This window comes from Dapis hubbardiae BLCC-M172 (genome assembly GCF_050016015.1).
Lineage (GTDB): Bacteria > Cyanobacteriota > Cyanobacteriia > Cyanobacteriales > Microcoleaceae > Trichodesmium.
Map to the genome: position 1 here is coordinate 1 of NZ_JBNHEQ010000013.1, position 54,962 is coordinate 54,962.

At 37.0% G+C, this 54,962-nt stretch carries 46 protein-coding genes and 2 pseudogenes; 18 read left to right on the forward strand and 30 right to left on the reverse strand.

Annotation, left to right across the window (positions count from 1 at the left end; translation table 11 throughout):
• Window positions 1–163 precede the first annotated feature (163 nt).
• Window positions 164–535 carry a DUF2237 family protein gene (locus ACP6PK_RS01210; RefSeq protein ID WP_426557055.1) on the reverse strand — a complete coding sequence of 124 codons (372 nt, stop codon included), beginning with the start codon at window positions 533–535 and terminating at the stop codon, window positions 164–166.
• Between the two features lie 405 nt (window positions 536–940).
• Between ACP6PK_RS01210 and ACP6PK_RS01215 the strand changes: the two genes are divergently transcribed.
• The 5 genes from ACP6PK_RS01215 to ACP6PK_RS01235 all read left to right on the forward strand — a co-directional run bounded on the left by ACP6PK_RS01215 (window position 941) and on the right by ACP6PK_RS01235 (window position 8,634).
• The gene (locus ACP6PK_RS01215; RefSeq protein ID WP_426557057.1) at window positions 941–1,276 is read left to right on the forward strand and encodes a hypothetical protein; all 336 of its coding nucleotides are present in this window, start codon (window positions 941–943) and stop codon (window positions 1,274–1,276) included.
• Window positions 1,277–1,887: 611 nt separating this feature from the next.
• Window positions 1,888–2,850 (forward strand): hypothetical protein, encoded by a 963-nt coding sequence (locus tag ACP6PK_RS01220; protein ID WP_426557059.1) that lies wholly within the window; start codon window positions 1,888–1,890, stop codon window positions 2,848–2,850.
• 994 nt (window positions 2,851–3,844) lie between these two features.
• On the forward strand, window positions 3,845–4,669 hold the full coding sequence (locus tag ACP6PK_RS01225) for a squalene/phytoene synthase family protein (RefSeq protein WP_426557061.1): 825 nt from the start codon (window positions 3,845–3,847) through the stop codon (window positions 4,667–4,669).
• Window positions 4,670–6,032: 1,363 nt separating this feature from the next.
• Window positions 6,033–7,982: an EF-hand domain-containing protein gene (locus ACP6PK_RS01230; protein WP_426557063.1), complete on the forward strand. Its 1,950-nt coding sequence runs from the start codon at window positions 6,033–6,035 to the stop codon at window positions 7,980–7,982.
• 478 nt (window positions 7,983–8,460) lie between these two features.
• Window positions 8,461–8,634: a hypothetical protein gene (locus tag ACP6PK_RS01235; protein WP_426557065.1), complete on the forward strand. Its 174-nt coding sequence runs from the start codon at window positions 8,461–8,463 to the stop codon at window positions 8,632–8,634.
• 56 nt (window positions 8,635–8,690) lie between these two features.
• Here the strand turns inward: ACP6PK_RS01235 and ACP6PK_RS01240 are convergent.
• From ACP6PK_RS01240 to ACP6PK_RS01275, 8 genes and pseudogenes are all read right to left on the reverse strand, one after another.
• A pseudogene (locus ACP6PK_RS01240) lies at window positions 8,691–8,996 on the reverse strand (ATP-dependent Clp protease ATP-binding subunit ClpC); the annotation flags it as partial.
• Window positions 8,997–9,156: 160 nt separating this feature from the next.
• Window positions 9,157–10,479, reverse strand: a complete 1,323-nt coding sequence (locus tag ACP6PK_RS01245) for an MmgE/PrpD family protein (protein ID WP_426557067.1) — start codon at window positions 10,477–10,479, stop codon at window positions 9,157–9,159.
• Window positions 10,480–10,495: 16 nt separating this feature from the next.
• A complete protein-coding gene (locus ACP6PK_RS01250; protein ID WP_426557069.1) occupies window positions 10,496–11,470 on the reverse strand; it encodes a beta/alpha barrel domain-containing protein in 975 nt (324 codons plus the stop codon).
• Between the two features lie 30 nt (window positions 11,471–11,500).
• Complete coding sequence (locus ACP6PK_RS01255) at window positions 11,501–12,304, reverse strand: aldolase/citrate lyase family protein (protein ID WP_426557071.1); 804 nt, start codon at window positions 12,302–12,304, stop codon at window positions 11,501–11,503.
• Window positions 12,305–12,317: 13 nt separating this feature from the next.
• The gene (locus ACP6PK_RS01260; RefSeq protein WP_426557073.1) at window positions 12,318–13,223 is read right to left on the reverse strand and encodes a 2-hydroxyacid dehydrogenase; all 906 of its coding nucleotides are present in this window, start codon (window positions 13,221–13,223) and stop codon (window positions 12,318–12,320) included.
• Window positions 13,223–13,840, reverse strand: coding sequence for a class I SAM-dependent DNA methyltransferase (locus tag ACP6PK_RS01265; protein ID WP_426557075.1), 618 nt, complete (start codon window positions 13,838–13,840; stop codon window positions 13,223–13,225). The genes ACP6PK_RS01260 and ACP6PK_RS01265 overlap by 1 nt, the downstream gene beginning before the upstream one ends.
• Window positions 13,841–13,879: 39 nt before the next feature.
• Window positions 13,880–14,995 (reverse strand): mandelate racemase/muconate lactonizing enzyme family protein, encoded by a 1,116-nt coding sequence (locus ACP6PK_RS01270; protein ID WP_426557077.1) that lies wholly within the window; start codon window positions 14,993–14,995, stop codon window positions 13,880–13,882.
• Between the two features lie 339 nt (window positions 14,996–15,334).
• Complete coding sequence (locus ACP6PK_RS01275) at window positions 15,335–17,809, reverse strand: ATP-dependent Clp protease ATP-binding subunit (protein ID WP_426557079.1); 2,475 nt, start codon at window positions 17,807–17,809, stop codon at window positions 15,335–15,337.
• A 499-nt stretch (window positions 17,810–18,308) separates the two neighbouring features.
• Between ACP6PK_RS01275 and ACP6PK_RS01280 the strand changes: the two genes are divergently transcribed.
• On the forward strand, window positions 18,309–18,755 hold the full coding sequence (locus ACP6PK_RS01280) for a DUF3598 family protein (RefSeq protein WP_426557081.1): 447 nt from the start codon (window positions 18,309–18,311) through the stop codon (window positions 18,753–18,755).
• A gap of 351 nt (window positions 18,756–19,106) precedes the next feature.
• Complete coding sequence (locus ACP6PK_RS01285; protein ID WP_426557083.1) at window positions 19,107–20,081, forward strand: quinone oxidoreductase family protein; 975 nt, start codon at window positions 19,107–19,109, stop codon at window positions 20,079–20,081.
• Window positions 20,082–20,453: 372 nt separating this feature from the next.
• On the opposite strand, the gene ACP6PK_RS01290 is transcribed toward ACP6PK_RS01285, so the two are convergent.
• Window positions 20,454–20,750 carry a hypothetical protein gene (locus ACP6PK_RS01290; RefSeq protein WP_210407681.1) on the reverse strand — a complete coding sequence of 99 codons (297 nt, stop codon included), beginning with the start codon at window positions 20,748–20,750 and terminating at the stop codon, window positions 20,454–20,456.
• A 358-nt stretch (window positions 20,751–21,108) separates the two neighbouring features.
• Here ACP6PK_RS01290 and ACP6PK_RS01295 point away from each other — a divergent pair, with 358 nt between their 5' ends.
• Window positions 21,109–21,468: a Rid family hydrolase gene (locus ACP6PK_RS01295; RefSeq protein WP_426557085.1), complete on the forward strand. Its 360-nt coding sequence runs from the start codon at window positions 21,109–21,111 to the stop codon at window positions 21,466–21,468.
• Window positions 21,469–21,532: 64 nt separating this feature from the next.
• Here the strand turns inward: ACP6PK_RS01295 and ACP6PK_RS01300 are convergent, their stop codons facing one another.
• From ACP6PK_RS01300 to ACP6PK_RS01310, 3 genes are all read right to left on the reverse strand, one after another.
• Complete coding sequence (locus ACP6PK_RS01300) at window positions 21,533–22,651, reverse strand: RNA-guided endonuclease InsQ/TnpB family protein (protein WP_426557127.1); 1,119 nt, start codon at window positions 22,649–22,651, stop codon at window positions 21,533–21,535.
• A gap of 240 nt (window positions 22,652–22,891) precedes the next feature.
• Window positions 22,892–23,119, reverse strand: a complete 228-nt coding sequence (locus ACP6PK_RS01305; RefSeq protein WP_426557129.1) for a zinc-binding dehydrogenase — start codon at window positions 23,117–23,119, stop codon at window positions 22,892–22,894.
• A 31-nt stretch (window positions 23,120–23,150) separates the two neighbouring features.
• Window positions 23,151–24,071, reverse strand: a complete 921-nt coding sequence (locus tag ACP6PK_RS01310) for a DUF4437 domain-containing protein (RefSeq protein ID WP_426557087.1) — start codon at window positions 24,069–24,071, stop codon at window positions 23,151–23,153.
• Between the two features lie 221 nt (window positions 24,072–24,292).
• Here ACP6PK_RS01310 and ACP6PK_RS01315 point away from each other — a divergent pair, with 221 nt between their 5' ends.
• On the forward strand, window positions 24,293–25,165 hold the full coding sequence (locus tag ACP6PK_RS01315) for a DUF4437 domain-containing protein (RefSeq protein ID WP_426557089.1): 873 nt from the start codon (window positions 24,293–24,295) through the stop codon (window positions 25,163–25,165).
• A gap of 178 nt (window positions 25,166–25,343) precedes the next feature.
• Here the strand turns inward: ACP6PK_RS01315 and ACP6PK_RS01320 are convergent, their stop codons facing one another.
• The 8 genes and pseudogenes from ACP6PK_RS01320 to ACP6PK_RS01355 form a co-directional block, all read right to left on the reverse strand.
• Window positions 25,344–26,003 carry an alpha/beta hydrolase gene (locus tag ACP6PK_RS01320; protein ID WP_426557091.1) on the reverse strand — a complete coding sequence of 220 codons (660 nt, stop codon included), beginning with the start codon at window positions 26,001–26,003 and terminating at the stop codon, window positions 25,344–25,346.
• Window positions 26,000–26,836 (reverse strand): alpha/beta fold hydrolase, encoded by an 837-nt coding sequence (locus ACP6PK_RS01325; protein WP_426557093.1) that lies wholly within the window; start codon window positions 26,834–26,836, stop codon window positions 26,000–26,002. Before ACP6PK_RS01325 ends, ACP6PK_RS01320 begins: the two co-directional genes overlap by 4 nt.
• Before the next feature lie 20 nt (window positions 26,837–26,856).
• Complete coding sequence (locus ACP6PK_RS01330) at window positions 26,857–27,672, reverse strand: alpha/beta fold hydrolase (protein WP_426557095.1); 816 nt, start codon at window positions 27,670–27,672, stop codon at window positions 26,857–26,859.
• A 554-nt stretch (window positions 27,673–28,226) separates the two neighbouring features.
• Window positions 28,227–29,831, reverse strand: coding sequence for a nickel-dependent hydrogenase large subunit (locus tag ACP6PK_RS01335; protein WP_426557097.1), 1,605 nt, complete (start codon window positions 29,829–29,831; stop codon window positions 28,227–28,229).
• Window positions 29,832–30,680: 849 nt separating this feature from the next.
• Window positions 30,681–31,643 carry a hydrogenase small subunit gene (locus ACP6PK_RS01340; RefSeq protein ID WP_094674002.1) on the reverse strand — a complete coding sequence of 321 codons (963 nt, stop codon included), beginning with the start codon at window positions 31,641–31,643 and terminating at the stop codon, window positions 30,681–30,683.
• Between the two features lie 458 nt (window positions 31,644–32,101).
• Window positions 32,102–32,257 (reverse strand): hypothetical protein, encoded by a 156-nt coding sequence (locus ACP6PK_RS01345; RefSeq protein WP_210407485.1) that lies wholly within the window; start codon window positions 32,255–32,257, stop codon window positions 32,102–32,104.
• Between the two features lie 133 nt (window positions 32,258–32,390).
• Entirely contained in the window at window positions 32,391–32,480 is a 90-nt protein-coding gene (locus tag ACP6PK_RS01350; protein ID WP_426557131.1) for a hypothetical protein, read from the reverse strand.
• A gap of 200 nt (window positions 32,481–32,680) precedes the next feature.
• Window positions 32,681–32,896, reverse strand: a pseudogene (locus ACP6PK_RS01355) (nucleotidyltransferase domain-containing protein); the annotation flags it as partial.
• 279 nt (window positions 32,897–33,175) lie between these two features.
• On the opposite strand from ACP6PK_RS01355, the gene ACP6PK_RS01360 reads away from it, so the two are divergent.
• The 5 genes from ACP6PK_RS01360 to ACP6PK_RS01380 all read left to right on the forward strand — a co-directional run bounded on the left by ACP6PK_RS01360 (window position 33,176) and on the right by ACP6PK_RS01380 (window position 40,218).
• On the forward strand, window positions 33,176–33,364 hold the full coding sequence (locus tag ACP6PK_RS01360) for a hypothetical protein (RefSeq protein WP_143438020.1): 189 nt from the start codon (window positions 33,176–33,178) through the stop codon (window positions 33,362–33,364).
• 31 nt (window positions 33,365–33,395) lie between these two features.
• The gene (locus tag ACP6PK_RS01365) at window positions 33,396–33,908 is read left to right on the forward strand and encodes a GUN4 domain-containing protein (RefSeq protein WP_426557100.1); all 513 of its coding nucleotides are present in this window, start codon (window positions 33,396–33,398) and stop codon (window positions 33,906–33,908) included.
• 390 nt (window positions 33,909–34,298) lie between these two features.
• The gene (locus ACP6PK_RS01370; RefSeq protein ID WP_426557101.1) at window positions 34,299–34,751 is read left to right on the forward strand and encodes a hydrogenase maturation protease; all 453 of its coding nucleotides are present in this window, start codon (window positions 34,299–34,301) and stop codon (window positions 34,749–34,751) included.
• A 516-nt stretch (window positions 34,752–35,267) separates the two neighbouring features.
• Entirely contained in the window at window positions 35,268–38,813 is a 3,546-nt protein-coding gene (nifJ, locus tag ACP6PK_RS01375; protein WP_426557103.1) for a pyruvate:ferredoxin (flavodoxin) oxidoreductase, read from the forward strand.
• Window positions 38,814–39,207: 394 nt separating this feature from the next.
• Window positions 39,208–40,218, forward strand: coding sequence for a dihydroorotate dehydrogenase-like protein (locus ACP6PK_RS01380; protein WP_426557105.1), 1,011 nt, complete (start codon window positions 39,208–39,210; stop codon window positions 40,216–40,218).
• A gap of 356 nt (window positions 40,219–40,574) precedes the next feature.
• On the opposite strand, the gene ACP6PK_RS01385 is transcribed toward ACP6PK_RS01380, so the two are convergent.
• Window positions 40,575–40,910 (reverse strand): hypothetical protein, encoded by a 336-nt coding sequence (locus ACP6PK_RS01385; RefSeq protein ID WP_426557107.1) that lies wholly within the window; start codon window positions 40,908–40,910, stop codon window positions 40,575–40,577.
• A 760-nt stretch (window positions 40,911–41,670) separates the two neighbouring features.
• Between ACP6PK_RS01385 and ACP6PK_RS01390 the strand changes: the two genes are divergently transcribed.
• Both ACP6PK_RS01390 and ACP6PK_RS01395 read left to right on the forward strand, forming a co-directional pair.
• Window positions 41,671–41,916, forward strand: a complete 246-nt coding sequence (locus ACP6PK_RS01390; protein ID WP_094670910.1) for a hypothetical protein — start codon at window positions 41,671–41,673, stop codon at window positions 41,914–41,916.
• On the forward strand, window positions 41,916–42,128 hold the full coding sequence (locus tag ACP6PK_RS01395) for a recombinase family protein (RefSeq protein ID WP_426557133.1): 213 nt from the start codon (window positions 41,916–41,918) through the stop codon (window positions 42,126–42,128). Before ACP6PK_RS01390 ends, ACP6PK_RS01395 begins: the two co-directional genes overlap by 1 nt.
• Window positions 42,129–43,181: 1,053 nt before the next feature.
• On the opposite strand, the gene ACP6PK_RS01400 is transcribed toward ACP6PK_RS01395, so the two are convergent.
• From ACP6PK_RS01400 to ACP6PK_RS01415, 4 genes are all read right to left on the reverse strand, one after another.
• Window positions 43,182–44,567, reverse strand: coding sequence for an ATP-binding protein (locus ACP6PK_RS01400; protein ID WP_426557110.1), 1,386 nt, complete (start codon window positions 44,565–44,567; stop codon window positions 43,182–43,184).
• A gap of 790 nt (window positions 44,568–45,357) precedes the next feature.
• Window positions 45,358–47,457, reverse strand: a complete 2,100-nt coding sequence (locus tag ACP6PK_RS01405) for a two-component system response regulator (protein WP_426557112.1) — start codon at window positions 47,455–47,457, stop codon at window positions 45,358–45,360.
• A complete protein-coding gene (locus ACP6PK_RS01410; protein ID WP_426557114.1) occupies window positions 47,450–48,613 on the reverse strand; it encodes a histidine kinase dimerization/phospho-acceptor domain-containing protein in 1,164 nt (387 codons plus the stop codon). The genes ACP6PK_RS01405 and ACP6PK_RS01410 overlap by 8 nt, the downstream gene beginning before the upstream one ends.
• A 722-nt stretch (window positions 48,614–49,335) precedes the next feature.
• Window positions 49,336–49,650, reverse strand: a complete 315-nt coding sequence (locus tag ACP6PK_RS01415) for a transposase family protein (RefSeq protein ID WP_426557135.1) — start codon at window positions 49,648–49,650, stop codon at window positions 49,336–49,338.
• A 532-nt stretch (window positions 49,651–50,182) separates the two neighbouring features.
• Here ACP6PK_RS01415 and ACP6PK_RS01420 point away from each other — a divergent pair.
• Together ACP6PK_RS01420 and ACP6PK_RS01425 are read left to right on the forward strand one after the other, a co-directional pair.
• Window positions 50,183–50,389 (forward strand): helix-turn-helix domain-containing protein, encoded by a 207-nt coding sequence (locus ACP6PK_RS01420; protein WP_426557116.1) that lies wholly within the window; start codon window positions 50,183–50,185, stop codon window positions 50,387–50,389.
• A 214-nt stretch (window positions 50,390–50,603) separates the two neighbouring features.
• A complete protein-coding gene (locus ACP6PK_RS01425; RefSeq protein ID WP_426557118.1) occupies window positions 50,604–50,939 on the forward strand; it encodes a hypothetical protein in 336 nt (111 codons plus the stop codon).
• An 886-nt stretch (window positions 50,940–51,825) separates the two neighbouring features.
• Here the strand turns inward: ACP6PK_RS01425 and ACP6PK_RS01430 are convergent.
• The 4 genes from ACP6PK_RS01430 to ACP6PK_RS01445 all read right to left on the reverse strand — a co-directional run.
• Window positions 51,826–52,806 (reverse strand): CHAT domain-containing protein, encoded by a 981-nt coding sequence (locus tag ACP6PK_RS01430; protein WP_426557120.1) that lies wholly within the window; start codon window positions 52,804–52,806, stop codon window positions 51,826–51,828.
• Window positions 52,776–53,021, reverse strand: a complete 246-nt coding sequence (locus ACP6PK_RS01435; RefSeq protein ID WP_426557121.1) for a hypothetical protein — start codon at window positions 53,019–53,021, stop codon at window positions 52,776–52,778. Before ACP6PK_RS01435 ends, ACP6PK_RS01430 begins: the two co-directional genes overlap by 31 nt.
• Window positions 53,022–53,645: 624 nt before the next feature.
• Window positions 53,646–54,311 carry a hypothetical protein gene (locus ACP6PK_RS01440; protein ID WP_426557123.1) on the reverse strand — a complete coding sequence of 222 codons (666 nt, stop codon included), beginning with the start codon at window positions 54,309–54,311 and terminating at the stop codon, window positions 53,646–53,648.
• A 107-nt stretch (window positions 54,312–54,418) separates the two neighbouring features.
• The coding region (locus ACP6PK_RS01445; protein ID WP_426557125.1) for an RNA-guided endonuclease InsQ/TnpB family protein at window positions 54,419–54,962 on the reverse strand (544 nt) is incomplete at its 5' end.

Below are 54,962 nucleotides of genomic sequence, written 5' to 3' on the forward strand. Positions count from 1 at the left end.
ATTATAGCGTTTCTCAAGCTTATGAGGTACACAAGCTCTTTAATTTCTTTTCTATCCGTTATTCCCTCCATACCTAATTCCCTGTTCCCTGTTCCCTGTTCCCTGTTCCCTAAAACAAACGAATTTTGTACCTCACGCTTCTTGGGAATTGCTATATTAATAATTAATTATTCAAAAGTGAATGTTCCTGCAAAACCTCTATAGGTACAACCTCCAATGCTTTTTGATGAGTTGCTGACAAAACAACTGGTGGCGCAACTCCAGAGTCAAGCGCTTCTTTCCAACGAGATACACATAAACACCAGCGATCGCCAGGTTTTAAACCAGGAAATGAATATTCTAGTCTAGGTGTACTCAAATCATTACCACGACGTTTAGTAAATTCTAAAAAATCTGCTGTTAGTTCTGCACAAACAACATGGGAACCAAAATCAGATGCTCCAGTTTGACAATATCCATCTCGATAAAATCCAGTCATGGGAGAAGTGCAACAAATTTCTAGTTTTTCCCCCAGTACATTTAATGCTTCTGTCATTTAAAAATAATCCCTATGGATATAGTTTATTTTTTTAGTTTACCAGAGATTAACTTGATTATTTTATCTGTAAAATAATTTTATTTTTATCATTTTTTTTGATAGGCGATCGCTAATTTTTTTGTGCTATTATTAGTAAGATTTACCCAAGAATTATTAATTAAATAATTCAGCTTTATTAGCCTCCCATTTTAAGGGAAAAAAGCGGGGCTGTCGCCGACATGAATGCGGAGCATGACCTAGGATAGGATCGCCTTAGCGGAGCGGCTCTGCACTCTTCGGGAAACCTCGCCATATTCAATCGACCAAAAGAAAACTTAATATTCAATTCCCTTACGGTTTTAACCAGAGGTAATTATCAATTATCCATTATCAATTATCCATTAATTAAATTCCTCAAATTCTATGCTAAAAAAAATTACGACTGTTGTTTCCTTAGCTGGAATTTCTCTGTCTATCGTTTCAATAAGTGCAATTGCTCAAGACACTTCTTTGAAAGTGGGAATCGTACAAGAGTTAGTGACTGGAGACCTAATGTGTTATGCAACTTTAATAGATGAAAATGGTAAAGAACATTATGCCAGAGCTAGCTTTGAAATTTGTGCAGATCAGGATTATTACTTAAATAAAAAAGTTCAATTAACTTATGAGGAAGCTAATATTAACGATTGTCAAAGTAGTGAACCCTGTGGTAAAACTCGTAAAGAATGGATAATTTCAAAAATGAAAATAATAGAATAAGTCTGATGCCGAGGAGTCAGCAATTAACAATGTTCATTTCGGCGACAGCCAATACAATTAATAATTAATAATTACCCCTTCTAAATAATTAACAATTAACAATTAACAATTAATAATTATCTAGAGTAGAACATTCATAATTTATAACAGACTATCTCATGGTTCTTTATGGCGTGTCAATTATTAATTATTCATTATTAATGACAATAGGACGCTTCAAGGCGTGAATTGTCGAATGAATAATTAATTGACTATCAAATCCTAATTATTAACTATTAATTATTAATTATTCGGTAAGCTTAATTTAAGATAGTTATAGCAATCCTAAATTGGTTACGGGTAATTCAAAAGTAAATAAAAAAATTGAAATTATCATCTGTTCACTGTTCCCTAAAAAGCAGTAAGATTTTTACCACGAATATGCGGAGGATTGCTATATATAGCAGTCGAAGCAAAGGTTAGGACATTTATAAATCCTGTTTGCGCAGCATTCCCTAGGAAAACCCTTTGACAGCTTACTATTCCCTATTCCCTATTCCCTAGCGCCTAGCGCTATAAAGATTTATTAGCCTACCCTTTAAGAATTTGCTACATTTTCAAGATTGGAATATATGAACAGTCAATATGTATTTATGTTTGTCGGATTTATCCTAGCATCATATTCGATTGTAGCTAACGATGCAATTCAAACTCTAGGGACTTTTTTAAGTTCTAATCAAGAGCGTCCTTGGTGGGTACTATGGCTGTTTGCTTCCTCAATTTTACTGGTAGTTTTTATCTATAGCTGGAGTACAAATTGTGGAGATGTAGCTTATGGTCGCCTAGAAAAATTTCCTTTTCCTGAAAATTTTACTTGGGTTTATATAGTTCCTCCTCTTGTACTTCTGTTTTTAACAAATTCAGGAATTCCTGTTAGTACAACTTTTCTAATTCTCACAGTTTTTGCTCCTGAAAATATTACAGATATGCTGATAAAATCATTATCTGGATATGGAGTTGCTTTTGTCACAGCTATATTTGTTTATAAGTTTGCCACAAAATCTTTAGAAAATAAATTTATAAATACACCCTACAAAGAAGCACCTATTCAATGGGTAACTTTGCAGTGGATGTCAACAGCATTTTTGTGGAGTCAATGGTTAATTCAAGACTTGGCAAATATTTTTGTATATCTGCCACGAAATGTTGATGCTTCAATGCTATTTTTTTCAATCTTTGTGATATTAATCTTACAAGCATTTATCTTCTACATAAATGGTGGTGAAATTCAACATATAGTTACCAGTAAAACTAATACTCAAGATATTCGTTCGGCAACAATTGTAGATTTTATTTACGGATTAATTTTGTTATTGTTTAAAGAATGGAGCAATATACCGATGAGTACAACTTGGGTATTTATCGGTCTTTTAGCTGGTAGAGAAATAGCAATAACCCACAATTTCCAAAATCGTGAAATGAAAGAAACTGGTAAAATTCTTTTCAGTGATGCATTAAAAGCCTTTGCAGGTTTAGTGGTGAGTGTTATTATTGCTTTTGGACTGCCGATACTAGACCAAATGATTAGCAAGTAATATGAGCAGGACTTATATCATGTCAGGTAGCATTGGTATTGTATAGAGAAGGTAAGTAAGAAGCAAGAAGTAAGAAGCAAGAAGGAGTAAAATAAGGAAAAATCTTGGATAAGGTAGATATTTCCCCAACTTTTACACGCTCCGATACCAACGGACATGATATTAAACAAAGGATACTGGTACATAGTAATGGGTACATATTCAGCAATTAACAATGAACAATTAATAATTAATAATTACCCCTTCTTGAAAGAAGGGGATTGGATCAAAGGAAATTTTTTTGATTTATCCCCTATCCAATGGGAGGCTTTAAACCTTAATTGTTGAATGAATAATTAATTATTGACGCTTCAACTCTTAATTATTAATTATTAACTATTAATTATTAATTATTTGGTAATGGTATAGGAAGTGTGGTGAGTGTGGGAAAAAAATGTATATTCTCACGCCTTAGCGAGCAGGAGTACCACACAAAGATACCCCATATTTTTACATATTAATTATTGCTCTGCTGATTAAATTTCAAAGCATTGACAGATAAAGATTTTAGCCTTTAATTGTCTTGAAAAAGTGCAAGCTTTTAGGTCTTTTAGGTTGAAAAAGTTAGCATTAAAGGCTCACTAGGAAAGAAAAATTAACAGACAATTCTTCCGACTACTTCCTCTATAGCTCCCATTTATCCTAACTCCTGACTTCTGACTCCTACCCTTATCACTCATACTTATTCAGCAAACCCTAAATAGTTTAAATTATTTGAGATTACAAAAGATAGTTCCTAGGGTTAACTCTAGGAACTATTAACTTTTTTTTTGGACATTATGATTAAATGTCCATTTAGGGATAAAACTTGAAATTTGTAAGTCCAGAGATTGTCAATAGAGTTATAGTAAACTGGCAGTTTATGCTTATTAAGTGTTCAGAATGCCCCAATAATTCAGAGTGGAGCATGAAAACTGATACCCTAAACTAAAAATGGCCGTGAGGAGTTTAATAGATGAATATATCCAAAGATAAAGATGCCTTAGAGATACTAAAAGAAACTAGCCGAACTTTTTATATCCCTATTAGTCAACTACCATCTGGCTTAAAAGAGGCTGTGGCATCGGCTTATCTTTGTATGCGTGCCATTGATGAAATTGAGGATCATCCAAATCTAGATAACTTCACAAAGGCAAAATTGTTACGAAATATTAGTCTTATTTTACAGGAGGCAGTTGACTACTCCAGTTTCCTTAACTTTTCAGACAAGTTAGACTTAAATATTAGTCACCTACCAGAAGTAACAAAAAGAGTAGGAGAATGGGCTATACTCGCTTCAGACACCATAGCACCTAGGATTTGGGATGTAACTGCAGCAATGGCAGACCGAATGGCTTATTGGGCTGAAAATAATTGGACCATCCACACTGAATCAGATTTGGATCGTTACACTTTTAGTGTGGCAGGTGCAGTAGGTTTATTACTCTCCGATTTATGGAATTGGTATGATAATACTAATACTAATCGTACTCAGGCAATTGGATTTGGGCGTGGTCTACAGGCAGTAAATATTCTCCGTAACCATTCAGAAGATTTAGATAGGGGGGTAGATTTTTTTCCTCATAGTTGGACTGCAAAAGATATGCAAGCTTATGCTCAACGTAATCTTTTATTAGCTGATTCTTATACTAATTCTCTCCCTTCTGGACCAGCACGAAATTTTTGTCAAATTCCTCTCACCCTTGCTCATGCGACTCTAGATATTTTAACAATGGGGCAAGAAAAATTAACTCGTTCGGAAGTAATGGAATTAATTTCTCGTTGCAATAATTCCGGTTAATATTATTTAGTCTATGTATAGCGCTAGGCGCTAGGGAATAGGGAATAGGGAATAGGGAATAGTAAACTTTCAAAGGGTTTTCCTACGGAATGCTGCGCAAACAGGATTTAGAAATGTCCGCCCTCTTTGCTTCGACTGCTATAAAGTAGAATTTATCTCAATTCCAGCTACTTAGGGCTTGATGATTAATTCTCAAAGGATTGACACATAAACTGTTTGGCTTTTCTAGGTCGAAAAAAGTACCTGCTTTTTAGAGCAAAAAGCTGAAAAAGTGAGTATTTTAGGCGCATAGTTGGGCAGAAAAATCAAGGGATAATTCTGACTCCTACCTCCTCACTCATCCCCTTTTCCTCCTGACTTCCCCTCCTGGGAGGGGTGGGGGTGGGTTGACTCCTACCCCAACCCAAAAGACTTTTTCAGCAAATCCTACTTAAACATTACTCTTAGTTGACATACTCTCCGGCCTAAACGCGCGGAGAATCTCCTGAAAACAGGATTCTTGGTTCAATGAGTCCACTTAAATCAGATACGCAAGCGATACCTAAGCCAGAGATGGTTCTCTCCCCAAGCGTTTACTCTATTTCAAGAGCCTGTTCCTGTATGCCCTACGGTACAGTTCAAACAAACCAAAAACTTTGGTTCTCTGGTACTTGTTGCTTAGAGCTTTTCCATACACAAGCATATAGATGTGCAAAACCCCATAACTCTTCTCTTGGTCAGCATTCCGCAAGCGAGCTGACGGCGACGCGGGGTCTGACCGCAGTTTTCAAGGTAAATGGCGCTACTGATTAAGTAGCTAGGTTTTTAGAGTGGTTGAATACCTTTCCACTTTTTCTAGCATAACACAAAGTCCCCCTAAAAGGGAAAGGCTTTAAACCCAATTTTTCGGTAAGTTGGATACAAAATTCATTTCAGTCTGATATTACCAATAATATCATGTCCGCTGGTATCGTTTGTGTAAAAGTTGGGGAAATATTTACCTTATGTAAGGTTTTTTCTTCCTTCTTCCTTCTTCCTTATTTCTTCTGCCTTATTTCTTCTTCCTTCTTCCTTCTTCCTTCTTCCTTACCTTCCCTATACAATACCGATGCTACCGGACATAATATAAAAAATGCTTAAATGCTAAAACCAAAATATTTCGAGAAAAAAAATTTTAGCGATGCTAGGTAATATTTCTGAAATCAAAATTCATCGACTACGATGGGCACTGACCCTGGGTTGGTCCCTCCTTATTATTTCACTATTCTACGATCCAATATCCAGTAAGCTAACAGAACCTTCCAATTTAGTAAGTCCGTTCAAACTTAATATAGAAAACTGCGTCCTGGTACAAGGAAAATGTCTTGAAGAGATACCATATCCAATGGGAGCTTCTATTTTTTGGGGCATTATCGTCCCTTCTGGTGTTTTCATTTTGTTTGTGTTAGGACACGAATTTTGGCGACGCATTTGTCCCCTATCCTTTATTTCACAAATTCCTCGTGCCTTGGGATGGGAACGTAAACGCGATCGCATTAATCCTACAACAGGCAAAGTCCGCAAAGAATTGGTTAAAGTTCCCAAAAATTCATGGCTAGCTCAGAATCATCTTTCCCTACAATTTTGCCTTTTTTTTATAGGGTTGTGTAGTCGCATTCTTTTTGTCAACTCTGATCGTTTGGCTTTAGGTTTGTTTTTAACATTCACCATTCTTGCAGCACTAACTGTCGGTTTCCTCTATGGTGGTAAGTCTTGGTGTCAGTATATTTGTCCGATGGCTCCTGTACAAAAGATTTATGCACAACCAAGAGCATTGCTCAACAGCACTGCTCACAAAGGCGATCGCAAACTCATTACCCAGTCCATGTGTCGCACGGTAAGTCAAGAAGGTAAAGAATTGAGTGCTTGTGTTGCCTGTCAAAGCCCTTGTATTGATATAGATGCTGAAAAGTCCTATTGGGATGGGATAAGCAACCCACAGGAGCAAATGCTCTACTACGGCTATGTTGGCATTACAATTGGGTATTTTTTCTATTACTATCTTTATGCGGGGGGCTGGGATTATTATTTATCGGGGGCTTGGGCTCACGAAGAAAACCAACTGGCTAATCTACTCAAACCTGGGTTTTATTTCTTAGATCAAGCTGTAGACATTCCTAAAATTCTAGCAGTACCCATAACTCTTGCTATATTTACCTTTGGCGCTATAGGTATTGGTAGTGCATTGGAAGACACTTACAAAGCCTATCAGCATCGCCATCACCAACGGACTGACCCCTTAATCATTCGGCATCGAATGTTTACCTTGTGTACGTTTTTCATTTTCAATTTCTTCTTTGTTTTTGGAGGGCACAATTTTATTCAGTTGTTGCCATCACCCTTGCCAGGTCTATTTACAGTTTTAATGGCAGTATTTAGTAGCTTGTGGCTTTATAGAACTTGGCAGCGCACTCCCAGTCATTATCAACGGGAAAGTCTTGCCAGTCGATTGCGAAAGCAGCTCAAAAAGCTGAATTTGGATAGCGCGAAGTTTTTGGAAGGGCGATCGCTTGACGATCTTAGTGCAGATGAAGTCTATGTTCTTGCTAAAATTCTACCTGATTTTTCCCAAGAAAAACGTCTGCAAACTTACAAAGGGATGTTGCGAGATGCGATTTATGAGGGTTATGTAAACCCCGCTAATAGTTTGGAAAGCTTTAAGCAAATGCGGCAAGAACTGAATATTTCCGATAAAGATCACGATACCATTTTAACGGAACTAGGTCAGGAAGATCCTGAGTTGTTCGATCCTCGTAAGTTGCGGAGTAAAGAAAACACTTTGCGGTTGGACAGCTATCGAGAAGCTCTCCTGGAAACTATCTTACATACTCAAAAAAGTGACTCATATCAAACCTGGGTTGCTGACTTAATGAAAGCATTTTCTACAGAAACATCCAATGAAGTATTAGAAGACCTTTTGAAGAGTTTATCCCCAAAAACTCGCAACTTAGTTCAAGAACTTCGCCAAGAATATAGCATTACTAAAGATGACGAAGCAGATGCTCTGAAACACACTGACCCCTATCAGTTGTGGAAGGCGATCGCTGAACGTATTGGTTTGCTAGCATACATCGGTGCTGGGCGAGAAGAGCAACTCCGTAAAATGTTCCAAGATATTGATACAGATGACTCAGGGGATGTAAGTTTGTGTGAGTTACGAAATTATATCAGTGTTATCGACCCCTATATTACTCATGATCAAATTGGGGAGATGTTTAAAGCAGCAGACACAAGTGGTGACTATCTAATCAGTTTTGAGGAGTTTAAAGCAATCTTTAAGTCATTGAAATCTTAAGACAAAAATTGAAAAACAGGGAGTAGGGAGTAGGGAGTAGGAAGCAGGGAGCAGGGAGTAGGAAGCAGTGAGAAATTATCAATTATTTCTGCCCTGGCTTTAGAGTGTTATGAGAAACCGGGTTTGTGGCAGCTCAATGGTAGGGACGTTGCATGCAACGTTCGTACAAGAGTATTTGATACAAACCCGGTTTCTTTGCTTTTTTATACCGATACTACCTGATTTGATATTATAGCAGGGAACAGGGAACAGTGGGAAAAGTGTTTCCGTGGTCTTTGATTCATCATCAGTCTATGTCCTAATCGCCCTGGCTGTTGCTATATAATTAAAGTTTGTAGTAAAGCTCTAGCCCTATCTGTAAGTTCGAGCTAGAGCTTTACTACAAACAAAAACTTTTTCATCACTGATTATCCGGACATGATATGACTCCTGATTCCTTGTTTGACACTATATTTTGTCTTGCGGAATGTAGGTTTTAATGAACATGATTTTTTTATTACGATCGCTCGATTTAAAATCATATTACAGCGCTTTTCAAGTTGATGAACCACATATTCACAACCAAAACCAAGTAGGGACGTTCCATGGAACGTCCCTACTGTGGTCTACTGAAATGAAAACTGCTGTAAATAAAAATGTTGGGTTATGCTAATGCTTAACCCAACTCTTTATTCTCAGAAATTTTACGTTGACAACCTTTCGTTGACATTAATTATTGCTGTAAGCAAACTCAGGAAGTTGTTCGTTAGCAGTTACAGGTACAACCTTCACCTCGCCATTTTCATCTAAATCTACATAAACATTTTCCCCATCCTGAATCTGACCAGCTAATAACGCTTCTGCCAAAACATCCTCTAACAAACGCATAATAGCTCGGCGTAGAGGTCTCGCTCCATAACTAGGATCGAATCCTTCTTCTACCAAGCGATCCTTAAACTTATCGCTGACTGTAAGAGTAATTTCACGTTCGCCCAAACGACTAAATACATCCCGCAGCATAATTTCTGCAATCTCTTATACCGCATAATAATAGATCTACGTTGATAAGGTGAAATATTTGGCTGTGAAGCATGGAGTAAGTTTAATCGTACAGAAATTATCAGTTATTTCCCCCTTCATACCTACTCCCTATTCCCTCTTTTCTGGAGATGTCTATTTAATGGTTGTAATTAAATTAACTCAAGTTAGGTTGATTCATCAATTCCAGCAGACTGCTTACATTTGATAAACTTATGCAATTCCAAACCATTTCCTCCAAATCAGTTGCTCGTTTTTCTGACAACTCACCTTTGGTTAAAGCTCGAAACTTTTCTTTTAATTCTTCATCCGTGGGTGGCTCAGTTGATGCCCATTTTTCCTCAATATCACCAGAATCATAAGTCATTCCACTGTATGTTTTGATAATTACCCTGGCAAATCGCTGATTGGGATAAATACTGGTAAATTTTTCTTCTTCAATAGTCTCTATACAATCATACAAATGAGCAACAATATCACTTTTAAATGCGGCTTCAAATGTTGTTGCTCTGCCTAATTCACCATAAACGAGTATAGCCGCCACTGCAAATTTAAGATTAAATTGAGCTTCCTCGGTATTTTTGGGCATAGGCATATTTCTTTCCTTCGTTGCCACAGCAAAAGAATGAACTTTGATAGACGTAATACTTTTAAAATCTTCTTTCAGATGATCTCTAAGTACTAATGCCGCATCCATACCAGCTTGCATCCACCGACAAACGGTATAAGGTTTGTAATAAGATTTAGATAATTGCCAATGTTGTCCTAAATCATCCCAAATATCGGCTACTTCTTTTTCCTCGATATTGAAAGTGGGCGATCCTGTAAAACCTTGTCTAGCTAACAATGCAGAGGTAACCCCTTCCATTGCTGCCCAACCAGCACCAGTTCTCACCATAGTGGGATAACCAACGGTTTTGGGAATGGGTGCAACAGGCGCTACATATTCAGCTATACCAAGAGCGTGTTCCGTTTGAGAGGGACTCAATGATAAGAGACGAGATGCGATCGCCGCACTACCTATAATATTCCAAGTACAAGCGGTATGAGCTTTACTACTATCTCTCTTATTTAAAGCTATTCCTGCTCTGAAAGCTATTTCAAAGCCCATAATCCATGATGTCAAAAGTTCCTTTCCTGTAGCATTGGGGGTAACTGTAGTTAATAAAGTAGCTAATAAAGTAGCCCCAGCTGTACCCCTAGCGAGGGGATGTCCTCCATAAATACCCATAGCATCGGTAGTCATCCCATTAGCAAATACTGCCGCAGGTAGAGATACTTCCCTACCATCAAGCCATAAAAACCCGCCTTTACCACCATAAGTCGCCACTACATATTCATTCACAATGTGGGAAAGTTTGGTGTTGTGACCAATTATTGCCGCTCCCAAAGTATCAATTAAGCTACGAATTCCTTCTCGTTGGATTGCTTCTGGAATATCTTCTAACTTAAGTTGATGAATAAAATTGATTACTTGCATTTTTAATGTCAGAGATTTAAACAGTAACTTCTTGTGGTTGTAAAATTTCTTCTATTGTCTTGTAACGTTTCCAAGGCAATTGTTGTAAAAAATCGATTGTTGTATTCCCATAACGTTCTAATAGAGGGGCTACCCATAATCCTGAAAGATTTTTACTACCTGCGAGGTATTGTAAATATCTTTGTTCAGGTAAAACAGGAACTTGGAGTATATGGAAAAGAGATTTGAGATGTTCATATTGATATAACTTCTCATTGTGAAAATGTTCCACGATAGCTAAAGCTTGATCAATTTTAGTATTACCTGCACCTAAACCATAGCCATTAATAGAACCATCAATCATAGTACATCCTGCTGCCATCGCTGCATGAGAGTTAGCCGAAGCCAAACCTAACATATCATGAGCATGAAAACCTAATACCCCATCCCATTCTTGACGTGCAGACTTGATAAAAGAAAAAACTTCATCGGGTTGTGCTGCACCTCTAGAATCAGCAAAATAAAATATATCAAATACCTCTTTTGCTGTGGCTGCCAACTTAACTGCCGATAATAATTCATCAGGGGTATAGACTGTAAAATTAGCAAAATTTAAGCTAGATAATATACCTAATTTTTTTACTTTTTCAGCTATCTTTATTCCCAAAGGAATTTCTTCTTTTACACTTACTACAATACGAATCAGATCAAGAAATTCACCCCTTGAATCTAATATTTCATCTACTTTTTCTTCGTAACATCTCAACATTCCACCAACAGAGGCGGAGTTAACTTTTTCTTTTAAACTAGCTAATAAGGATGATGGACAAGTAGCAGTAAGCATACTTTCAGGATCTTCACTCAGATAACCAACTTCAATAACATCTACACCAACTTTATCCATTCCAGTAACTACTTGGAAAACCTCACTTTCAGAAAAGTCCCAATTGTTAAGGAAACCTGCATCTCTTAAGGTTACATCTATAGCGCTATGTTTTTGTAAAAAATTCATTTTTGATCACAAATAATTATATCGATCGCTTTAGTCAACTGAAGCAACTAATTTTTTCTTGGTAATTTCAACTCTGGATTGATAAAAATCATTCCTTTGAGGATTCAAGTTTTTAAGACTTTCATAATATGCTATTTCTGTATTTAACATCAATCTTACACCTTCAGATAAGTCTTGACACTTATCAATATTCAGTAAAAAATTAATAGTATTCAAATGATCCGCTTGGAACTCATTCTTGATAGAAAGAGCAGTACGAGGATTTACAAAACCTCCCACAGAAATACTTTTCCCTTTTTTATGTACTGCATCAATGATTTTTTTGCATATTTCTTGTACTTCTGGAGCGTCAACATTTTGTATTCCCATTGAATTTGATAAATCCAAGCGTCCTAACACCAGCATTTCTAGTTCATCAAAATAGGGACTATTAAGAATGATGTCAAGATTATTATAAGTCTGAATTGATTCTATCATCATAGCTAGTCTGGGCTTTTTATGATGTTTCTGACAAATTTCTTTAGTAATTGTGACAAACTTTTCCAAGGCAAACTCAGACTCTACCATTGGAGCTAAAAAAGATTCTACTCCAATCTCTAGCAAATTTCTAATTTCTGTTCTTGCTTCAACTCCACCAACTTTCATTAATACGGGTATATCATGGCTTCCTAATTGCTTGAGGTAAGCAATTTCTTCTAAGTCCATATTTTCCCATTCTGAACCAGCTTTAAACATTCTTAAACCGTAAGATTTATAAAGCTCATCAACCATTATATTTAAAGTTTTAGTCTCTAAATCTAGTGATTTTTTCAGATCCAGTTCAGTTTTTTTCATCGCTTTCATAATTTTAAAAATTTCTCAAATAATTCGTAAGAGTCTCTACAACCATTTTAATTCTTCGTGTAAAGGATTCTTTAGTATACCAACCACGACGAGGTGTAATGATTAGATTAGGAAGTTGAAAATATTTTTCATCTTCACTCAGTAAGTCTATTCCAGCATAGGATAATTTGCCATCTTCCAAAGCCCACTTCAAAGCATTAAATTCGATCAATTTATCAGGAGAAATATTAATCAATATAGCTCCTTTTTTGATTTGGGAAATATTCTGAAAATTTATGATATTCTTAGTATCTTGGTTTAAAGGTAGTGTCAGAAAAATCACATCACTTTCTGAGAGTAAGGTATTCAAATCTGTCTGTATCCCTAAACTGGTAGTCAGCTGACTTCTATTACTATACTTAACTTTCATTTCAAAACCTTGAAGTATTTTAGCAATTCTTTTCCCAATATCACCCATTCCTATAATGCCTACTTTTTTGCCAGATAATTCCATACCTTGATGTTCAAACAATTGAAAGTCACCCGATCTGACTTTAGTATTAAAATCAACAATTCTTTTAGCTGCCGAAAGCATTAAAGCTACAGCATGTTCAGCAACTGATGCACCTGTATATTTGGGAGTGTTTACAACTTTTATGTTGTTTTGGTGACAATATTCCCGATCTATATAACTGGTTTCCGTTGTTGTTGCCAGTATAAATTCCAGTTGAGGAAGTTTTGATAAATTACTTGCATCTAAATTCATGAAAGTTGTTATCAAAATTTCTGTATCATTATGGGTCTCTAATATTTTTTCTAGGGAAAATGAACCAGAATTATCCTGATACCAAACTACATTCCCATGAGAAAGATGATTGAATATATCTTCTGGATAAGGCTCTCTATTATTTAAAAATAAGCATTTTTTCATTATTTTTTACTTTCACGAATAGCAAATACCCAGTAATGTGCGTTTGATTCCTCTCCTAAATAAGGTTGATTCATTCTGCAATCTATTAATTTTAATTCTCCAAGTTGCTCTAATTCTTTATAATAACCTTCAAAATTATAAGTCTCACAAAAAACCAATCTTGTACTCATTAAAATTATGCCTCCTGGTTTTGTTACTTCCATCAGCCATCTTAATGCAGTCGGCTTTACTAAGTCAAATGAAAATACGCCACAACAAATAGTTAAATCATATTGATGATGGAAAAAAAAGGGTGGTTTTTTATTCAAATCACACCAACCCATCAAGTATTGATATGCGCCTGTTTCATAGGCTAACTTTACCATCTCATGAGAAAAATCTACCCCATCAATATAAGAAAATCCCTCTTGGCGTAATTTAACTCCAAGCAAACCTGTACCACATCCGGCATCTAAAACCTTAAGCTCAGATTTGTTACTGTAATCTATTACTTGCTGATTCACAAGTTCCATGAGATATTCTACGATGTAGCTTGGAGCATAATAATTTCTATTTTTAACATCTACATTGTATGTGGAAGCCCATTTATCATATCGTTCTTGGTGATTGATCATCATTCTTATATGTTGTTTAGAAAATACTTTTAGAAAAAATTACTATGATTTAGTATAAACGGCAATGGGTTCACCTAATATTTCCATAATCGGTTCTATGCCTAAACCTGGTGTTTCTGGTGGAATACCTGTACCCTTTTTGTAAGTATAGCCACCTTTAGCAGGAATGACGGTATGTAATCTAGTAGAGTCTGAAGTCGCTAAACGATATCTGAGGGGAGTAGCAACGGCCAAATGTATCGCACCTGTGCCTCCTATGACGCTACCGCCTGTTTCTTCTATATTCATACGAAGTCCAGTGGCCAGACAAAAATCTCGCATTTGACGTGCTTTAGTTAACCCTCCAACTCTTCCAATTTTAATATTGATAGCTTGTGCCACACCTTCTCGTTGAGCCCATAATAAATCTTGAAAAGTGTGAATGCACTCATCTAAAATAATGGGGTGTTGAGTTAGGCGACGCACAGCTAAACATTCTTCCAATGTTTCACAGGGTTGCTCAAAATATACTGTTTTATCATTGATAGAATTCATAATTTGAATAGCATGATCTGGCAACCAAGCACGATTAGCATCTATGGTAATCTTTTCCTGTGGCTGTAATTCTGCCATGATTGCTTGAATACGGGCAATATCAAGGGAAACCTCCCCACCAATTTTAGGAGAAAAAATATGATATCCTTGATCTCTTCGTTGTTTGAGATCGGCAACCATTTCTTCTGGTGTACCATTGGCAAAAGCCCCTATTAAATCAGCGTGTTCGCTAAAACGTCCTCCCAACAGTGTATAGAGGGGCAAATTAGCATATTTACCTAATATATCCCAACAAGCTACATCAATAGCAGACTTGACATATAAATGTCCTTTGAGAGTTAAGTCCATAAGATGATTTATGTTCTCTAACTCAAGGGGATTAGCTCCTATAAGTATAGGAGCTAATTGAGCCATTCCTGCCTTTATTCCTCCAGCAAAAGCAGGTAAGTAAGATTGTCCAAAAGGACAGGACTCACCCCAACCTACGATACCATCACTGGTTGTAATAGCGACAATAATGCTGTCCATTTTGTCCACAAATAAACGTCCACCTGAAATTCGATATGGCTTAATTAATGGTAATTCTACTTCGTAAATATTGATATCACAAATTTTCATTGTCATGTTTGAATTTTGTTGTTAACTCAAAAATAATAGCTTAAATCGTTGACTAATATAAAATCCACAGGACTTACGCAGAACCACCATATATAGCGAATGGCATTCGCCCCATACAGATAACGATACCAATGGACATGATGTCAGGAGGATAGAGAATCACTTTGATTTAGTAGTTATACCCAATCCGCATATAATAAAAGATGCTAACCTATATATATATACCTTTTTTTTTACCCGGATTTGGTATTATGACCTAATGTTAATCAAAAATTTTGGGTTATGCTAATGCTTAACCCAACTCTTTATTCTCAGAAATTTTACTTTGACAACCTGCTGTTGACATTAATTGTTGCTGTAAGCAAACTCCGGTAGTTGCTCTTTAGCAGATCCATTAGGTATAACTTTTACCTCACGGTTTTCATCTAAATCTATATAAACATTTTCCCCATCCTGAATCTGACCAGCTAATAACGCTTCTGCCAAAACATCCTCTAACAAACGCATAATAGCTCGGCGTAGAGGTCTCGCTCCATAACTAGGATCGAATCCTTCTTCTACCAAGCGATCCTTAAACTTATCGCTGACTGTAAGAGTAATTTCACGTTCGCCCAAACGACTAAATACATCCCGCAGCATAATTTCGGCAATCTCTTTCACCTCATCCTTAGTCAACTGACGGAAGACAATAATTTCATCCAAGCGGTTGAGAAATTCTGGGCGGAAATATTGTTTCAATTCCTCATTAACTAAGTTGCGGATACGATTATATTGAGCTTCTTCTTGATCCTCAGCAAACTCAAAACCTAAACCACCGCCACCTTTCTCAATCACTTTAGAACCGATATTAGAAGTCATAATAATTAAGGTATTCTTGAAATCTACTACTCGACCTTTAGAGTCAGTCAAACGACCATCCTCTAAAACTTGCAACATGATGTTAAATACATCTGGATGAGCCTTTTCAATCTCATCAAACAATACTACAGTGTAAGGACGACGACGTACAGCTTCAGTTAATTGTCCACCTTCATCATAACCAACAAATCCTGGAGGGGAACCAACAAGTTTAGAAACAGTGTGACGTTCCATGTATTCTGACATATCTACCCGGATCATGGCTTCCTCAGAACCAAAGAAATAAGTAGCTAATGCTTTTGTCAGTTCTGTTTTACCAACACCAGTCGGACCAGAGAAAATGAAACTAGCAATAGGTCGCTTGGGGTTCTTCAAACCAACACGAGCGCGACGTAAAGCACGGGAAACAGCTTTTACTGCATCATCTTGACCAATCAGACGTTGGTGCAAGGTATCTTCTATGTGTAGCAGTTTCTCAGATTCAGATTCTGTCAACTTACTTACAGGAACTCCAGTCCAGGATGCCACGATATGGGCAATATCATCTTCAGTCACCACAGGGGAGTTATTAGTTTTTTGGTCTTGATCGGAGGTTGTCTGTTCAATCTCTGCTTGAATTTCTAGTTCGCGATCGCGCAGTTTACTTGCTTGTTCAAAGTCTTGTTGACGAACAACTTCTTCCTTTTCTTTTGTCACCTTAGAAAGTTCTCGTCTTAGTTCCTTCAACTCTGGTGAAACCATTGAATTTTTGACTCTGACACAGGAACCAGCTTCATCAATGAGGTCAATAGCTTTATCTGGTAAGAAGCGATCGTTAATATAGCGGTCAGATAATTCTGCTGCTGCTGCCAGAGCTTCATCAGAAATAGTCAACCGATGATGTTGCTCATAAGCAGAGCGTACCCCGTAGAGAATTTCAATAGTCTGCTCTACACTAGGTTCGCCAACTTTCACAGGTTGGAAACGACGTTCGAGAGCAGCATCCCTTTCAATATGCTTGCGATATTCATCTAGAGTCGTCGCCCCAATACATTGCAGTTCACCCCTTGCCAAAGCAGGTTTGAGAATATTCGCAGCATCCATACTACCTTCAATAGCACCAGCACCTACAACAGTATGAATTTCATCAATTACCAAAATAATGTTGCCATTGGAGCGGACTTCATCCATTATTTTTTTCAACCGTTCCTCAAATTCTCCTCTGAACCTAGTACCAGCAATTAGAGAAGCAATATTCAGACTAACCACCTGTTTATTTTCCAGGATATCAGGAACATCTTGATTAACGATCCGTTGAGCTAACCCCTCAGCGAGAGCTGTTTTTCCCACTCCAGGTTCACCAATAAGAACAGGATTATTTTTTGTCCTACGGCCTAAGACTTGAATCATCCGTTCAATTTCAACTTGTCGGCCTACTATTGGATCGATTTTACCCTCTGCTGCTAACTTTGTTAAATCTGTACCAAATTCTTCTAGAGTAACGGCTTTCTTCCCATTGGGGCTAGACCCTCCAGAAGACACTGCAGCAACTTCTCCCAGGGAGCGAATTACTTGAGTCCGAATTTTGCCTCTATCAACTCCCAAATTGTCCAAAACTTTAGCAGCTACTCCTTCAGAATCTTGTAGTAATCCGAGTAGCAAATGTTCTGTGCCAATATAGTTATGGTCTAATTTCCTCGCTTCTTCTAGAGAAATTTCTAACATCCTTTTTACCCTAGGAGTAAAAGGAATTTCTGCTGGGGTAAACCCAGAACCACGGCCAATTATTTTTTCTACTTCGTTCCGAGCATCTTTGAGATTTACACCGTGTTCCTTTAGAACTTTAGATGCAATACCTGTACCTTCACCAATTAAACCAAGGAGAATTTGCTCTGTGCCCACAAAGTTATGTCCTAAGCGACGGGCCTCTTCCTGAGCTAACATGATTACCTTGATTGATTGTTCTGTAAACCGTTCAAACATTATTACTACCTCTTATTATATGTTTATAGTCACAGGGGAGATATCTCCAAATATAGTAATGTTTTTGACTAATTACTGACCATCAAGTGGCCATAAACACTAAACAAATGTAAATTTTTATTTACTTATTGTAACTTAAATGTAGCGTTTTTAAAGTTACAGTGGCTAGTGAGGAGAGCCGTAAATAAAGATATAAGTAATTTGTATATAATAACTTGTTGTAAAAAGTTTGAACATAAGACCTTTTTGCCAGACAAAGCAAAAATGTATAATATTTGCTGTATTTGAATTTACTATTTTCTGGGGAAAGTTGCAAGAGTTTCTGGAATATTTGCCATATTTATATCGCTTTCAGAGGTTAACTAATTTTTTGAGTCGTCCTTCTATAGTAATAGTGGTTGAAAGTTTAGACTGCCTTGCCCCATTACCGAAATATAATTCCTAAACTGCTATATAATAGCCTCAATTTTATCCACTGTCTGAATCAGGAATAGTTATTATGTCTAATATTAGAGAAGAAATGCCAGTATTAGTCCGCCATGAAGGAGATTGGAAAGGAACATATACAATAGTAGATAACGAGGGAAATATTATTGATAAGCACAGTTCCCATTTAACTTGTCAATTTCCAGATAATGCAGAATATCCCTATTTTCAAACTAATCGTTATGAGTGGGCGGATGGTAAAAAAGAAGAATATCAATTTCCGGGAATATATCGGGATAAAAAAATTTGGTTTGATACAGAAAGATTGGATGGTTATGCTTGGGAAGTAGATAATTCAACAATTATTTTGTGGATTACTTATAAAGGAATGGCAGATTTTTATATTTATGAAATGATTAATATTAGTCCTGATAATAATCATCGCGCCAGAACTTGGCATTGGTTTCAAAATGATAAAATTTTCAAAAGAACAATTATTAAAGAAGAAAGAGTTAGTTAAATAAAAAAAACGAAATTTGCCTCGCTAGGAAAATAATAATTTGATCATTTTTGAGGTTATTAACCAACTTAAATTATCTGAAATATTATGTATTCTCTCCAGGAAAGCTACACTTTCAGCAAAAAACTTATTATTCTGTTTGTAGTTCCACTTTAGACATCTCCATAAAAGACGGAATAGGGAATACAGAGAAATAATTGATTTTATTTTTTATTTTTGGAGATGTCATTAATAGTACCTTAAAGTAGGGACGTTGCATGCAACGTCCCTACAGGGTTATCATTTTTTCTATTCCCTGTTCCCTATTCCCTAGTTCCCTAAAAGCGATAATTCTAGATAACATAACGAAAAATGAAAGCAGTTTGCATACATGAATACACAGGTATCTCTGGTATTCAAGTAGAAGAAACAGAAATTTTAGCCCCTAATTCCGGTGAAGTTAGACTGGTTGTAAAAGCTGCCGGAATTAATAACTCAGACCTACAAATGACCTACGGAAAATATAAAAGACCAGACGACGGCGCGTTGCCTCAAATTCTTGGTCAAGAAGCAGCAGGTATTGTTGATGCTGTGGGGGAAAAAGTTGAAGGGTTTTCGCCAGGAATGAGGGTAGTGGGTCACGTTAGAGGTGCTTTTGCAGAAAAGGCGATCGCTCCTGCTATAGAATTATTAGTTATTCCCGACGATATATCGTTTGAGGTGGCAGCTAGTTTACCTATTAACTATTTGACTGCTATTGTAGCTCTCATCCATCGGGCAAAAGTTCAGACTGGAGAGTGGGTATTAGTACATCCTGGTAGTGGTGGTGTGGGGAGTGCAGCAGTACAATTAGCTAAGTTATTAGGAGCAAAGGTTATCGCTACTGCTGGTAATGCAGCTAAGGTGGAATATCTGCTGAAATTAGGTGCTGACTATGGAATTGACTATAGCAGTCAAAATGTAGTTTCTGAGGTAGGCAAGATTACAGAAAATCTTGGAGTACAGGTGGCACTTGATGGAGGAGGTAAGGTGACATTTGCTGACTGTTTAGAGGTAATAGCTAATAATGGTCGTATTGGTTGCTATGGTACAACGACTGGTTTGGATGCTGCTTTACCTATGGGAAAATTACTGGGGCGCAATATTGCAATTTATGGTATTGCCCTTTGGTATAGCAGTTATTATCAGGCAAGTTGGCAAACTCTCAAGGAGGTAGTTATCCCAGCATTTGTGCAGGGAAAGTTACAGTCAACTATTGAGCAAATAGTTAGTCTGGAGGGAGTGGAGGAAGCGTTGAGTAGGATAGAGCAGCGTAGTTTGATGGGAAAAATTGTTGTACTTCCTTAAAATTAACAGATAGTTCGTCTAAGGAAATATATAGCGCTGTGCGCAGGGAACAGGGAACAGGGAACAGGGAACAGGGAAATATAAGGCTTTTAGCTCTTGGGCACCTCCTGTAATTTGTAAATATGCCAGCGCACATTGCTATAAATAAGGAAATGTGGAACAGGGAATAGGGACAAATAATATCAAGTCCGGTTAAATAATTATTAGAGTTGTTGGGGGAGTAGGGGAGTAGGGGAGTAGGGGAGTAGGGGAGTAGGGGAGATTAAATATTGAAGTGTAATTATAAAGATATACTATATAACCGGATTCTATATAAAAGACAACTATTTTTCACCCCGTTAGTTTTTCAGTTCTACATCTCGGTCATTTTGCTCAGTGTTCATCTTGTTGGTAGTTTTCATGTTTGAGATGAAGCCGAAATTGACTTAACAAACTATAGACTAAAGGAGATAAAAGTATCCCCATCGCGATAACAAAAACTAAACCACTAAAGAGTGCATAGATAGAAGCAAATACTTTTGCGCTAGTAGTTGAGAGGGGACTAATTGGTCCCATACCACTAAGAATCATTGAAGCTTCTACTAAAGAATCTATCCAACTCAAACCCGCTGCCCAATGATAGCCGATAATACCCATCATAAGTCCTAGAGAGATAAAAACTGCAGACATACCCAGATAACTGAGAAACTTCCACAGAAAGAGGAAAATTGACCTGGTTCGCTCTGATGAAGTCCAACTTTTCGATTCTTGAAAAAGACTTAAACTAGAGGAACGGATAAGAAATATTATAATTACTAAAATGAATAGTCCATATACGAGCATATTTCTAATAATCCACTTCACTATTATCTTATATATAGAGCTAAAACTGGAGAAACTACTGTAAGCGTGCCAACCAATTTTGTAATCATTTTATGATAAGATTTTTAAGTTTTAGCCTGAAGATAACTATTTCCGGGGCTAAAACTGGACTCAAAACAAAAACTTGATTATAATTAATGACCTGAAAAGTTAAAGGACTTTATCAATGCCAAAACGTGAAGTAATTATTCCTCAAGGAATGGAAAGTATATATGAAAAATATCACTATTGTCCTGGAGTTAAAATAGGAAATATGTTATATATTTCAGGACAGGTGGGAAGAGATGAAAATTTACAGGTTGTGCAAAAGATAGAAGAACAATTTATCCAAGCTTTTGAGAATGTTAAAAAAGTTTTGGTGGCTGCTGGAGCTACTTTTGATAATTTCGTAGAAATGGTAATTTATCATGTTACTGGTACTAATGTAGGGGAATCTTCAGAGTCTCAAAAATCTTTTACTATTCCCCATTTAGCCTTGTTTATGAAGGTAAAAGATTGTTATTTTACTAAAGAATTTCCCACTTGAACTGGGGTAGGAATTACTTCTTTATCTACCGTACGAAAAAAACTGTAGAAAATTGTAACAGCTTTTATCTTGATATTGGATTAACCAATACAGGCTGTACGGCACAGCTCACTATTCCCTCGGCAGTAAAGCACTCTGGGAATTTCTTTCTAATTATTTGGAGACTGCCGTTGATATCGGCATTAATCACCTTACCAGTTCCACTTCTAAACAAACCACGTTTGACTCTTTTTCCCACATAATTTTCCTGCTGACATGGCAATTCTAGGTCAAGTGCAGAAGTTTTACTGGTGTAACTTTCTTCAGTTTCCATAACTTTGATACCAGCAAGTTCACATTTATAAGTGATCTGTTGAATTAGCTTATAGTGGGGTATTTGGGTAAAGTTTTGATTGTTTTTTTTACCTATCTTTGCACCTTGTTTCCAGTTATCATTTTTTCCAATTACTACAGTACCAATATTACTCTTCACTAAATAATTGACAACTAACTTGCTGGTGTTATGCAGGTAATTCTCGACAAAACGATTTCGATGATAACTCAATGCTTCAATCTTACGACTGGTTTTTCTGTTGTCTTTGAGGTGACTTTGGTACTTGGCTTTTCGCTTGTTATATAATTGATTGACACTTTTTAGCGGCTTCCCATTAATCAGCAGTGGTTTGACACCAGGCTGATTTGTAGATAGAGCTACTAATCGATCAATCCCTAAGTCAATCCCGGCTACATATCTTGAGTCTATTTGTGGCTGATTCTTTTTTTCATACACAACTTCAATTATATAGCAGGCAGTAGCAGGAACTATCCTCACTTCGATGACAGTATCCACAACTATAGGTATTTTGATTGCACTCATGGATAAGTGACAAATACCATCTTTTAGACTTGCTCTATAGACTGATTCCTTTGAATATATAACTACATTTCGACCTTTAGTTTTGTCCTTATACTTTGGGATTTTTGGTTTACCTAAAAACTTCCCTGGATATTTTGACCATTCTTTGATTGCCTGAAAATAACCACGCCAAGTGGCAACCAAGCATTTGATTATTTGTTTTGATACTTTAGTTGGTAATGCTCTATAGGTATCGCTATCTTTGGTGGCGTGGTACAGTTTAGTTAAATCCAGACTTTTTGAGAAAAGTGAAAAAATGCTGACGACAATAATAATTAGCCAAGTTATACAAGTTTTTAGACTTAAAGGCTAATTGATCACAAACTCGCCAATACTGATGTGTTCGGTTAATAATATGTCTATCAACAAGTCCCATTCACTCCCTATTTTTGATCATGTATTGTTACCTATTTAATATTACAACACTTTTGTAAATTTTACAACTACTTTCTACAATTTTTATTCAACAGTTAATCACCCCAGGATTAATTGTTGAGATTAAGTGTACCGCAGTAGTTGATGATTAGTCTATAATCTGACAATTACTTTACCTTGATTTTTCCCACTAAGTTGATATTCAACAGCTTCGACAATAGAATCTAATCCTCTAAATTCTGTAGGCTCGATCGCTACTTTAAGTTGCTTAGTTTGAAACAAATTAAAGAGGCGATCGCTAGCTTCTGCTTGATATTCTCTATAACATGGCATGAGAAATGCTCTAACTGAGGCAGCTTTCCAAAATAGTTTATGAGAAATGTTCTAACCTGGATGTTAAACAGACCTGATATTACGGTTCAAAACGTTGCTGCCCAATATCCATGTTGTGAAGCATCCAATTACAACCGAGTTCTGCCTTAGTTCGGAACAATAAAAGAGAGCCAGTGTCTGTCCAAAAAGGACCGTGGGGAATATGAGCAGGTCTCCAGAAATAACCATCTTCTCTCATCGTTGAGTAACGTCGATTAAAGGGATCGTCATTCATCGCCCAATGACCATAAATACTCCCTGTAATCATATAACCTTCTTCAGAGGTGGGATGTCCTGCCAGAAAGTTTCCTTCGATAAATAAAGGAACTAAGCCAAGTATCCAAGTATCACCACCAGTCTGTTTGTTTGAATAAAGACTTTTTCGTGCAGCTCCAGGAGGTAAAAATGAATATTTCGTAGTCTCCCAGGACATGGACTTGATTTCCTTAATCGGGATATAGTCTCGGACGGCGGCAGCATTCTGAGCTAGCTTGTGATAAACTGAACTTTCAGGAATTTGAGGGAGTTGAGCGTAGGGTTCAGTCACATAAATAGGTGTAGCTTCTGGCATCCATAATAATACGCTATCCTCTTCTGCTATCCATGGTCCTGTGGGTACACCAGCAGGAATATAGGAATATGACAGATCTCGCAGAGGGAAACCTCCCTGTTTGACTCTCCCCTTCAGCACAAATAGTTCTAAATTTTCGGTGAAATGTCCGATGGGAGCAGTCCACCCTTTATTAATATGTACTCGTTGAGTCGATTCACCAGTGTTGATATCTGCTGAGAGAATTTGTGTCTTTGCAGTTTCACCTTTACTAAAATTATCGACTATAAAGTTGACTTTCGGAAACTCTATAACCGAATTCAAAGATTCCTCAGACTCTACATGGACTCTTCCAATGGAAGTTTGTGCAGCAGCAGGAATATTTGTATGAAGCTTTGGTTCTGTTTGCATCAAAAAATCTCCTTTAATACCAATTGTCTTAATTCTTGAGAGATAGTTGAACCAGGAAAGGTTCAGGGGTAAAAATTTGATTATATACTCATTTACCCAAAACTTTTAAATAGTCACAGCAAACTATTTTAGAAGCTTGATAGATTTCTTGCAATTTTAGAGAGTGATAGACTAGACTATAGTTTATTTAATAAATGCAAGTTTCGACAGGAGATTAGACTATGATGAATGATAATCAAGAAAATGCCAATCTTAAAGAAGACTGGGGAGGAGATGGTAGGGGACGGATGAATTTATCTGGGAGAAGTACAACAATTTCTCCAGACTATATCCCTCGTCAATACCAGTTTTTTGACTCTAATACTGTACCAGAAATTTTAGATTGGCGTATTGAGGGAATGCCTGATACTGTCCCTTTTGCAACAAGAAGATTATTATCTTGGCATAATTGTGGCGCATCGACATCAAGGGTAAGTTTACCCCCTCAATTTACAGCTCCCGCAGGAATATTTACAGCAGATCTAGAGATTTTTGTTCTGAGTGGAGTTATTCAAATAGGAGAATGGCAATTAGATAAACATGGTTACTCTTTTATTCCTGCTGGGGTGAGAGTTGGTAATTGGAAAGTTTTAGGAGATGAACCTTTAGAAATTCTGTGGATGGAAAATGGACCTGTTCCCTTTAAATATGAAGCCTCAGAAATAGATAATCCTGATGCTAGAATGAGTGAGTTTATCCCAGCATTAGATAGCAAACTTTTACCTTGGGGAAAAACAGAAACTGCTCAATTTGAACTGGCTAAAAAGAAGTATTTAAGGAAAGATAATAATGGGGGAGGTGTGTGGCTAATCACTATTTTACCTCATTATGATGGGCATTATCCCATGATTCAATGCTACAATGAAGAAGGATATTGTTTAGCGGGCTACGTTGATCTAGGCAATTATCAATTGGTTAAGGATTGGTTCAACTATTGTCCGAGTTTTACAACTGTTCCTAGACATATCAAAGATGATGGTTGCTTATGTTTTGTTAGAGTTGATCGGGATCTCTCAAAACCTGGAACTGTTTTATCCTATGTGGATCGTTTATAAATAAACAAAAAATACAATTATTATTTCTCGTTTATCTCAAGAAATCAACAACTACTTTAGCAATTTCATCAGGCATTTGATTCATCATATAAATTGTACCACCTTCGATATTCACTATCTTAGCATCGGTAATTGTTTCAGTAATGAATTGTCTATTTTTTGCTTTAGCTATTCCTAATTATTCTAGTTGTTTGATGTCTTCAGTTCCAGATAATATCAAGGTTTTACAATTGATTAATCTAAATCTTTCTAAACTTTTTTCTGCATAATTCATTATTGCAAAAGGACCATAGGGAGGATAACCATGACATTTAAATTCATCTAATAAACAACGATGATTTAATTCTAAATCTACATAACTTAAACGAACAGGCCATCTTTCTATTAGGTGAGAACCATCTTCTTTAATTTGGTAAGCTTCAGAAAATCTATTATAAAGTGTTTTTCTTTGCTCTTCCTCAAAATAATCAATACCAGATAACACAAGTTTATTAACTCTTTCTGGGTATACTGCTGCAACTTCTGCTGCTACGAAAGCACCTGTATGATGCCCAAGAACATTTGCTTTTTTGATTCCTAATTCATCTAGAAGTAAAATAACTGTTTTGGCATAGTCTTCAATGTAATACATTCTGGGAGGTTTATCGGATTCACCAAAACCCAAAAAATCCATAGCAATAACTAACTTTTTTTCTTTAATAAATATTGGCATTAATTCTCGATATTCATTACTACTTATTGGATTTTGATGCAGCAAAATTAGTGGCTCACCTTCTCCTCCAATTCGATAATGTATTTGACCATCTTCTGTATCTAAAAATGCTCTTTTTATTTTCATGATTTTAAAGTTATCCTCATTGATTTTTTCTCTAAAAAATTCATAACAACTGTAGATATTTGTTCTGCCATTTGATTAATCATCCATAGAGTTCCTCCAGAGATTTCAACTGCTTGACTATGAGGAATTGCCGCCGATAACCAACCTTGATTTTCTGCCTTTACTAAGCCGTATTTGTCTATAGGTTCTAAGGCTTTAGTACCATTACACACTAAGGTCGGACATTGAATAAGTTTAAACCTTTCTGGAGCAGAAAGACAATATTTTCCAACAGCAACTCCAGGATATATACTTCCTCCAAAAGCTTTTAAATCATCTAAAACACAACGGTGATTTAATTCTCCTTTTCCTAGATAATTAACTCTTGCTAACCATCTTTCCATTAGATGGGAACCGTCTTCTTTAAGAGTAAATCCTTGACTATATCTTTGAACGATTTTTTCAGCTTCTTCTGCATCAAAACCATGAGTATTACAAAGGATTAATTTATTCAGGCGATCGCTATAAGATGCGGCTACTTCTCCAGCAATATAACCCCCTGTTAAATTCCCCAAAATACTACATTTTTGAATCCCTAATTCATCTAACAATAAAATAACAGTTTTAGCATAATCTGCAATAGAATATTCTCTAGGAGGTTTATCGGAATCTCCTAACCCCATTAAATCCATAGCAATAACACGATATTTAGGGGCTAAAATTGCCATTAACTCTTTAAATTCATCGCTACTTCGAGGAGTCATGGGAAGTAAAACAAGAGGTTCTCCTTCTCCTCCTATTCGGTAAAAAATTTGTCCGTCTTCTGTATCTAAAAATGCTCTCTTTATTTTCATAATATTTAATTTATCCTCCTCTATTTTTTATCTAAAAAATCCATAACAACTGTAGATATTTCTTCAGGCATTTGATTAATCATACAGATAGTTCCCCCCTCAATTTTAACAGCTTGACTATGGGGAATTGCTTCAGATAACCAACCTTGATTTTCTGCTTTTGCCAAACCATATTTTTCAATAGGTTCTAATGCTTTAGTTCCTGTAAAAACTAAGGTCGGACATTGAATAAGTTTAAACCTTTCTTGAGCAGAAACACAATATTTACTAACTGCTAAACGAGTATAAATGGGTCTACCAAAAGTTTTTAAATCATCTAAAACAAAACGGTGATTTAATTCAACTCCAACAAAATCAATCCGCACCAACCATCTTTCCATGAGATGGGAACCATCTTCTTTTATAGTAAATCCTTCTCTATATCCTTTACCAAGTTTTTCGGCTTCTTCTGCATCAAAACCATGAACATTAGAAAGGATTAATTTATGGAGGCGATCGCTATAAGATACGGCTACTTCTCCAGCAACATAACCTCCTGTTAAACTCCCCAAAATACTACATTTTTCAATTCCTAATTCATCTAACAATAAAATAACAGTTTTAGCATAGTCTGAAATAGAATATTCCCTAGGAGGTTTATCTGAATTTCCTAACCCCATTAAGTCCATAGCAATAACACGATATTTAGGGGCTAAAATTGCCATTAATTCTTTAAATTCATCGCTACTTCGAGGAGTCATGTGAAGTAAAACGAGAGGTTCTCCTTCTCCTCCAATGCGGTAAAAAATTTGTCCGTCTTCTGTGTCTAAAAAAGCTTTTTTAATCGGTTGATTCATTTTTGCTTAAGTTCGTCATATTAACTTCCCTGGCGGGAAGTCCCGCGCTCTCCGGTGGGGGAGCGTCGTATGGGAAAGCCAGGGCCAAGATTCGGATACCTTCATAAGCTGTTCATATGCCCTTGACAAGCTAGGTACATTTTGTTAATATCAATGTCAACACAGGGGGAGGACATCACCTCTGTCACGCGCAGCGGTCAGGGTTTCCCAGACTGAAGAATCCCGAGTTTTCCCGTAAGGGCAACGTCGGGAGTATGTCAATAGATAAATAGTTTGATTTATTATAAGCTAACTCTGAGAATAAAGCAACAGATAATCAAACCAGTTTCATCTGTCATGGTAAAATTGCGTTATCCAGTCTAGTAGTAGACTGACACAACTTAAATGATGCAATACTAGGGGCGGGTTCCACTTTAAATTAACGAGTTTAAGCATCAGCTCAAAACCCGCCCCAAAATCTAACGCACTACTATCAAAAAACAAGGGACGCTCGCATTTTTGTTATCCAACGTCCCTTGTAAACTTATCGCTAACTGCTGAAAGCTGACTGCTACTTACGAAGTTCTAAACCGCGCCAACTCTTCCCCAGTCTTCGCATCGTGAGCGTGAACAGTACACACTAAACAAGAATCAAAAGACCGAGCAACATGACCTACTTCCACGGGGTCATTCACATCAGCAATAGGAATACCTATTAACGCTTCCTCAATAGGTCCGCGCACCCCTTCACCATCACGGGGTCCTACATTCCAAGTAGTCGGCGCAATAACCTGATAATTCTTAATCTTTCCGCCTTCTATTTCCACCCAATGACAGAGGGAACCACGACTAGCATTAGTAGCACCCCAACCGCGACCATCTTTTTCTTCAGGCTTAATATACCAAGGATCGCGCAAATTAAACTCCCGCAAACAACGTTCTGTTTCACGGTACAATTTAGTTAGTTCGTGCATTCTGGCAAACACGCGCAAATGTGCGTTCGGTCCGCCCATTTTCTTGAACATATCCAAAACTAAACCGTCTTTGTGTTGCCAACTTTCCCCATGATCGCCACCTGCTATCAATTCCCGCGCTAAGGCACCAACTTCCATCCGACCTAAGTCTTGGTGAGATACGGCAGTTGACCAAGAATAAGCACCATCAAAGTCAATATCGTTGTTAGCAATGGGTACGGTAGTGCGGTCAAAAGGATGTACATCTCCATCACCCTCGTTATACCAAGCGTGGGAAGTATTCTCCCTTGTAAAAGTATGCTCCATCAATTGATGAATATCTGTAGCGCTATCGTAGACACCACTTTTCATAATCATGGCAGCATTCCGACCTTCAATAGTCGGGCGTTGATATTTGTCTTCGTGAGGCAAATATCCCCAACTCATATATTTACCAACACCTGCACCAATTTTATCCAAACCAATATTCAGACCCATGCGCCAATAGAAACCGAGGTCTGAACTAGCATGATTAGGATTTTCATCTAACCATTCCATGAAATCTTCATAAGTTTGGATCTGTTCAAACCTGTCAATGGAACAACCTAACCATATCGGTTCTAACCAGTTAGTGCGGAAATATTCTAACATTGCCCAGGCGCGGGTAACGTCCGTGAGAGTGGGAGCGCACATTACGCCACCGGGAACCATGAAACTAGAGTGAGGCCATTGACCGCCGAATAGAGCGTATATTTCTACGGGTTTTGCTGCAACAGTAATACCTGGTTCGTAGGAAGTACCTGTGAATGCTGAGAAACGCTTACAAGCTTCTTCGTAGAAGGGGCTATTTTGGTATTTTTTGTTAGTTAAGTCGATCGCGTATAACCCGTAAAAGAAGCGCGGATGACTTTGGAGAGTTTCTACAAGTTGACCGAGGTTACGAGCAAGGATAGCGTTACGGGGTACTTCTGTTTGCCAAGCTGTATCTAACGCCCAGGATGCACAGGTGAGGTGAGAAGCACCGCAAATTCCACAAATTCTGGGAGTGACAATGAGACCAGCTTTGGGGTCTTTACCTTTAAGGATGACTTCAAAACCTCGGAACATTTGTGCTTGAGTCCAAGCGTTGGTTACATATCCGTCTTGAATGTCAACTCTTACGTCTAAGTCGCCTTCAACGCGCCCCACGGGAGAAATGTCTAATGTTTGTACTTTTGTTTGAACCATTTTTTCAGTTATCAGTTATTAGTTATCAGTTATTCAATTTCTGTAGGGTGTGTTAGCGCCAGCGTAACGCACCATCATCCAGTAGCGTAACACTGACATATCTAAAATGGTGCGTTACATCATTGGGGGGCGGGTTTATCTAACTTCAGGTGAAAGCTCGTTAATTTAACGGGGAAACCCGCCCCTACTATTGCACTATTTTAGATGAAACAGTCCAGTAGGGTGCCTTAGCGCCAGCGTAACGCACCATCATCCAGTAGCGTAACACTGACATATCTAAAATGGTGCGTTACATCATTGGGGGGCGGGTTTATCTAACTTCAGGTGAAAGCTCGTTAATTTAACGGGGAAACCCGCCCCTACTATTGCACTATTTTAGATGAAACAGTCCAGTAGGGTGCCTTAGCGCCAGCGTAACGCACCATCATCCAGTAGCGTAACACTGACATATCTAAAAATGGTGCGTTACGACGGATTGTTGAATCTCTTTCATAGTCTAAATTTTAGCCGTCTTTTCATGTCCGATCTTAGCGGAAACGCACCCTACAAATTTTGCTAGGGTAAAGGGTCGAAAATTCTCCCCTGCTCCGTGCTTCCCTGCTCCCCTTCTGTCTTAACCAAGAATGAAACAGCACTGCCTTTCAAAGGAAGGATAGATGAAAGCATTGGTCAACAGTCGGATATCTCCACAAATAAAACCTTCGGCTCCCCTTGACAAGCAGGAAGTATTTTATTATTATCAAGGTCAATAAACACAGGGGGAGGACATCACCTCTGTTAAAACAGCAGCCTGGGAAACCCTGGCTGAATAATCCCGTTTTGTCGCGTAAGCGCAACGTCGGGAGTATGTCAAACAGTAAAGAAATCTTCCTCTGCCCATTCTGGAGTTGAATCTTTTGCAACCATAGTCAGCAAAGCATAATCTTTACGGTTAACTCCCGTTGGTAATTCTTTAGGAACTCCCATGACTGTTTGTGTCTTAAATACTGTTCCCGGCATGAGGTCGTGGAATGGAAATTCTGGTTCGGTACAACCCAAACATGGCATTCCCGCGCGAGTCTTGGAGGAGACTCGGTTCCATAAAATGCGGTTACAGGAAGAGCGAGTCATCGGTCCGCGACAACCCAAGTCATAGAATAGACATCCTTGACGCTGCCCAAAATCTGAAGTGGAAGCTTTGTAAGCAAAGTGAACGTTGCGAGTACAACCTGTTTGAGTGAAGCTTTTGAAAAATGTTTCGGGGCGGTGAAATTCGTCTAAGGTAATGTCATCAAGTCTGCCAGTGGCAACCGCTACCAATATTTGCGAAATCCAATCTGGGTGAGCGGGGCAACCAGGAATATTAATTACTGGGTATCCAGCTTTACTCTTGAAGTCTTCTCCTAAAAATCCGCCTTTTTTTCGTTTCAGAAATTGCAAACCTTCAGACTCACTGGGGTTTGGTGACATTGCCGGAATACCACCATAAGTAGCGCAGTCTCCCACCGCAACAACGAAACCTGCAACTTCCGATAATTCTTGTACCCAATCTTTCATCGGGCGATCGGCAAAACGGTTCCATTCTCCCGTACCATTGGGCGCGTTAATTATTGTTCCTTCATATACTAAAATATCTAAATGTGTTTTTCCCGAAATACAATCTTGTAATAATTGTTGGACGTTTGTACCAAGTTCAAATCCTAAAGAAGGATGCCAGAGTACATTAATGCCGAAGTCTGTGATTAGGTCACAAATATTTGGTTCTTCAGCATTGAGAAATGATATGGTATTGCCAGAACAAGCTCCACCTTGAAGCCACAGTAGATTTATCATTCTCCCGAATTCTCCTGCTCTATAAAACTGATGCAAAGTGTCACATAACGTGACAATTTGATGTTTACTTCCTGCTGTACGGACGTTTTGCTATGCGACATGAAACGCATTTTTGTTATGCAACGTCCCTAAGACCGTCGGCGGTTACTCATCCACAGGCATTGACGGTCAAGCTGACCGCATTTCTTAAGTTAAACCCTCTGTTATCTGAAGTTGAGATGGGATTCACGATAGAATTTGTCGCACCCTACTTCAACCTTTATGAAATTATAAAGGATAGATAATGATAACTTGGTTTTTATTTACGAATTTTTTATTATTAATTAATTGTTGCTTTGGTTAAGAATTTTGTTGTTTTTGATACTTTATTTTCAATATTTTCTTGGTAGGAAAATCTTGAAAAAATATAAAACTAAGTTATCGTAGATTTTGTGAAACTTTAGTTAAAGGAATCTTGATCATTCCAGACTATATTTCATTGATAATGAATAATCATTAACTTTCCTCTTCGTCAAAAAATAGCGATCGCCTGGTTCTATACTGACCTTAGCAAAATAACTATAAATTTCATCTAAATCCTGAATAGCTGTTTGAGAAAGACTATATTTACTCACTCAATTTTTTCTCTCGCATCTACTAAAATTTTATTTTTAATTGTCCAATAACAATTTCTCCCTCAACTTTTTATCCCTTTTCTAATTGTTCTAAACCCACCTGAACTTTTGGGCGAGTTTCATCAAGCCATTGTTAATAATCTGGTTTTTCTAATAACTTTAAACCTGAGTCAATAAATTCCTCATTTTTGGTGTATTTTCCCTTAGCAATTTGAGCGTTAATAAACTTTTATTGTTTGGGAATTAAGATGATATTCATAATTACATAACCTCACTTTATAGCAATTCCCATAATTATGAGGTACATTTACGATCCCCCTAAATCCCCCTTTAAAAGGGGGACTTTGAAGATTACCCCCTTTGTAAGGGGGGCGTGGGGAATCTAAACCTCACTTGAATTCAATCAATATTGTTGTTCAATGTTCACAGAAAAATACCTTCTTGATGAATATTCAATAATAAGGGACTTTTCTCTTGTTGAAATTGAGATTCACTCACATAAACACAACTTACTAACACCCCATACTCAATACATATATCGGAAATAAACTCAATAATTTTTTGATGCTTATTATCCAGAGTAGTTGTTTCTTTTAAAACTACTAAAACATCAATATCTGAGTCTGGTTTTGCGTCTCCCCGTGCTTGAGAACAAAATCAAACTAAACTAATTAAATTATCTTGATAAATTTGTTTGAATTCCTGTTTCACCCTGGTCATAATTTATGCTAGTTTTTGATGTCTTCTTAAATTTTCAACTGTAGATAAAGGAATATTTATCATTTCAGACTCTAACTCCCTTCTTTCAATATTCGACCTGTTAATTCTACTACTGCTAAATTTCCGGAATGTTGTTTAACAGTTAGGAATACTTTTGTGTTACACCGTCATATTATCATCTGGCACTCAAATATACTCATGCCCAATATATCTATTAGAGTCCCGGAAAATATCAGGAAACGCCTCGATCAATATGTGGACAAGAATCTTACGAAAACTAAAGTAATAGCTAGAGCTTTGAGTCAATACCTAGGTATCAACGATGAATTGGCATTTACTGAGAGATTGTCTGAAGTGGAAAGAGGGTTATTTGAAATTGAAAAATAAATCAAGAAATAACTAAGGAGCAATAGTTTTTATGTTTATGTCAAATGTTGATTATGAATATACTGAATTAGAGAGATTACTGAGTCAGGAAAAGTGGAAAGAAGCAGATGAGGAAACTGCTCGTTGTATGTTGCAGGTTGCAGAGCGAGAGCAGGAAGGTTGGCTGAAAGTAGAAGATATAGAAAGATTTCCTTGTATAGACCTCCGCACAATTGACCAACTTTGGGTACAATATAGTAACGGTAAATTTGGCTTTTCTGTGCAAAAGACAATTTATCATAATTTGGGTGGTACGAGAGAGTATAATGGGGAAGTATATGAAGCGTTTAATAACGAAGTCGGATGGTGTCCAGAAGGACAATTGTTGTTATACTCTGACCTAGATTTTAGCTTAGATGAACATTACATGGGATACCTCCCAGGTTGTGCTTTAAAGGTGGACGTTTGGTATGTGAAGTTGGGTTGGCTATCTGATGGGGTTTTCTCTCGCGGTTGGTATTTGGTATCTTCTCTCTCGGAGAGACTTCTAGACTATAACATATAAGCGTTTTAGCTACTTTATCAGTTATCAGTTTTTTATAATCCATTTATCGGCGATCGCTCAGATACCATTTATCAGCATAACAGCAGTTTTCAGACGGTTTTCATGATTGATAGACCACAGTAGGGACGTTCCATAGAACCTCCCTACTGGGTTTTGCTTGTTACTATGTGGTTCATCAATCTGAAAAGCGCTGTAGCTTGGAGGGTTTGTATCATAATTATTCAAATCTAAATTAGAGGAGCTACTATGATAATTTTATCAATAGGACTTACGCACGCGAAACCCGGTTTCTAGGATAAATAGTTGTTTTGAGCAATAGATGTCTACGAGAAAGCGGGTTTCTGAGTTCACCTGCGTAAGTCCTGATCAAGAAAACTAAGGAAATAATCAATGGCTGAAATATTAATTATCGGTTACGGTAACACTCTCCGCAGTGATGATGGTGTTGGTCAACGGGTGGCAGAGTTGGTGGCGGAGTGGAATTTGCCCAATGTCCGATCACTCCCAGTACATCAACTTACCCCAGAATTGGCAGAACCTATATCTCAAGCTGAATTAGTTATTTTTGTTGATGCTTATCCGGCAACTTCTGAACAAGGTTTACAAGTTCATCAACTTTGTGACGATATCCCCTACTCCTCTCCAAAAAGTCAAAGTTTAGCACATACGGTCGATCCGCGCTCGCTACTTGCTCTCAGTCAAATTCTCTATCACAATGTGCCCCCTGCTTGGTGGATATTAGTGCCAGCAGTTAATTTTGAATTTGGGGAAAGTTTCTCTGAAAAAACAACCGAAAATATTCAATATAGTTTAGCACAAATTAAACAAATTATTATTAAATAAAGTTTAAAAGTTTTCTTAAAAAACTGTTTTAATTTAACAGTTATTTTCTGAAGTTTTGTAAAATTATATGCAAAATTCAAGTTTTGTAAAAAAAGTTTAAGTAATAGTTCAATTCAGAAGGAATAGATCGGATAATAAAAGCAAGAGATATAAATCAAATATTTAGTCCCAATCTCCTAACTGCCTATCCAAATAGGTATTTTTAGTGGATTATCTCTCAAATAGTTTCAGAAATAAAACAACTCCTGTGTTGTTGAAAAATGAGTTATTGTGATGTTAAACACAAAGGTTTAGGTTGATAAAAAAAAGCAAATTTATAGAGGTAAAATTTTCAGGACTTGGCCATATATAAACTACTAAACAAATCTACAACATTTGTAAACAACCAGAGATAGGGACTTACGCACCCAAACAAGAAACCGGGTTTATTGCCTTGATGATTAAAATCACTAAATTTTATCCATAAACCCGGTTTCTGCGTAAGTTATGAGATTTTAAATAAAGAGGAGAACATTAATGAGTACCAAAACTTTTGCAACACTAGATGGCAATGAAGCAGTTGCCCGTGTTGCCCACAAACTCAATGAAGTTATTGCCATCTATCCTATCACCCCCTCCTCACCAATGGGTGAATGGGCGGATGCTTGGTCATCTCAGGGGACACCGAATATCTGGGGTACAGTTCCTAGTGTGGTTGAGATGCAAAGTGAAGGGGGAGCAGCAGGGGCGGTGCATGGTTCTCTACAAACAGGGTCGCTCACTACTACATTCACTGCATCCCAGGGATTATTATTAATGATCCCTAACCTTTACAAAATAGCAGGGGAATTAACCTGTAATGTCATTCATGTTGCGGCTCGTTCCCTGGCAGCTCAAGGTCTTTCAATATTTGGCGACCACAGTGATGTAATGGCAACCCGCGCTACAGGTTTTGCCATGTTGTGTTCTGCTTCGGTACAAGAAGCTCACGACTTCGCGCTTATTTCTCAAGTAGCAACTCTGGAAGCAAGGGTACCATTTATTCATTTCTTCGACGGTTTCCGTACCTCCCATGAAGTACAAAAAATTGAACTGTTGCCAGAAACAGTTTTGCGGGAAATGATAGATGACGACCTGGTGTTTGCTCACCGGGCGCGGGGGTTAACGCCAGATAGACCTGTTTTGCGCGGTACAGCTCAAAACCCGGATGTATATTTCCAAGCGCGGGAAACTGTTAACCCTTTCTATGCTGCAACTCCAGATATTGTGCAGAAGGCAATGGATAAATTTGCTGAACTGACTGGGCGACAATATCAATGTTTTGAATATCACGGTGCTGCTGATGCAGAGCGGGTTGTTATCCTCATGGGTTCTGGTTGTGAAACAGCTCACGAAACTGTAGACTATTTAACTGCTAATGGTGAAAAGGTTGGGGTACTCAAAGTTAGATTATATCGACCTTTTGATGCCAAATATTTAGTCGCAGCATTGCCCGAAACGGTGAAAAAAATTGCTGTTCTCGACCGCACGAAGGAACCGGGTGCAACAGGTGAACCCCTCTACCAAGATATAGTTACTGCTCTAAATGAAGAATGGGAAGGCGCGATGCCAAAAGTAGTTGGTGGTCGTTATGGTTTGTCTTCCAAAGAGTTTAACCCGGCAATGGTGATGGGGGTTTTTGAGAACCTCAGTGCTGACAAACCCAAAAATCATTTTACGGTGGGTATTAATGACGACCTCAGTCATACTTCCCTTCCCTTCGATGCCAATTTTTCTCTCGAACCCGATAATGTTGTGCGGGCAATGTTTTATGGTTTAGGTTCCGATGGTACGGTTGGTGCTAACAAAAACTCAATTAAAATTATTGGGGGAGAAACTGAAAACTATGCCCAAGGTTTCTTTGTTTACGACTCGAAAAAATCTGGAGCCGTAACTGTTTCCCACCTCCGCTTCGGTGCAAACCCCATCCGTTCGACTTATCTTATTAACCAAGCTAATTTTGTGGGATGTCACCAATGGAGTTTTCTGGAAAAATTAGACGTTCTCGTTGCAGCAGGAAACGGTTCTACTTTTTTGATGAATAGTCCCTACGGTGCTGATGAAGTATGGGAAAAGTTACCTGTAGAAGTACAAGAGCAAATTATCCGCAAGGGTTTAAAAGTCTATGTCATCAATGCTAATAAAGTTGCTGCTGACAGTGGAATGCGGGGTCGCATTAATACAGTAATGCAGACTTGTTTCTTTGCCTTAGCTAACGTTTTGCCCAGGGAAGAGGCGATCGCTCAAATTAAAAAATACATCGAAAAAACCTACGGCAAAAAAGGTCAAGAAATTGTCAATATGAACCTGCAAGCGGTTGACAATACTTTGGATAATCTCTATGAAGTGAAAATTCCTACGGAAGTTAGTAGTGCTCTCCACCGTTTGCCACCTGTTCCTGACACTGCTCCAGAATTTGTGCGGGAAGTTTTGGGTAAAATGATTTCTCGCCAAGGTGACGAACTGCCAGTCAGCGCCTTACCTTGCGACGGCACTTATCCCACTGGCACAACTAAATGGGAAAAACGCAACGTTACTCAAGAAATTCCGGTTTGGGATGCCGATGTCTGTGTACAGTGTGGTAAGTGTGTGATGGTTTGTCCCCACGCTGTTATTCGTGGTAAAGCTTATGATGAAAGTAATTTAGCTAATGCTCCGGCAACTTTCAAGTCTACTAATGTCAAAGATAAAGATTTTACCGGACATAAATTTACTATCCAAGTCGCTCCAGAAGACTGTACTGGTTGTGGGGTTTGCGTGGATATTTGCCCGGCGAAAAATAAATCTATGCCTTCCCGCAAAGCAATAAATATGGAAGCGCAGTTACCACTACGGGAACAGGAGCGAGAAAATTGGGATTTCTTCTTGAATTTGCCTAACCCCGACCGTCGCTCCCTCCATCTCGACAGAATTCGTCAACAACAATGGCAAGAACCTTTGTTTGAGTTTTCTGGTGCTTGTGCTGGTTGTGGTGAAACTCCTTATGTTAAATTAATTAGTCAACTGTTTGGCGATCGCTCTGTTGTTGCCAATGCTACAGGATGTTCTTCTATTTATGGCGGTAACTTACCTACAACTCCTTGGACGCAAAACGCCGATGGTCGCGGACCTGCTTGGTCGAATAGTCTGTTTGAAGATAACGCCGAATTTGGTTTTGGTTTCCGTCTTTCCATTGACAAACACGCCGAGTTTGCTACAGAGTTGTTGCAAAAATTAGGGGGAACGATAGGAGATAATTTAGTTTCAGACATTCTGAACGCCTCCCAAAAATCCGAAGCAGATATTTGGGAACAACGGCAACGAGTCGCCCAAGTCAAGGAAAAATTGCAAGGGGTAGATTCTCCAGAGGCAAAGCAGCTATTGACTTTAGCAGATTATCTGGTTAAAAAATCAGTCTGGATAGTTGGTGGTGACGGTTGGGCGTATGATATTGGTTTTGGTGGTTTAGACCACGTTATCGCTAGCGGTCGTAACGTCAATATTTTAGTGATGGATACGGAGGTTTATTCTAATACTGGCGGTCAGTCTTCCAAAGCAACTCCCCGCGCAGCAGTTGCTAAGTTTGCAGCAGGAGGCAAACCATCAGGCAAAAAAGATTTAGGTTTAATAGCAATGACTTATGGTAATGTCTATGTTGCCAGCGTAGCAATGGGAGCGCGAGACGAACACACCCTAAAAGCATTTTTAGAAGCAGAAGCTTATGACGGTCCATCCTTGATTCTTGCTTACAGTCATTGTATTGCTCATGGTATTAATATGACCACAGCAATGAGTCATCAAAAAGCACTTGTAGAAAGTGGTCGATGGTTGTTGTATCGCTATAACCCAGACTTAGCGGAACAAGGGAAAAATCCTTTGCAGTTGGATATGCGATCGCCCAAAAAACCTGTTGGTGAGTCAATGTATCAAGAAAATAGGTTCAAAATGCTAACCAAGAGCAAACCTGGTGATGCTAAAGACTTGTTAGCACAAGCACAGGAAGATGTTAATACTCGTTATGCAATGTATGAGTATTTGGCAGCACGGCAACTTGATAATGGATAATGGATAATTGATAATGGATAATGGATAATTGATAATGCATAGTTAACAGTTATCAGTTATCAGTAGGTTGGGTTAAGCGTCAGCGCAACCCAACAACAAGATGTATTTGAGGAATTGTATCAAGTCTTTTAGTATTGCTAAAATTCAATATCGTAGGGGTTTGGAGACCCAACCCCCTACCAAACTTGGAGTTTTTGCCAATACTGATATTAGAATCTTATTGTTCAAAGTAAGCAGATTTGATATTAGGCATTTTTGAGTTCTGAGCATTTCATTCCTGTACCTGGTTCACTTTTAAATTTTGACTTTTAACTTTTGACTTGATTTTGGGTTTCATTGCTCAACCCAACCTACGCCTTCTTCACTTTTGACTTTTGAATTAAGCGAATTAACCATGGATATTACCACAAATTATTTAGGATTACAATTACGCTCCCCCTTAGTTGTAGGAGCAGCAGCACCTTTAACCGAAGATTTAGATAATCTCAAACGCATGGAAGATGCAGGTGCAGCAGCAGTAGTTTTACATTCTTTATTTGAAGAACAATTGCGACAAGAAAAGTTTGAATTACACCATCATTTAGAATATGGTACAGAAAGTTTTGCTGAAGCTCTAACTTATTTTCCAGAACCAGAAGTATTTCATGTAGATGCTTCCGAATATTTAAAGCATATTAGTGAGGCAAAAAAAATAGTAAATATTCCCATTATTGCCAGTCTCAACGGTTCAACAATTGGGGGTTGGACTAATTATGCTAAGGAATTACAAGCTGCTGGTGCAGATGCTTTAGAGCTAAATATCTACAATATCCCTACTAATATGGATATGACAGGAGAAGAAGTAGAACAGAATTATATTAATATTCTGCAAGCTGTCAAATCCCAGGTAAATATTCCTGTTGCTGTTAAACTTAGCCCCTTCTTCAGCAACATGGCAAATATGTCTAAAAAACTGGTAGAAGCTGGAGCGAATGGGTTAGTTTTATTTAACCGTTTCTATCAACCAGATATTGATATTGAAGAGTTAGAAGTCATGACAAATGTGTTGTTAAGTACCCCACAAGCAATGCGTTTACCTATGCGTTGGATAGCTATTTTGTACGGTAGGTTAGAAGTAGATTTTGCTGCAACTAGCGGTGTACAAAAAGGGCAAGATGTAATTAAAATGATGATGGCAGGTGCGAATGTAACTCAAGTAGTAGGTGCTTTATTGCGTCATGGAATTAGTCATATTAAAGTTATCGAAACAGACATGATTAAATGGATGGAAGAACATGAATATGAATCAATTGCACAAATGCGCGGCAGTATGAGTCAAATAAATTGCCCAGACGAGAGTGCATTTGAAAGAGCGCAATATATGAAAGCAATTCAAAGTTATCAACCTGCTCGGAGTTTAGTTTAAAAGCCAATCTGTAGGGGTTTGGTCGCCAAACCCCTGCAAACTAGGAGTCTCTGCTAATTCAGAACTACAAATTCTCTGGATCGACACCAAGGGAAGGTAATATTTGTTTAATATAAAATCCGGTTATACAATAATCGAATCGCAAAATTATTTTCTCTTAATACAGATTTTCTAGCGTGGGCTAATTTAAAAATTCATGCTCTAAATCTTTCTTTCTCCTGACTCCTGAGTTCTAAATCTTTTCTTTCTCCTGACTCGGTCCTCCTGACTCCTAGAGCGATACGATAAGTATTTAAACGGATTCTATATAAGTCTTATAAATTCTAAAAAAAAAAGAAAATATTTAATCATTCAAACTAAGTTTTTAAACCCAGACTATGTTCCAGGAATCTGATCTCAATATTTGCAATTTTTTTCCCTATTTCAGAAAAATCACTTAAATCTTTGATTTCGTTAGTATTATTTTCAGATGTTATATTTGCTAAAGTACCGAGTTCATGCAAGGCAGAATTTATATCAGCATTGTCAAGATAGTTATCTAGTAAAACTTGAAAATGTGCCATCAGCATTTTATTTGTTGTACATCGAATAATATTTTTTAGTTCTTCTACTGAAATTTGCTGATTATGATTGTTAGGATCGATTTTAAACTGCTCGTAGATTTGCTCTATAACTGTTTCTTGAATATTCATTTATTTTTATCCTTAATAATTAAGTTTTCTAACTAAGTATAGATGGGAAGAAAGATTTAATACTATAGCAATTCTATTTTATTTGTGTATAAAAATCTTACCGCTTTTAGGTATGGAGGGAATAGGGAACAGCAAACTGGTGGGAGTTTCATGTTTTTTATTTACTTTTTGATTTGTCATATTCAATCCGCTTAACTCGGTATAAAAAATTTTCATCTACGGTTCCCGAAAAATCAGCAAAAGTGTAAATATTTCTAAATTCTTTTCCCTCCTGACTCCTAGATTAACTATCTAATTATACCGATGCTACCGGATTTGATATCACAGCCTATTTAGTATTGCTATATATCCAATAAGTTTCTCAACTTACTTGTGAAGAATAATCTTCTCTCCCTTATCTCGTCTACAATTTATATGATAGCCAAGGCTAGCCATGGATGTCAAGATATTTGTCTATACCTATAGCAGCAATACCTATTAAGGTCTTTAACATTGTTATAGCGCTGCGCTCCGGGAACAGGGAACATAAAACAGGCAATAGTGAGAATAAATTGCCGATAATATAAAGCTTTGAGCTGCTTAGAGACCTCCTGCAATTTGTAAAGCGTGCCAGCGCACATTGCTATACAAGCTGAAAAGCTGTAGTAGTAAACTTTTTATAGGTCAATGAGTCCCTTCCGTCTAGCAATTGATTATTTTGTTTAAACTCTCTATCCCTTGCTAAAATCGAACTTAGCAATGGCTAGCAAAGGTTGAATTTATGAAAAAACAAAGGCCAAGAAACTCTAATGGGACATTTAAGGAAGACCCAGAAGCCTTGACCAAAAAATCTATAGGTTTGAGAATTAGTAAAAAGAAAATGCCTAAGTTAGAGAAAGTTGCCAAACAAATGGGAAAATCAACAACAGAAATTTGTAGACTAATCGTTGAGGAATGGCTTGATTCTTTTGATTATGAAGATAAGCAAAAAAAGCAACTCGTTTCTGAGGGAAAGTTATCAACCTGATTGGAGACTCCCAGTCCAATCAGGTAAATCAACCCCAGGATTCAAAAGATAGTTCTCCAAAGTATCACAAACAAAGAGCTTTAGAACTTTATCAAGAGGGATTTAACTATCAAGATATAGCTGAAAAGTTAAAATTTGAGGGTTATAGAAATCGTAAAAATAATCCTTTTAGTGTTAGTTCAATTAGGAAATGGATTAAAGATAGTAGTTAGTAATAGACATCTCCAGAAAAGAGAGAACAGGGAACAGGGAACAGGAATAAAAAATAGATAATTTATGGATGATAATTGATTTGAATTTTAATTTTTGGAGATGTCTAATAGTTTTGTTGTAGATCGGTTCTAATATTTTAGAACCGTTATTATTGATTTACATAGAAAAGATTTATATAATATCAAGCGCGATAAGTTTTTGTTACCGAAATATTGTGGTTTAAAGCCTCCCCTTTTAAGGGGATAATAAATAAAAATTTTCCTGTTTATCAATCCTCTTCTTTTCAAGGAGAGGTAATTCGCGCATTCTTAATTCGCGCATTCTTAATTATTGAAAAATGGTAGAAGTAGGGAAGAAGGAAGAAGGAAGAAGGAAGAAGGAAGAAGGAGTAAATCTTGAAAAAAAGGGCAAAACGATATAAATATGTACCTAAAATGAATTGAAGGTGCTTTTTTTCAGCATCTCTGAGAGACAGAAACCTTTTTGTAGCATTCTTTTTTCAAACTGGTATAATACAAATATTGTTTCTGTTGCGTAATATTTATTGCTCTGCTGAATAAATCTCAAAGTATTGACAGATAAAGGTAAAAGCATTTTTAGGTCTTGAAAAAGTGCAAGGTTTTCGGTCTAGGGAGCTTAAAAAGTTAGGATTTTAGGGTGAAGCGAGGCATAAAAATCAAGGGATAAAATATCCGACAACCTCCTCTAAATTTCCCATTCATTCTGACTTCTAGATTAACCATCTAAACTTATACCGATGCTACCTGATTTGATATAAAGCCTTCTATTTTAAGATAAAAAAAGTCCTAGGAGATTTCCTTGTATTCAATTCCCGTAAGGTTTTAACCAGAGGTAATTATCAATTATCCATTATCCATTATTGCTCCTGTTGCGTAATATTTATGCTTGTTCACCGAAAAATTAAGATATAAAGCCTTCTCTTTTAAGATAAAAAAAGTCCTAAGAGATTTCCTTGTATTCAATTCCCGTAAGGTTTTAATCAGAGGTAATTATTAATTATCAATTATCAATTATCAATTATCAATTATCAATTATCCATCTATAGGCAACAAAATTTCAAATTCAGTTCCCACTCCTGGAGTAGAATTCAGATTTAACTTTCCCTTATGCTTGTCAACAACAATTTGATGGGTAATTGCTAATCCTAAACCAGTACCTTTACCAACAGCTTTTGTCGTAAAAAATCTATCAAAAATTTGCTCTTGAATTTCATAGGGAATACCAGGACCATTATCAACAATACGAATTGAAAGCCAATTATAAATTGGTTGATTATCTTGAGTATAAATCATATTAGCTTCCATCTCAGAAGTAGCATTTATTTCTACCTCATTCACAGATTTACCCAGATTTTTATCTGGATTTTCAGATAAATATTTAACTGTAGTATAAATCCAAATTTTAGCAGGTTTACTATTTGCTTCTTTATATTCTTCAAGAGCATCAAGAGCATTAGTAATCAAGTTCATAAAAACTTGGCCAACCTGACCAGGATTACACAAAATCAATGGTAAATCACCATAATTTTTAATAATTTCAACCTTGCTATTCTTCCAACGATTTTTTAAGATTAATAAGGTACTATCAAGACAGTCATTAATATTTGCTTCTTGGCGTTTAGTTCCTTCCATGTGGGAAAAACTGTGGAGGTTACTAACTAATTGCATCATTCTTTCAGCCGAAATTTCGATACTATTCATCATCTCTATGTAATCCTTTTTGAGAAATTCAAAATCAATCTCTTGCTTTACATCTTCAACTTCTTCTATCTCTTGGGGAAGATTTTCTTCGTAAGTATTAATCAATTGAATTAAATCTTGATAATAACCAGATACAAACTTAGAATTACCTGCTACACAATTAATCGGATTTCTCAGTTCATGGGCTAAACCTGCTACCATCTGTCCTAACATTACAAGTTTCTCGGTTTGAATAAGTTGTGATTGAGTTTGTTTTTGCAATAAATCTTTAGCAAGTTGATGAATATTAGATTGAGCAATTAGTAAATTTTTAGTTTCTAAAACTTGATAGTTTTCTGGGGAAACTTCTACAACAATTGGTTCACCAATTAATTCTTGAGGTCTCTTTACTGCTTTATAGGCAGCATCCACAATAGATGTATCTCCAGGCAGCACTAATAATTCATATTTAATAAAGTCGTATAAAACGTTAATAGGGCGATTTAAAAAAAGTTCTCTTCCATATTGACGACTCAAAGTTTTGACGAATTGCTGTTGAGAAATCATGCCGACAAATTTGCCAAATTTTGTCAAAATAATCCCTGGAAGTAGCTTATTTTCTTCAAAAATTTCAGCGATTACTACTCCTAATTGATGAATTTCAACGTGCATATTATGAAGAGTCAAGTCTCTTAAAGTGGAAGTTAAATCAAGGTGTTTATTTGAGTAATAAAACATTGGTTTTAAAGATGAATTAATGACCATCATTAATTAATGGATAATGGATAATGGATAATGGATAATGGATAATTGATAATTACCTCTGGTTAAAATGGATAATTGATAATTGATAATTGGTAATTGGTAATTGGTAATTGATAATTACCTCTGGTTAAAACTGAGAGGATTGAATTAAGGAAATATTATTTCTTCTCTTAGTCGATTGGATATGGCGCTAACGCTTTATATGTTGCGAAGCAAAACGCCATCCCATCCTGACGAAATGCGAGCAATTCATGTCGCGAAGCGAAACGACCACTTTTTTCTCTTGAAATAGAAGGCCTTATACCTTTATTTTTTGGTAAAATTTGGGTGATTTATTTATTATTAAGTATCTATGCAAAATTAACTAACTAGCTTTTAGCATTTCTGTTCCGGAATGCTGCGCAAACACCTAGCATCCTGGGTTATAACTGCGCGATTCAGGTTTTATAGCTATGGGTTAAAATCCCCTTCTAAAGGTTTACTGCTGACCACTGATTTGCTGACTGCTGATTGCTTTTTTAATTACATATTCTTTTCCTATATCCCTAAAATTATAACTATACTTTTACTGAAATAACTATAGCAATGTGCGCTGGCATATTTACACATTATTTTTTGTAACCTTTTTAATTACTGCACTTAGAAGCTCAAAATTGTAAATACCTGAGCGCTCATTGCTATACAATGCACCACTACCGAAAGTAAGATATTAATTAAAGATCAAAATTTATATTATTAAGGTTTAGTAAATATCTCCCATATACTATTTTGATTGTCCGTTAAAATCTTGAATTATCCTAGTAGCAGCCTGATATTCTAAAGGTCTAGCAAATAAAAAACCCTGACCTAATTCGCAACCCATATCTTTTAATTTATCTCGTTGTAAAGGGGTTTCTATTCCTTCTGCAACTATATCCATATTTAGACTCTTAGCTAATGTAATAATAGCAGCAATAGTTATATTATCTGAACTAGGCTCGATTCTCTTCACAAAAGCCCGGTCAATTTTCAATGTATCTATAGGAAACTCATAAAGACGACTCAAAGAAGAGTATCCTGTACCAAAATCATCTATACAAAGTTTAACTCCTAAATCTTTAATTTGATTGAAAATTTTATCCCGATGTTCAACACCTTCTAAAAGACAGCTTTCTGTAATTTCTAATTTTAAATTTTCTCCTGATATATTATTCTGCTCTAAAATTATTTTTAATTGTTGAATAAAGTCTACTGCCGTTAATTGTGGGGGGCTAAGATTAACATTTAAAACTAAACTTTGAAATTCAGGAAAATGTTGTTGCCAAGAGTTTAATTGTTGACAAGCTGCTTCCAAAACCCACCACCCAATATCATGTATTAATCTAGTTTTTTCAGCAATTGGAATAAATTTTCCTGGAGAAACTTGTCCGCAACTAGAATGATTCCAACGAACTAATGCTTCAAAACCTTTCAATGAATTATTTACAAGATTAATAATTGGTTGATAGTGCAGAAATAATTCCTGTTTTTTAATCGCCTGACGTAGCTCATTTTCCCAATTTAAACGTTGTAAAACATCTACTTGCATTTTAGGTTCAAATACAGCATATCCTGTTTTTCCATAATCTTTAGCTTTTTGCATCGCTATGTTAGCATCCCTGAATAAATCAGTAGAATTATGATATCCAAAAAAGCTGTAAGTAATCCCAATACTAGCCTTAACAAATATCTGATAACCGTCTAACTCATAAGGATACTGTAAATATTCTTGCTGAATACGCTCCGCTAATTCAGTAGCTTCAGATGGATTCTCTATTCCCTCTAATAAAATTACAAATTCATCACTACTCAGCCTTGCTAATAAATTATTAACTCCTATGCTATTTTGCAGTCTAATAGCTATTTCTTGGAGTAATATATCTCCTTTAGAATACCCTAAACTATCATTAATTAACTTGAAGCGATCTATATCAAGCAATAGTAAAGCATAATGATAATTGTGATTTAAACTAAACTCAATTGTCTGATCAAGTTGACCCAAAAATCTAACTTTATTTGGTAGACCTGTTAAAGGATCGTGGAAAGAATTATACTGTAACTTAACCTCTCTTTGAAGTAACTTAGCTTGAGTTTCATGTAATTCCGCAGTTGCTTGTTCTAGCTTGGTATTTCCCTGTATAACTTTTTGCTCTAAATTTGGGATAAAATTTTTATTTTGTTGCTCTAGAGACTGAGCTTTTCTAATAATTCCCTTGAGATTACCTTTCATAGCTAACTCATAAAATTTATCGAGAGTTTTTATTGGAGGAGGAACTATGATTTCTTCATTTTCATCAGCTACCTTTGCTAGAGAATCATTCATTTCTTCATACTCCCACTCCAAATTTAATAGTTGTCTAATTTTAAGAAATAAGTCTTCAGTTGTGAATGGTTTAGGGAGAAAATCATTAGCTCCTACTGACAAACTTTTGTCTTGATCGGTTTCAAAAACACTTGCAGATGTAGCAATAATTGCCACATCTGGATAAATTTCTGATGCCCGAATTTGTTTAATCAATTCAAACCCATCCATTATTGGCATTAACAAATCAGTAATTACTAACTGAGGATTAAACATCTGAATTTTTTGCCAACCTTCTTCACCATCGTTAGCTTCTATCACCTTAAAACCAATAGGTTGAAGCAGTTTGATTAACAAAGAGCGATTTTCAAATTTGTCATCTATGACTAAAACAGTAGGAGCAGCACCCTTAATACCAATAATTTCACCACAGCGATCGCTCTGGCAAGTCTTCACCCACTCCTGAGCTAAAGGTAAATCTATCTCAAACGAAAATATACTACCAACTCCAGGCTGACTTTGTACCTGAATACAACTACCCATCAGTTCCACAATTTTTTTGCGCTAATCCTAATCCTGTTCCCTCTATTTGTTGTTCCCTTTTTTGTTCAATCTGCTGAAATGGCTGAAAAAGTTGTTTTATTTGTTCTGAACTTATCCCTATTCCTGTATCCCGAACTTCAAACCGAGTTTTACCACCAGTCGCTTTACCAACTGTAAATGTAACCTTCCCCTCATCAGTAAATTTGATAGCATTGCCCAATAAATTAATCAACACTTGTCGCAGTCGTTTTTCATCAGCACAAACTCCCTCTGGTAAACCTATGACAGATTGATAAGAGAAAGCAATCCCCTTTTGTTCAGCATTAATACGACAAATTTCAACCACACCTTCAAGAAAAGCCGGAAAATGAAAGTCTCTCGGATAAAGTTCCATCCGTTCAGCTTCAATCTTCGACAAGTCAAGCACATCATTAATCAGAGACAGTAAGTGAGAACCGCAACGATAGATAATATCAACTCGACTTTTATCTTCGCGATCCATTTTCTTAGAGTTTTGCAAGAGTTGAGCATAACCCATAATCCCATTTAGCGGAGTGCGTAACTCATGGCTCATATTAGCTAAGAACTCACTTTTGGCAAGGTTAGCAACTTCAGCAGTCTCTTTAGCAGCCAATAATTCTTCCCCTAAAGTTTTCAACTTCTGATTTTGAATCAGTTGTGCTTCACTTTGTTGCTGCAATAAATCTTTAGCAAGTTGATGAATATGAGATTGAGCAATCAGTAAATTTTGAGTTTCTAAAACTTGATAATTTCCTGGTGAAACCTCTACCACAATTGGTTCATAAATATATTCTTGAGGTCTTTTGACTGCCTGATAAGCAGCATCTACAATAGGTGTATCTCCCGGTAAGACTAAGAATTCATGTTTAATAAATTCATATAAGATTGTGATAGGACGATTTAAAAAAATTTCTCTGCCATATTGGCGACTCACAGTTTTAAGAAATTGATTTTGAGAAATCATGCCAACAAATTCACCCGAATTTGTTAAAATAATACCTGGAAGTAGCCTATTTTCTTCAAAAACTTCAGCAATTACAACTCCCGATTGATTGATTTCAATTTGCACATTATCTAGTTGTAAATATTGTAAAGTAGAACCTAAATTCAACTGGGTATTTAAGTCATAAAACATAGATTAAAAAGAAGAGTTAACGACCATAAATCAAAATTAAGTGATTTGATATTCAATACTTTCACAAAACAAAATATCAATAAATATAACAATCATAGTTTTGATGAAATTCTTTATATTATAGCTCATTTATCTCACATAAATAATCAATTCTTTCCCCCTATTCCCTATTCCCTACTCCCTACTCCCTACTCCCTCTTTTTCCGATAATGAAAAATCAAATCAATTATCAGACATAAATAATCAATTCTTTCCCCCTACTCCCTACTCCCTACTCTCTACTCCCTCTTTTCAGGAGAGGTCTATTAAATTCTGTTATATAGTTATCGCATTTGCTAGCCCCAGACTTTGCCCTATCTACTACCATTGACAGTATATTTTTGAGTAATCTTTGCATAAAAATACCTAGAATCTATACTTAGAAAAATACTTCTAATACATACTTATAATATATACCTATTTCTCAAAGATCCACAAACTCAAAAGTTTTTTAGCGAAGTTTTAACCTTTCGTTTACCAAAAGATAATCTTGAGCATATTTTAGGTAAATAGACTTCTCCAAAAATTGCCAAAGCCTTTTTTCGCTTGACTTCAGCTTCTTTATAATTGCCAAGCATTTTTAGTATGTTGTACACCATTATCAGTCTTTGAGGTACTTATTGTTAATAAGTCAATGTTTTATTGCATCTTTTTTTCTTTTTATTGATTCAATTATTGAGATTTTATACTAAAATTAACGTTCCTATTCTTAGTCTGACTAAACCACATACTGTTAGAATTACTTTTTGAGAATTACTATCTTTTAATCTGAATCTTTCTCTGGCTACTCCAAATATTTTTATCAACCTAATTACATCTTCTACAAATATTCTTTTTTTCGCTTTTTCCTTGTTTTCTTCTTTAAATTTTGGTGCTAGTTCTTGTTTTCTCGGCTTTTTTTTCGGAGTCGTAGTTCTTTGTTCGCCTTGATCTCCTTTATCTACCTGAATTTTTTGTTTTTTATCAAATTTATTTTGTTGTTTTATGAGTAAATTAATATCGCTGTTTAGCCCTCTTTATCCCCCTACTACATCTACTATTTATGTACCTTTTTATGTAGTTATAGCAGGGAACAGGGAACAGTGGGAAAAGTATTTCCGTGGTCTTTGATTCATCATCATTCTATGTCGTAATCGCCCTGGCTGTTGCTATATTATTTAGTTTTTTAATGTATTATTTGTCTTTTTTCTAGAGTAATATTTTTTCTGTTTATCATCGTCCTCCGGCCTATATATATTCTGTTCTATACTATCTACAATTAATTTTTGTTCTATTAAAATTTCCTGTATCCATAAATATTCATTTTCTTTTCCACGGAATTATTCTAATAAACTACCTGGTAATAATCATTGTAATATATCTATCCAACAGGAAAAGGCGGAGCAAGTGCGGCAGCTATTAGGGGAGCGTTGTATGGGAAAGCCGGGCTAGGGTGTGCGGTTTTCCTATTGTCCTGTTTGCTATAGCTATTGACAATTTATTAACACAGCCATTACAATAAATCTTTGAGAAATCCTGGTAGATTCTCCCATGCTACTCAAATACAAGTACAAGCTAAAACCCCATAAAAGTCAAGCGCTAATTATTGCTAATTGGTTGGAATTAGCCAGACGGCAATATAATTACCGTTTGGCTGAAAGGCTAAACTGGTTTGAAGCCACGCGCACACCAGTAAATGCTTGTCCTCTTAATATTTCAGTAGTACCAGTACAGCGAATTTATCACGCACATTCCTGAATTTAGAGTACAAACACGAGATGGTAGAAAGAAAGATAGTAATGGTAATCCGATAACTAGAAAAGGTGACAAACATCCCAACATAATAAATGGTTATGTAGCTTGGGAAACAGTACAGTTAGCCAACTTAGCACAAACTAAAAAACTCTTCGGTGAATACAAGTCCATCCACTCCCAGGTATTGCAAGATGTGATCCAGCGCGTACAAACTACTATGGATAACTTTACCTTACCTGATAAAAACGGTAAAACCAGTGGCAGACCTAAATTCAAGGGGAAATATTATTATAATTCCTTCAGCTATCCTCAGTTATCAAATACCAACAACATTGTCAAAAATGCCAATGGTCGGTATTGTATCAATTTACCAAAGATTGGCTTAGTCCCTTTAATATACAATCGCTCAATACCAGTAGGATTCAAGATTAAGACAGGTACAGTCATCCGTGAAGCAGACGGATGGTATATTAGCTTCACGATAGAAGATAAAGCTGTACCTGTTGAGGTTGCAGAAATCCAACCCAATGCGCGAAAACTCAAAAGGTATTGATTTAGGATTGTTACACTATGCTGTGACCAGTGATTCTGAAATGGATTCAGCAATCCGTCGCAGGACACCATTTTAGAGTGAAAATTTATCATTCCCGTAGTGGCGCGTCAAGCTTTAAATGTTGTATTAGAATTTTGGACAAAAACAATATATAGCTTAGATTTTGCCATTTTCCTATTACCCTATTTTAAGCTTGACACGACAGTAGTAGACTGACACACCTTAAATGATGCATTAGATATAGGTTGGGTTGAGGAACGAAAGCCAACAACAGTCTTTCTCCCCTACTCCCTTACTCCCCTACTCCCCTACTCCCTAATGCACAGTTTTAGCTGTGTCGGTCCAGTAGGGTGTGTTAGACGGCTTAAATTCAGACTCTGAAATAGATTGAGCAATCCGTCGCAGGGCACCATTTTAGAGTGAAAATTTATCATTCCCGTAGGGTGCGTTAGACGGCTTAAATTCAGACTCTGAAATGGATTGAGCAATCCGTCGCAGGGCACCATTTTAGAGTGAAAATTTATCATTCCCGTAGGGTGCGTTAGACGGCTTAAATTCAGACTCTGAAATGGATTGAGCAATCCGTCGCAGGGCACCATTTTAGAGAAGTTAAAAGTTATAAGGTGCATATTGACTGGTAAAATTTAGACTGTGAACGGTGCGTTACGGCGCAATGTAAGATTTGACAGCTCAACGGTAATTTGTGGTCAGCGCCTTTTCATGTTGCGCAGCGTTAACGGAGTTATGCGACAGCAAAACGCACCCTACTGGAATTCTCCTGTGAACGGTGCGTTACGGCGCAATGTAAGATTTGACAGTTCAACGGTAATTTGTGGTCAGCGCCTAACGCACCCTACTGAACTTCTCCTGATAACTGATAACTGTATTACAGCCAATTACCTACTAAGACAAAAGGTGCCCAAAAGTAAGGATGATTGTATTGTGGATTTTTTATTAAAGCTATTTGAGCTTGGCGGAGCGCTTCTGCTTTAGTCAAATTAGTTTCAGATTTAGTAGTTAGCACCTGGTAAAAATCTATCATAAATTCAGCCGTAGACAAATCGTCAACAGACCACAATGTTGCTAGGGTACTGCGGGCACCAGAACGCAAAGCCAATCCAGCTAAACCTAATCCAGCTCTATTATCTCCAGCAGCAGTTTGACAAGCACTAAGTATCAGTAATTCTATTGGGTCTCGATTTTGTTCTTGTAATAATTCAGAAAATTCTTTAACCTGGAGGCGAGTATCCCAAGTTAACAGAAATGTTTCTTCTGGATCGGAACTAAACTGACCATGAGTTGCCAAATGAACTACCCGAAATGGTTTACCTTCTACTTTCTTTTGGAAAGCTACTTGAGTAAATTCCTCGTTCAAGAGAATAGTTTTTGAGTCTATTTTTTTGGCAATTTCCTCAATTTCAACTCCTACTCCTGGTAGAGGGGTAAAACCTTGACGTGCTTCAGTAAGACCCAACATTAAAACATTAAGTCTTGCACTTTCGAGGCCCTCTGGAAATAATTGCAACCCTTGGCTCAGACCAATGCTATATTTCTCAATCAGATACTGTTGACCATCGTATAAACTAGCCATTGGTATATTTCTCAGGAAGCCATCAAGCACAAATACTAGAGTCTGAATATTATTAGCTGCTAAATCTACTTCTGCTGGTTGAATTAGCCAGTTGTATACTTCTTGAGCAAGTTTGAGTCTTTCTTTTTGGGAAAATCCAATATAAAATGCAGAGTACAGTTGTTCAAGAGTGCTTTGAATTTCCTCTTGCGGTAGTGGAGTAATGTAATGAAGCAAGGGATGATCGGGTAGTGAAAGAATTACTTCTAGGCGATCGCTTCTTTCGCTGCCTGCCATTCTCCCAAAGCTTGATATGCTGTGGAAATATAGTTTAAAGTTTGAGCTTGACGAATAAATTGTTCTTGTTTTGCATAGTCTTGAGCAACCTTTTGCCAATTATCAATTGCTTCTAAAAATTGGCCTTGCTGATAAAGCTCTCGGCCTTTTTGTTCTATTTGTTGTATCGGTGTTTGGGCAAAAGCAGTTGGGGCATAGCGATCGAATGCTGGCAAAATAGTTGTGACTAATATAAAGGTTAATAGCCCTAATATTAGATTACTCAGGAAGATAGAAGATCGAAAACGGGAAAATTTCAGCATATGAGCATAAAATTTTATTTATTTATAAGGTACTACAAGTAGTTCTTTTTTTGGCGTTGGTGAATGAGCTATGAAATATCAAAAGCGTGTTATAAGAAACCGGGTTTGTATTAGATGCCGATACATACTGATATCTGTCTCCAACAAACCCGGTTTCTAGAATGCCGAAAATCATAGCCAAAATCACCAAGGCCCTTTTTTTTGAATCTAGGATACTCTGAGAACATTAGAGTAAAGACCAGGTTAAAAATAAGTTAAATTTTTAGTATTCCTACACCTGTAATAGTAGATGGAACCCATTTGATATCTATTTAAACAATAGGGTGTATTGGAGTATTTTGCAATCTTTGCCACAACCAAAACGACGCTCTATGCAACATCCTTACCGAATAATTAAGGTTTAAAGCCAACTATATCAAGAGAAACAATTAATTTATTTTCCTTTTATTTAATTCTCTTCCTTTTAGGGAGAGGTAATTATCAATTATCCATTATCAATTATCAATTATTGAATGTGGTCTCCTGGAATTAATACCCCTATAAATCTTGACAATTAATTGGTCGATACCAATTCTGATTAGGCATAACTGCTACTAATTCTACCCTACCATCTGGGTGAAATATCCAACCCGTTGATTCGATTAACTGATTTTGATATTTGGGTAAAGTCTCATGGGTGACAATTTGATTTCCTGAAAATGTTCGCTCTCCTGAAACTGCATAATTTTCTAAATCTTGCCAGAGACTTTGACCGCGCAATGTTTCCATTGGAGCAACAGGTATACCGCCACGACCAATAAAAGTAAAAGAACTATCCCCACTACCTGCACAACCTGCTGCTACAAGTTGGTTGAGGTCTGTAGTTTCCTCTGGCAAAGGGGCAACAGCACTACTGGGGTCTACTTCCGGGTTGTTGATAGTCACTATACCAGAAACACCCAGTGCCGAACTGGCTGTAATTTCACTATCGCGAGATTGAAATAAACCTTCAGTGGTAATGCTAAGACTGCCACCCGCACCCTCAAAAGCATTGGCAGTAATGTTACTATTTTCCAGAATAACTATATTCTCAGCATTAAGATCAATATCGCCACCGTTACCCGTACCCCCTGCTTCTGTAGAAATTTGACTACTACGACGGAGTTCGAGGAACCCTGTCGTTATATTTATATTACCACCTTCCATTTTACTAAACTTACCCAAACTTACCCAAGAGGGTTTTGGAGTTAGCTTCCTGCTTCACAGAAGACCACTGACCGCAGTCTGCAACTTATCTTCGAGAGCAGGCTTGAAATCGCTTGAAACTCAAGCTACTGACGTGCATAGTTTTCTAGGTTTATAGCGGCATTAAAATCTCTGGGAGCAGTGAAACCACAGTGTCCGCATTCGTAAGTTCTCACACTTAAAGGCATTTTCTGTTGATGCCCACAGTGAGAACATAATTGAGAAGTCGGATAAAATCTAGGAGCTATCACTAGCTGGCTTCCATACCACTCACACTTGTATATAAGCTGACGCTTAAACTCATAAAACCCACAGTCTGCTATGGCACTTGCTAGTTTATGATCTCTTGGTGCGCGTTCCGCAAGCGAGCTTTCGTCGTCGCGGGGTCGCACCGCTTTTTGAGCATTCCACTTACATTCAAGTCTTCTATCACTATGGTGCTGTGGTTCAAAGCTCGCCCATGTTGTCAGTTTATGTAGTGCATCTGCTCTAATATCTGCTACTTTCTTGTGCAATATTGCTAGTTTTTTGATAGCTTTGACTCTGTTTTTAGAGCCAAGCTCCTTTTCGTTGAGTATCGGGACTTTAGTGAAAAAATAGTAAAAAAAAGGGTATAATATATATCTGATA

Excerpts from the sequence above, each read along its gene's own strand:
- ACP6PK_RS01210 (WP_426557055.1), bottom strand. The coding sequence starts at position 535 with ATGACAGAAGCATTAAATGTACTGGGGGAAAAACTAGAAATTTGTTGC.
- ACP6PK_RS01215 (WP_426557057.1), top strand. The coding sequence starts at position 941 with ATGCTAAAAAAAATTACGACTGTTGTTTCCTTAGCTGGAATTTCTCTG.
- ACP6PK_RS01220 (WP_426557059.1), top strand. The coding sequence starts at position 1,888 with ATGAACAGTCAATATGTATTTATGTTTGTCGGATTTATCCTAGCATCA.
- ACP6PK_RS01225 (WP_426557061.1), top strand. The coding sequence starts at position 3,845 with ATGAATATATCCAAAGATAAAGATGCCTTAGAGATACTAAAAGAAACT.
- ACP6PK_RS01230 (WP_426557063.1), top strand. The coding sequence starts at position 6,033 with ATGGGAGCTTCTATTTTTTGGGGCATTATCGTCCCTTCTGGTGTTTTC.
- ACP6PK_RS01235 (WP_426557065.1), top strand. The coding sequence starts at position 8,461 with ATGAACATGATTTTTTTATTACGATCGCTCGATTTAAAATCATATTAC.
- ACP6PK_RS01245 (WP_426557067.1), bottom strand. The coding sequence starts at position 10,479 with ATGCAAGTAATCAATTTTATTCATCAACTTAAGTTAGAAGATATTCCA.
- ACP6PK_RS01250 (WP_426557069.1), bottom strand. The coding sequence starts at position 11,470 with ATGAATTTTTTACAAAAACATAGCGCTATAGATGTAACCTTAAGAGAT.
- ACP6PK_RS01255 (WP_426557071.1), bottom strand. The coding sequence starts at position 12,304 with ATGAAAAAAACTGAACTGGATCTGAAAAAATCACTAGATTTAGAGACT.
- ACP6PK_RS01260 (WP_426557073.1), bottom strand. The coding sequence starts at position 13,223 with ATGAAAAAATGCTTATTTTTAAATAATAGAGAGCCTTATCCAGAAGAT.
- ACP6PK_RS01265 (WP_426557075.1), bottom strand. The coding sequence starts at position 13,840 with ATGATGATCAATCACCAAGAACGATATGATAAATGGGCTTCCACATAC.
- ACP6PK_RS01270 (WP_426557077.1), bottom strand. The coding sequence starts at position 14,995 with ATGACAATGAAAATTTGTGATATCAATATTTACGAAGTAGAATTACCA.
- ACP6PK_RS01275 (WP_426557079.1), bottom strand. The coding sequence starts at position 17,809 with ATGTTTGAACGGTTTACAGAACAATCAATCAAGGTAATCATGTTAGCT.
- ACP6PK_RS01280 (WP_426557081.1), top strand. The coding sequence starts at position 18,309 with ATGTCTAATATTAGAGAAGAAATGCCAGTATTAGTCCGCCATGAAGGA.
- ACP6PK_RS01285 (WP_426557083.1), top strand. The coding sequence starts at position 19,107 with ATGAAAGCAGTTTGCATACATGAATACACAGGTATCTCTGGTATTCAA.
- ACP6PK_RS01290 (WP_210407681.1), bottom strand. The coding sequence starts at position 20,750 with ATGTCTGCAGTTTTTATCTCTCTAGGACTTATGATGGGTATTATCGGC.
- ACP6PK_RS01295 (WP_426557085.1), top strand. The coding sequence starts at position 21,109 with ATGCCAAAACGTGAAGTAATTATTCCTCAAGGAATGGAAAGTATATAT.
- ACP6PK_RS01310 (WP_426557087.1), bottom strand. The coding sequence starts at position 24,071 with ATGCAAACAGAACCAAAGCTTCATACAAATATTCCTGCTGCTGCACAA.
- ACP6PK_RS01315 (WP_426557089.1), top strand. The coding sequence starts at position 24,293 with ATGATGAATGATAATCAAGAAAATGCCAATCTTAAAGAAGACTGGGGA.
- ACP6PK_RS01320 (WP_426557091.1), bottom strand. The coding sequence starts at position 26,003 with ATGAAAATAAAAAGAGCATTTTTAGATACAGAAGATGGTCAAATACAT.
- ACP6PK_RS01325 (WP_426557093.1), bottom strand. The coding sequence starts at position 26,836 with ATGAAAATAAAGAGAGCATTTTTAGATACAGAAGACGGACAAATTTTT.
- ACP6PK_RS01330 (WP_426557095.1), bottom strand. The coding sequence starts at position 27,672 with ATGAATCAACCGATTAAAAAAGCTTTTTTAGACACAGAAGACGGACAA.
- ACP6PK_RS01335 (WP_426557097.1), bottom strand. The coding sequence starts at position 29,831 with ATGGTTCAAACAAAAGTACAAACATTAGACATTTCTCCCGTGGGGCGC.
- ACP6PK_RS01340 (WP_094674002.1), bottom strand. The coding sequence starts at position 31,643 with ATGATAAATCTACTGTGGCTTCAAGGTGGAGCTTGTTCTGGCAATACC.
- ACP6PK_RS01360 (WP_143438020.1), top strand. The coding sequence starts at position 33,176 with ATGCCCAATATATCTATTAGAGTCCCGGAAAATATCAGGAAACGCCTC.
- ACP6PK_RS01365 (WP_426557100.1), top strand. The coding sequence starts at position 33,396 with ATGTTTATGTCAAATGTTGATTATGAATATACTGAATTAGAGAGATTA.
- ACP6PK_RS01370 (WP_426557101.1), top strand. The coding sequence starts at position 34,299 with ATGGCTGAAATATTAATTATCGGTTACGGTAACACTCTCCGCAGTGAT.
- nifJ (WP_426557103.1), top strand. The coding sequence starts at position 35,268 with ATGAGTACCAAAACTTTTGCAACACTAGATGGCAATGAAGCAGTTGCC.
- ACP6PK_RS01380 (WP_426557105.1), top strand. The coding sequence starts at position 39,208 with ATGGATATTACCACAAATTATTTAGGATTACAATTACGCTCCCCCTTA.
- ACP6PK_RS01385 (WP_426557107.1), bottom strand. The coding sequence starts at position 40,910 with ATGAATATTCAAGAAACAGTTATAGAGCAAATCTACGAGCAGTTTAAA.
- ACP6PK_RS01390 (WP_094670910.1), top strand. The coding sequence starts at position 41,671 with ATGAAAAAACAAAGGCCAAGAAACTCTAATGGGACATTTAAGGAAGAC.
- ACP6PK_RS01400 (WP_426557110.1), bottom strand. The coding sequence starts at position 44,567 with ATGTTTTATTACTCAAATAAACACCTTGATTTAACTTCCACTTTAAGA.
- ACP6PK_RS01405 (WP_426557112.1), bottom strand. The coding sequence starts at position 47,457 with ATGGGTAGTTGTATTCAGGTACAAAGTCAGCCTGGAGTTGGTAGTATA.
- ACP6PK_RS01410 (WP_426557114.1), bottom strand. The coding sequence starts at position 48,613 with ATGTTTTATGACTTAAATACCCAGTTGAATTTAGGTTCTACTTTACAA.
- ACP6PK_RS01420 (WP_426557116.1), top strand. The coding sequence starts at position 50,183 with ATGCTACTCAAATACAAGTACAAGCTAAAACCCCATAAAAGTCAAGCG.
- ACP6PK_RS01425 (WP_426557118.1), top strand. The coding sequence starts at position 50,604 with ATGGATAACTTTACCTTACCTGATAAAAACGGTAAAACCAGTGGCAGA.
- ACP6PK_RS01430 (WP_426557120.1), bottom strand. The coding sequence starts at position 52,806 with ATGGCAGGCAGCGAAAGAAGCGATCGCCTAGAAGTAATTCTTTCACTA.